At 35.5% G+C, this 51,288-nt stretch carries 100 protein-coding genes; 3 read left to right on the forward strand and 97 right to left on the reverse strand.

Annotated features, from left to right (window positions below; all coding sequences use genetic code 11):
- Positions 1-109 precede the first annotated feature (109 nt).
- The 32 genes from WFI24_RS12875 to WFI24_RS13025 all read right to left on the reverse strand — a co-directional run bounded on the left by WFI24_RS12875 (position 110) and on the right by WFI24_RS13025 (position 18,279).
- Positions 110-298 carry a hypothetical protein gene (locus WFI24_RS12875; RefSeq protein WP_336761285.1) on the reverse strand — a complete coding sequence of 63 codons (189 nt, stop codon included), beginning with the start codon at positions 296-298 and terminating at the stop codon, positions 110-112.
- A 27-nt stretch (positions 299-325) separates the two neighbouring features.
- Positions 326-682 carry a beta barrel domain-containing protein gene (locus tag WFI24_RS12880; RefSeq protein WP_336761287.1) on the reverse strand — a complete coding sequence of 119 codons (357 nt, stop codon included), beginning with the start codon at positions 680-682 and terminating at the stop codon, positions 326-328.
- Complete coding sequence (locus tag WFI24_RS12885) at positions 679-1,095, reverse strand: YopX family protein (protein WP_336761289.1); 417 nt, start codon at positions 1,093-1,095, stop codon at positions 679-681. The genes WFI24_RS12880 and WFI24_RS12885 overlap by 4 nt, the downstream gene beginning before the upstream one ends.
- Positions 1,085-1,468: a hypothetical protein gene (locus tag WFI24_RS12890; RefSeq protein WP_336761290.1), complete on the reverse strand. Its 384-nt coding sequence runs from the start codon at positions 1,466-1,468 to the stop codon at positions 1,085-1,087. Before WFI24_RS12890 ends, WFI24_RS12885 begins: the two co-directional genes overlap by 11 nt.
- A 327-nt stretch (positions 1,469-1,795) precedes the next feature.
- Positions 1,796-2,083 carry a hypothetical protein gene (locus WFI24_RS12895; protein ID WP_336761291.1) on the reverse strand — a complete coding sequence of 96 codons (288 nt, stop codon included), beginning with the start codon at positions 2,081-2,083 and terminating at the stop codon, positions 1,796-1,798.
- Positions 2,084-2,259: 176 nt separating this feature from the next.
- Positions 2,260-2,736, reverse strand: a complete 477-nt coding sequence (locus tag WFI24_RS34505; RefSeq protein WP_442956227.1) for a lysostaphin resistance A-like protein — start codon at positions 2,734-2,736, stop codon at positions 2,260-2,262.
- Between the two features lie 157 nt (positions 2,737-2,893).
- The gene (locus WFI24_RS12900) at positions 2,894-3,388 is read right to left on the reverse strand and encodes a dihydrofolate reductase (RefSeq protein WP_336761293.1); all 495 of its coding nucleotides are present in this window, start codon (positions 3,386-3,388) and stop codon (positions 2,894-2,896) included.
- The gene (gene thyA, locus WFI24_RS12905) at positions 3,385-4,179 is read right to left on the reverse strand and encodes a thymidylate synthase (protein ID WP_336761295.1); all 795 of its coding nucleotides are present in this window, start codon (positions 4,177-4,179) and stop codon (positions 3,385-3,387) included. The genes WFI24_RS12900 and thyA overlap by 4 nt, the downstream gene beginning before the upstream one ends.
- A 58-nt stretch (positions 4,180-4,237) precedes the next feature.
- On the reverse strand, positions 4,238-4,762 hold the full coding sequence (locus WFI24_RS12910; RefSeq protein ID WP_336761297.1) for an HAD family hydrolase: 525 nt from the start codon (positions 4,760-4,762) through the stop codon (positions 4,238-4,240).
- Positions 4,763-4,794: 32 nt separating this feature from the next.
- Positions 4,795-5,826, reverse strand: a complete 1,032-nt coding sequence (locus tag WFI24_RS12915) for a ribonucleotide-diphosphate reductase subunit beta (protein ID WP_336761299.1) — start codon at positions 5,824-5,826, stop codon at positions 4,795-4,797.
- Between the two features lie 18 nt (positions 5,827-5,844).
- The gene (locus WFI24_RS12920) at positions 5,845-8,175 is read right to left on the reverse strand and encodes a ribonucleoside-diphosphate reductase subunit alpha (RefSeq protein WP_336761301.1); all 2,331 of its coding nucleotides are present in this window, start codon (positions 8,173-8,175) and stop codon (positions 5,845-5,847) included.
- A 68-nt stretch (positions 8,176-8,243) separates the two neighbouring features.
- A complete protein-coding gene (locus WFI24_RS12925) occupies positions 8,244-8,480 on the reverse strand; it encodes a hypothetical protein (RefSeq protein WP_336761303.1) in 237 nt (78 codons plus the stop codon).
- A gap of 33 nt (positions 8,481-8,513) precedes the next feature.
- Entirely contained in the window at positions 8,514-9,062 is a 549-nt protein-coding gene (locus WFI24_RS12930; RefSeq protein ID WP_336761305.1) for a hypothetical protein, read from the reverse strand.
- A gap of 248 nt (positions 9,063-9,310) precedes the next feature.
- On the reverse strand, positions 9,311-9,520 hold the full coding sequence (locus WFI24_RS12935) for a hypothetical protein (protein ID WP_336761307.1): 210 nt from the start codon (positions 9,518-9,520) through the stop codon (positions 9,311-9,313).
- Between the two features lie 103 nt (positions 9,521-9,623).
- Positions 9,624-10,004, reverse strand: coding sequence for a hypothetical protein (locus WFI24_RS12940; protein ID WP_336761309.1), 381 nt, complete (start codon positions 10,002-10,004; stop codon positions 9,624-9,626).
- 53 nt (positions 10,005-10,057) lie between these two features.
- Complete coding sequence (locus tag WFI24_RS12945) at positions 10,058-10,297, reverse strand: hypothetical protein (RefSeq protein WP_336761310.1); 240 nt, start codon at positions 10,295-10,297, stop codon at positions 10,058-10,060.
- A 32-nt stretch (positions 10,298-10,329) separates the two neighbouring features.
- Positions 10,330-10,533: a hypothetical protein gene (locus WFI24_RS12950; protein ID WP_336761312.1), complete on the reverse strand. Its 204-nt coding sequence runs from the start codon at positions 10,531-10,533 to the stop codon at positions 10,330-10,332.
- 11 nt (positions 10,534-10,544) lie between these two features.
- Positions 10,545-10,760 (reverse strand): hypothetical protein, encoded by a 216-nt coding sequence (locus tag WFI24_RS12955; protein WP_336761314.1) that lies wholly within the window; start codon positions 10,758-10,760, stop codon positions 10,545-10,547.
- 29 nt (positions 10,761-10,789) lie between these two features.
- Entirely contained in the window at positions 10,790-11,209 is a 420-nt protein-coding gene (locus WFI24_RS12960) for a hypothetical protein (protein WP_336761316.1), read from the reverse strand.
- A 158-nt stretch (positions 11,210-11,367) separates the two neighbouring features.
- On the reverse strand, positions 11,368-11,700 hold the full coding sequence (locus tag WFI24_RS12965; RefSeq protein WP_336761317.1) for a hypothetical protein: 333 nt from the start codon (positions 11,698-11,700) through the stop codon (positions 11,368-11,370).
- Positions 11,697-12,104, reverse strand: coding sequence for a hypothetical protein (locus tag WFI24_RS12970; protein ID WP_336761318.1), 408 nt, complete (start codon positions 12,102-12,104; stop codon positions 11,697-11,699). The genes WFI24_RS12965 and WFI24_RS12970 overlap by 4 nt, the downstream gene beginning before the upstream one ends.
- A gap of 34 nt (positions 12,105-12,138) precedes the next feature.
- Positions 12,139-12,444 carry a hypothetical protein gene (locus WFI24_RS12975; RefSeq protein WP_336761319.1) on the reverse strand — a complete coding sequence of 102 codons (306 nt, stop codon included), beginning with the start codon at positions 12,442-12,444 and terminating at the stop codon, positions 12,139-12,141.
- Between the two features lie 242 nt (positions 12,445-12,686).
- Positions 12,687-13,133 carry a hypothetical protein gene (locus WFI24_RS12980; RefSeq protein WP_336761321.1) on the reverse strand — a complete coding sequence of 149 codons (447 nt, stop codon included), beginning with the start codon at positions 13,131-13,133 and terminating at the stop codon, positions 12,687-12,689.
- A 35-nt stretch (positions 13,134-13,168) separates the two neighbouring features.
- On the reverse strand, positions 13,169-13,369 hold the full coding sequence (locus WFI24_RS12985) for a hypothetical protein (protein WP_336761322.1): 201 nt from the start codon (positions 13,367-13,369) through the stop codon (positions 13,169-13,171).
- A 54-nt stretch (positions 13,370-13,423) separates the two neighbouring features.
- A complete protein-coding gene (locus tag WFI24_RS12990) occupies positions 13,424-13,591 on the reverse strand; it encodes a hypothetical protein (RefSeq protein WP_336761324.1) in 168 nt (55 codons plus the stop codon).
- A 57-nt stretch (positions 13,592-13,648) separates the two neighbouring features.
- Positions 13,649-14,506: a prohibitin family protein gene (locus WFI24_RS12995; protein ID WP_336761325.1), complete on the reverse strand. Its 858-nt coding sequence runs from the start codon at positions 14,504-14,506 to the stop codon at positions 13,649-13,651.
- Positions 14,507-14,654: 148 nt separating this feature from the next.
- On the reverse strand, positions 14,655-14,840 hold the full coding sequence (locus tag WFI24_RS13000; protein ID WP_336761326.1) for a hypothetical protein: 186 nt from the start codon (positions 14,838-14,840) through the stop codon (positions 14,655-14,657).
- A 4-nt stretch (positions 14,841-14,844) separates the two neighbouring features.
- Entirely contained in the window at positions 14,845-15,012 is a 168-nt protein-coding gene (locus WFI24_RS13005) for a hypothetical protein (protein ID WP_336761327.1), read from the reverse strand.
- Between the two features lie 248 nt (positions 15,013-15,260).
- Positions 15,261-15,554: a hypothetical protein gene (locus WFI24_RS13010; protein WP_336761328.1), complete on the reverse strand. Its 294-nt coding sequence runs from the start codon at positions 15,552-15,554 to the stop codon at positions 15,261-15,263.
- Positions 15,555-15,828: 274 nt separating this feature from the next.
- Positions 15,829-16,041, reverse strand: coding sequence for a hypothetical protein (locus WFI24_RS13015; RefSeq protein WP_336761330.1), 213 nt, complete (start codon positions 16,039-16,041; stop codon positions 15,829-15,831).
- 514 nt (positions 16,042-16,555) lie between these two features.
- A complete protein-coding gene (locus WFI24_RS13020) occupies positions 16,556-16,777 on the reverse strand; it encodes a hypothetical protein (RefSeq protein ID WP_336761332.1) in 222 nt (73 codons plus the stop codon).
- Between the two features lie 32 nt (positions 16,778-16,809).
- On the reverse strand, positions 16,810-18,279 hold the full coding sequence (locus tag WFI24_RS13025; RefSeq protein WP_336761333.1) for a DHH family phosphoesterase: 1,470 nt from the start codon (positions 18,277-18,279) through the stop codon (positions 16,810-16,812).
- Positions 18,280-18,773: 494 nt separating this feature from the next.
- Here WFI24_RS13025 and WFI24_RS13030 point away from each other — a divergent pair, with 494 nt between their 5' ends.
- On the forward strand, positions 18,774-19,136 hold the full coding sequence (locus tag WFI24_RS13030) for a hypothetical protein (protein WP_336761334.1): 363 nt from the start codon (positions 18,774-18,776) through the stop codon (positions 19,134-19,136).
- 10 nt (positions 19,137-19,146) lie between these two features.
- Here WFI24_RS13030 and WFI24_RS13035 read toward each other — a convergent pair whose 3' ends face one another.
- The 31 genes from WFI24_RS13035 to WFI24_RS13185 all read right to left on the reverse strand — a co-directional run bounded on the left by WFI24_RS13035 (position 19,147) and on the right by WFI24_RS13185 (position 34,580).
- A complete protein-coding gene (locus WFI24_RS13035) occupies positions 19,147-19,404 on the reverse strand; it encodes a hypothetical protein (RefSeq protein WP_336761336.1) in 258 nt (85 codons plus the stop codon).
- A gap of 32 nt (positions 19,405-19,436) precedes the next feature.
- Complete coding sequence (locus tag WFI24_RS13040; RefSeq protein ID WP_336761338.1) at positions 19,437-19,703, reverse strand: hypothetical protein; 267 nt, start codon at positions 19,701-19,703, stop codon at positions 19,437-19,439.
- Positions 19,704-19,720: 17 nt separating this feature from the next.
- A complete protein-coding gene (locus WFI24_RS13045) occupies positions 19,721-19,852 on the reverse strand; it encodes a hypothetical protein (protein WP_336761340.1) in 132 nt (43 codons plus the stop codon).
- 26 nt (positions 19,853-19,878) lie between these two features.
- On the reverse strand, positions 19,879-20,166 hold the full coding sequence (locus WFI24_RS13050) for a hypothetical protein (protein ID WP_336761342.1): 288 nt from the start codon (positions 20,164-20,166) through the stop codon (positions 19,879-19,881).
- Positions 20,167-20,202: 36 nt separating this feature from the next.
- The gene (locus WFI24_RS13055; RefSeq protein ID WP_336761343.1) at positions 20,203-20,337 is read right to left on the reverse strand and encodes a hypothetical protein; all 135 of its coding nucleotides are present in this window, start codon (positions 20,335-20,337) and stop codon (positions 20,203-20,205) included.
- Between the two features lie 32 nt (positions 20,338-20,369).
- Positions 20,370-20,588, reverse strand: a complete 219-nt coding sequence (locus WFI24_RS13060; RefSeq protein WP_336761344.1) for a hypothetical protein — start codon at positions 20,586-20,588, stop codon at positions 20,370-20,372.
- Between the two features lie 27 nt (positions 20,589-20,615).
- Positions 20,616-20,765, reverse strand: a complete 150-nt coding sequence (locus WFI24_RS13065; RefSeq protein WP_336761345.1) for a hypothetical protein — start codon at positions 20,763-20,765, stop codon at positions 20,616-20,618.
- 56 nt (positions 20,766-20,821) lie between these two features.
- A complete protein-coding gene (locus tag WFI24_RS13070) occupies positions 20,822-21,067 on the reverse strand; it encodes a hypothetical protein (protein WP_336761347.1) in 246 nt (81 codons plus the stop codon).
- Positions 21,068-21,173: 106 nt separating this feature from the next.
- Positions 21,174-21,329, reverse strand: a complete 156-nt coding sequence (locus WFI24_RS13075) for a hypothetical protein (protein WP_253437450.1) — start codon at positions 21,327-21,329, stop codon at positions 21,174-21,176.
- A 14-nt stretch (positions 21,330-21,343) separates the two neighbouring features.
- Entirely contained in the window at positions 21,344-22,195 is an 852-nt protein-coding gene (locus WFI24_RS13080; RefSeq protein ID WP_336761350.1) for a hypothetical protein, read from the reverse strand.
- Between the two features lie 192 nt (positions 22,196-22,387).
- Positions 22,388-23,875 carry a hypothetical protein gene (locus WFI24_RS13085; RefSeq protein WP_336761352.1) on the reverse strand — a complete coding sequence of 496 codons (1,488 nt, stop codon included), beginning with the start codon at positions 23,873-23,875 and terminating at the stop codon, positions 22,388-22,390.
- Between the two features lie 58 nt (positions 23,876-23,933).
- Entirely contained in the window at positions 23,934-24,476 is a 543-nt protein-coding gene (locus WFI24_RS13090) for a hypothetical protein (RefSeq protein ID WP_336761353.1), read from the reverse strand.
- 67 nt (positions 24,477-24,543) lie between these two features.
- Positions 24,544-25,371, reverse strand: coding sequence for an ATP-dependent DNA ligase (locus WFI24_RS13095; protein WP_336761355.1), 828 nt, complete (start codon positions 25,369-25,371; stop codon positions 24,544-24,546).
- A 199-nt stretch (positions 25,372-25,570) separates the two neighbouring features.
- Entirely contained in the window at positions 25,571-25,792 is a 222-nt protein-coding gene (locus tag WFI24_RS13100) for a DUF1653 domain-containing protein (RefSeq protein ID WP_336761356.1), read from the reverse strand.
- A gap of 106 nt (positions 25,793-25,898) precedes the next feature.
- Positions 25,899-27,059, reverse strand: coding sequence for a hypothetical protein (locus tag WFI24_RS13105; protein WP_336761357.1), 1,161 nt, complete (start codon positions 27,057-27,059; stop codon positions 25,899-25,901).
- Between the two features lie 85 nt (positions 27,060-27,144).
- Positions 27,145-27,399: a hypothetical protein gene (locus WFI24_RS13110; RefSeq protein WP_336761358.1), complete on the reverse strand. Its 255-nt coding sequence runs from the start codon at positions 27,397-27,399 to the stop codon at positions 27,145-27,147.
- Positions 27,400-27,442: 43 nt separating this feature from the next.
- On the reverse strand, positions 27,443-27,649 hold the full coding sequence (locus tag WFI24_RS13115) for a hypothetical protein (RefSeq protein ID WP_336761360.1): 207 nt from the start codon (positions 27,647-27,649) through the stop codon (positions 27,443-27,445).
- 37 nt (positions 27,650-27,686) lie between these two features.
- Positions 27,687-28,418: a DNA polymerase beta superfamily protein gene (locus WFI24_RS13120; protein ID WP_336761361.1), complete on the reverse strand. Its 732-nt coding sequence runs from the start codon at positions 28,416-28,418 to the stop codon at positions 27,687-27,689.
- A gap of 46 nt (positions 28,419-28,464) precedes the next feature.
- Positions 28,465-28,674, reverse strand: coding sequence for a hypothetical protein (locus WFI24_RS13125; RefSeq protein WP_336761363.1), 210 nt, complete (start codon positions 28,672-28,674; stop codon positions 28,465-28,467).
- 330 nt (positions 28,675-29,004) lie between these two features.
- Positions 29,005-29,196 carry a hypothetical protein gene (locus WFI24_RS13130; protein WP_336761364.1) on the reverse strand — a complete coding sequence of 64 codons (192 nt, stop codon included), beginning with the start codon at positions 29,194-29,196 and terminating at the stop codon, positions 29,005-29,007.
- A gap of 47 nt (positions 29,197-29,243) precedes the next feature.
- Complete coding sequence (locus WFI24_RS13135) at positions 29,244-29,744, reverse strand: excalibur calcium-binding domain-containing protein (RefSeq protein ID WP_336761366.1); 501 nt, start codon at positions 29,742-29,744, stop codon at positions 29,244-29,246.
- 31 nt (positions 29,745-29,775) lie between these two features.
- Positions 29,776-30,471, reverse strand: a complete 696-nt coding sequence (locus WFI24_RS13140; protein WP_336761367.1) for a metallophosphoesterase family protein — start codon at positions 30,469-30,471, stop codon at positions 29,776-29,778.
- 4 nt (positions 30,472-30,475) lie between these two features.
- Positions 30,476-30,814, reverse strand: coding sequence for a hypothetical protein (locus tag WFI24_RS13145; RefSeq protein ID WP_336761368.1), 339 nt, complete (start codon positions 30,812-30,814; stop codon positions 30,476-30,478).
- Between the two features lie 27 nt (positions 30,815-30,841).
- Positions 30,842-31,111, reverse strand: coding sequence for a hypothetical protein (locus tag WFI24_RS13150; protein WP_336761370.1), 270 nt, complete (start codon positions 31,109-31,111; stop codon positions 30,842-30,844).
- Between the two features lie 9 nt (positions 31,112-31,120).
- On the reverse strand, positions 31,121-31,303 hold the full coding sequence (locus WFI24_RS13155) for a hypothetical protein (protein ID WP_336761371.1): 183 nt from the start codon (positions 31,301-31,303) through the stop codon (positions 31,121-31,123).
- A 26-nt stretch (positions 31,304-31,329) separates the two neighbouring features.
- Entirely contained in the window at positions 31,330-31,569 is a 240-nt protein-coding gene (locus tag WFI24_RS13160; protein WP_336761373.1) for a hypothetical protein, read from the reverse strand.
- Positions 31,570-31,975: 406 nt separating this feature from the next.
- The gene (locus WFI24_RS13165) at positions 31,976-32,248 is read right to left on the reverse strand and encodes a hypothetical protein (RefSeq protein WP_336761375.1); all 273 of its coding nucleotides are present in this window, start codon (positions 32,246-32,248) and stop codon (positions 31,976-31,978) included.
- A 16-nt stretch (positions 32,249-32,264) separates the two neighbouring features.
- On the reverse strand, positions 32,265-32,531 hold the full coding sequence (locus WFI24_RS13170; RefSeq protein ID WP_336761377.1) for a hypothetical protein: 267 nt from the start codon (positions 32,529-32,531) through the stop codon (positions 32,265-32,267).
- A 96-nt stretch (positions 32,532-32,627) separates the two neighbouring features.
- Positions 32,628-32,993: a hypothetical protein gene (locus WFI24_RS13175; protein WP_336761379.1), complete on the reverse strand. Its 366-nt coding sequence runs from the start codon at positions 32,991-32,993 to the stop codon at positions 32,628-32,630.
- Positions 32,977-33,342, reverse strand: coding sequence for a YolD-like family protein (locus WFI24_RS13180; protein ID WP_336761381.1), 366 nt, complete (start codon positions 33,340-33,342; stop codon positions 32,977-32,979). Before WFI24_RS13180 ends, WFI24_RS13175 begins: the two co-directional genes overlap by 17 nt.
- Entirely contained in the window at positions 33,339-34,580 is a 1,242-nt protein-coding gene (locus WFI24_RS13185) for a DNA polymerase IV (RefSeq protein ID WP_336761383.1), read from the reverse strand. Before WFI24_RS13185 ends, WFI24_RS13180 begins: the two co-directional genes overlap by 4 nt.
- A gap of 159 nt (positions 34,581-34,739) precedes the next feature.
- Between WFI24_RS13185 and WFI24_RS13190 the strand changes: the two genes are divergently transcribed.
- Entirely contained in the window at positions 34,740-35,243 is a 504-nt protein-coding gene (locus WFI24_RS13190; RefSeq protein ID WP_336761385.1) for a stalk domain-containing protein, read from the forward strand.
- A gap of 43 nt (positions 35,244-35,286) precedes the next feature.
- Here WFI24_RS13190 and WFI24_RS13195 read toward each other — a convergent pair whose 3' ends face one another.
- From WFI24_RS13195 to WFI24_RS13360, 34 genes are all read right to left on the reverse strand, one after another.
- Positions 35,287-35,475: a hypothetical protein gene (locus tag WFI24_RS13195; protein ID WP_336761387.1), complete on the reverse strand. Its 189-nt coding sequence runs from the start codon at positions 35,473-35,475 to the stop codon at positions 35,287-35,289.
- A gap of 14 nt (positions 35,476-35,489) precedes the next feature.
- Entirely contained in the window at positions 35,490-36,155 is a 666-nt protein-coding gene (locus WFI24_RS13200) for an SLOG family protein (protein WP_336761389.1), read from the reverse strand.
- A 229-nt stretch (positions 36,156-36,384) separates the two neighbouring features.
- Positions 36,385-36,573 (reverse strand): hypothetical protein, encoded by a 189-nt coding sequence (locus tag WFI24_RS13205; RefSeq protein ID WP_336761391.1) that lies wholly within the window; start codon positions 36,571-36,573, stop codon positions 36,385-36,387.
- Positions 36,574-36,614: 41 nt separating this feature from the next.
- Positions 36,615-36,971 carry a hypothetical protein gene (locus tag WFI24_RS13210; RefSeq protein WP_063562949.1) on the reverse strand — a complete coding sequence of 119 codons (357 nt, stop codon included), beginning with the start codon at positions 36,969-36,971 and terminating at the stop codon, positions 36,615-36,617.
- A gap of 198 nt (positions 36,972-37,169) precedes the next feature.
- Positions 37,170-37,394 carry a hypothetical protein gene (locus WFI24_RS13215; protein ID WP_336761395.1) on the reverse strand — a complete coding sequence of 75 codons (225 nt, stop codon included), beginning with the start codon at positions 37,392-37,394 and terminating at the stop codon, positions 37,170-37,172.
- A 191-nt stretch (positions 37,395-37,585) separates the two neighbouring features.
- Positions 37,586-38,008: a hypothetical protein gene (locus WFI24_RS13220; RefSeq protein ID WP_336761397.1), complete on the reverse strand. Its 423-nt coding sequence runs from the start codon at positions 38,006-38,008 to the stop codon at positions 37,586-37,588.
- 45 nt (positions 38,009-38,053) lie between these two features.
- Positions 38,054-38,482, reverse strand: coding sequence for a hypothetical protein (locus WFI24_RS13225; RefSeq protein ID WP_336761399.1), 429 nt, complete (start codon positions 38,480-38,482; stop codon positions 38,054-38,056).
- Positions 38,479-38,757 (reverse strand): hypothetical protein, encoded by a 279-nt coding sequence (locus tag WFI24_RS13230; RefSeq protein WP_336761400.1) that lies wholly within the window; start codon positions 38,755-38,757, stop codon positions 38,479-38,481. The genes WFI24_RS13225 and WFI24_RS13230 overlap by 4 nt, the downstream gene beginning before the upstream one ends.
- Positions 38,758-38,776: 19 nt before the next feature.
- Positions 38,777-39,718, reverse strand: a complete 942-nt coding sequence (locus WFI24_RS13235) for a DHH family phosphoesterase (protein ID WP_336761402.1) — start codon at positions 39,716-39,718, stop codon at positions 38,777-38,779.
- 33 nt (positions 39,719-39,751) lie between these two features.
- Positions 39,752-40,024, reverse strand: a complete 273-nt coding sequence (locus WFI24_RS13240) for a hypothetical protein (protein ID WP_336761403.1) — start codon at positions 40,022-40,024, stop codon at positions 39,752-39,754.
- 34 nt (positions 40,025-40,058) lie between these two features.
- The gene (locus WFI24_RS13245; protein WP_336761404.1) at positions 40,059-40,307 is read right to left on the reverse strand and encodes a hypothetical protein; all 249 of its coding nucleotides are present in this window, start codon (positions 40,305-40,307) and stop codon (positions 40,059-40,061) included.
- Between the two features lies 1 nt (position 40,308).
- Complete coding sequence (locus WFI24_RS13250; RefSeq protein WP_336761406.1) at positions 40,309-40,587, reverse strand: hypothetical protein; 279 nt, start codon at positions 40,585-40,587, stop codon at positions 40,309-40,311.
- 62 nt (positions 40,588-40,649) lie between these two features.
- Positions 40,650-40,805, reverse strand: coding sequence for a hypothetical protein (locus WFI24_RS13255; RefSeq protein ID WP_336761408.1), 156 nt, complete (start codon positions 40,803-40,805; stop codon positions 40,650-40,652).
- 329 nt (positions 40,806-41,134) lie between these two features.
- Entirely contained in the window at positions 41,135-41,647 is a 513-nt protein-coding gene (locus tag WFI24_RS13260) for a siphovirus Gp157 family protein (protein ID WP_336761410.1), read from the reverse strand.
- Between the two features lie 66 nt (positions 41,648-41,713).
- Complete coding sequence (locus tag WFI24_RS13265) at positions 41,714-42,745, reverse strand: hypothetical protein (protein WP_336761412.1); 1,032 nt, start codon at positions 42,743-42,745, stop codon at positions 41,714-41,716.
- 32 nt (positions 42,746-42,777) lie between these two features.
- Complete coding sequence (locus WFI24_RS13270; RefSeq protein ID WP_336761414.1) at positions 42,778-43,050, reverse strand: hypothetical protein; 273 nt, start codon at positions 43,048-43,050, stop codon at positions 42,778-42,780.
- A gap of 215 nt (positions 43,051-43,265) precedes the next feature.
- Positions 43,266-43,499 (reverse strand): hypothetical protein, encoded by a 234-nt coding sequence (locus WFI24_RS13275; protein WP_336761416.1) that lies wholly within the window; start codon positions 43,497-43,499, stop codon positions 43,266-43,268.
- A gap of 4 nt (positions 43,500-43,503) precedes the next feature.
- Complete coding sequence (locus tag WFI24_RS13280) at positions 43,504-43,923, reverse strand: hypothetical protein (RefSeq protein WP_336761417.1); 420 nt, start codon at positions 43,921-43,923, stop codon at positions 43,504-43,506.
- 53 nt (positions 43,924-43,976) lie between these two features.
- Positions 43,977-44,231, reverse strand: coding sequence for a hypothetical protein (locus WFI24_RS13285; protein ID WP_336761419.1), 255 nt, complete (start codon positions 44,229-44,231; stop codon positions 43,977-43,979).
- 32 nt (positions 44,232-44,263) lie between these two features.
- The gene (locus WFI24_RS13290) at positions 44,264-44,584 is read right to left on the reverse strand and encodes a hypothetical protein (protein WP_336761420.1); all 321 of its coding nucleotides are present in this window, start codon (positions 44,582-44,584) and stop codon (positions 44,264-44,266) included.
- A 44-nt stretch (positions 44,585-44,628) separates the two neighbouring features.
- The gene (locus tag WFI24_RS13295; protein WP_336761422.1) at positions 44,629-44,799 is read right to left on the reverse strand and encodes a hypothetical protein; all 171 of its coding nucleotides are present in this window, start codon (positions 44,797-44,799) and stop codon (positions 44,629-44,631) included.
- 569 nt (positions 44,800-45,368) lie between these two features.
- Positions 45,369-46,079: a hypothetical protein gene (locus WFI24_RS13300; protein ID WP_336761424.1), complete on the reverse strand. Its 711-nt coding sequence runs from the start codon at positions 46,077-46,079 to the stop codon at positions 45,369-45,371.
- Positions 46,080-46,124: 45 nt separating this feature from the next.
- Positions 46,125-46,790 (reverse strand): hypothetical protein, encoded by a 666-nt coding sequence (locus WFI24_RS13305; protein ID WP_336761426.1) that lies wholly within the window; start codon positions 46,788-46,790, stop codon positions 46,125-46,127.
- A 28-nt stretch (positions 46,791-46,818) separates the two neighbouring features.
- Positions 46,819-47,187 carry a hypothetical protein gene (locus WFI24_RS13310; protein ID WP_336761428.1) on the reverse strand — a complete coding sequence of 123 codons (369 nt, stop codon included), beginning with the start codon at positions 47,185-47,187 and terminating at the stop codon, positions 46,819-46,821.
- A complete protein-coding gene (locus tag WFI24_RS13315; protein ID WP_336761430.1) occupies positions 47,188-47,463 on the reverse strand; it encodes a hypothetical protein in 276 nt (91 codons plus the stop codon).
- Positions 47,460-47,681: a hypothetical protein gene (locus WFI24_RS13320; protein WP_336761431.1), complete on the reverse strand. Its 222-nt coding sequence runs from the start codon at positions 47,679-47,681 to the stop codon at positions 47,460-47,462. The genes WFI24_RS13315 and WFI24_RS13320 overlap by 4 nt, the downstream gene beginning before the upstream one ends.
- A gap of 80 nt (positions 47,682-47,761) precedes the next feature.
- Positions 47,762-47,929: a hypothetical protein gene (locus WFI24_RS13325; protein WP_336761433.1), complete on the reverse strand. Its 168-nt coding sequence runs from the start codon at positions 47,927-47,929 to the stop codon at positions 47,762-47,764.
- 180 nt (positions 47,930-48,109) lie between these two features.
- Entirely contained in the window at positions 48,110-48,406 is a 297-nt protein-coding gene (locus WFI24_RS13330; protein WP_336761435.1) for a hypothetical protein, read from the reverse strand.
- Positions 48,407-48,568: 162 nt separating this feature from the next.
- The gene (locus WFI24_RS13335) at positions 48,569-48,826 is read right to left on the reverse strand and encodes a hypothetical protein (protein ID WP_336761437.1); all 258 of its coding nucleotides are present in this window, start codon (positions 48,824-48,826) and stop codon (positions 48,569-48,571) included.
- 38 nt (positions 48,827-48,864) lie between these two features.
- Positions 48,865-49,071 (reverse strand): hypothetical protein, encoded by a 207-nt coding sequence (locus WFI24_RS13340; RefSeq protein ID WP_336761439.1) that lies wholly within the window; start codon positions 49,069-49,071, stop codon positions 48,865-48,867.
- A gap of 33 nt (positions 49,072-49,104) precedes the next feature.
- On the reverse strand, positions 49,105-49,458 hold the full coding sequence (locus WFI24_RS13345) for a hypothetical protein (RefSeq protein ID WP_336761441.1): 354 nt from the start codon (positions 49,456-49,458) through the stop codon (positions 49,105-49,107).
- 4 nt (positions 49,459-49,462) lie between these two features.
- Positions 49,463-49,999: a hypothetical protein gene (locus WFI24_RS13350; protein ID WP_336761443.1), complete on the reverse strand. Its 537-nt coding sequence runs from the start codon at positions 49,997-49,999 to the stop codon at positions 49,463-49,465.
- A gap of 33 nt (positions 50,000-50,032) precedes the next feature.
- Positions 50,033-50,221, reverse strand: a complete 189-nt coding sequence (locus WFI24_RS13355; RefSeq protein WP_336761445.1) for a hypothetical protein — start codon at positions 50,219-50,221, stop codon at positions 50,033-50,035.
- Between the two features lie 30 nt (positions 50,222-50,251).
- Complete coding sequence (locus tag WFI24_RS13360) at positions 50,252-50,458, reverse strand: hypothetical protein (protein WP_336761447.1); 207 nt, start codon at positions 50,456-50,458, stop codon at positions 50,252-50,254.
- Positions 50,459-51,121: 663 nt separating this feature from the next.
- Here WFI24_RS13360 and WFI24_RS13365 point away from each other — a divergent pair.
- Positions 51,122-51,265 carry a hypothetical protein gene (locus WFI24_RS13365; protein ID WP_336761448.1) on the forward strand — a complete coding sequence of 48 codons (144 nt, stop codon included), beginning with the start codon at positions 51,122-51,124 and terminating at the stop codon, positions 51,263-51,265.
- Positions 51,266-51,288: the final 23 nt, after the last annotated feature.

The raw sequence follows: 51,288 nt of genomic DNA on the forward strand, positions 1-51,288 counted from the left end.
TCGGCCACTCACTGGATCTGATTAACCACAGACCCCGAAAATGCTTGGGCTGGAGAACCGCTCACGAATCTTTCACAGAGGAACTGTCGCACTTGGTTTGACAATCTGTCTAATGATAAACTACATTATCAGGTAATTCATTTGAGAACCCTACTGATTCAATATTGATTAACTTTTGATGATGGTTGGCATCATCTTTACTTTTGAACTCTTTTCCGTCTGTAGTTACGTAGTATTCAACGTTAATCACTTTTGGCTTCGCTACCCAAGTCGATTCTTCTTTAATGATCACTCTCACTCTTAACAGCTTCCTTTCTATTTAAAACTAGACTTTCACAGACTTTTGTTGGTTAATAAGAGTCTCAATTTCTTTCAAATGTGCTAAACTCAATGAACCAATTTTCTCTCTTATACTGGCTGCCAGATCTTGACGTTCTTTTGCCCGATTGATCTTGCCCCAGTAATCTTCCGCATTGACGTATGCCTTGTAATGACCCAAGACTCCGTTATTGTTAGTAAGTGTCCTCTTATCTAATCTGATCGGATGTTTATCACCTTCTTGAGTAACATAAACACTTGAAGTGTTAACTTTTTGCACTTTATATTCTTTTAAATTTGCCTCTTTATATAGAAAGCCACTGATATTCACATAAAGAGTTTGACCAACTTCAATATTTTTCATCTCTGCACCTCCAACAGTTCAGGATTGTCGTGTATATTACCAAGTCTTCTCTGCCAGTATTTGATATCGTACCCAGTCCATCCGCCATTGCCTGCATTAGTTCTGTATGTACTCAATGGAACACTTTTATATTTTGCTTGGTGGCTGTCATAACAAATTATTTGCACTTCTTGGTTGTGTAGATGAGGGTTGGGAGTGAGAATGTCACCTACACACCATTCATCGTTATTAGTCCCATCTTTGATGCCTATGTATTTTCCAACCGTAGCTGGATCAACGGCATACCAATATTCGGTGTTAAAATACTCATCATTCCAATCTACAATTTCACCAACAATAACATTATCACCAATCAAGTAACCATAAATCCATTCACCTGTTTCGATGCGTTTGCCACGATGTTTATTGTTCATGTATTTGTTCATCCCTCATTAATTTAAACTGAGTTTTATAACCTTTACGTTTCAATCTAAGCGCGTTATTGCTAGGTTCGATGAACTCTTTCTTACGCACCTTGCTACCATCTTTGTTGTATTCCCATCCGTATTTTCCGGTTCCTTCGCATTCTGGACAATCATATAAATGCCATGGATCGTAAGGGTATCCATACTCAACACGACGTTTACCTTCACACTCTTTGCAATCTGGAAGGTTAAGTAACGGATAATCCTCTTCTATATCACTGAACATCTCATCGTAATATTTTCGCATGTACTTTTTAGTTTTTCGTGACACTTTTGCCAGCGGCTTAAAAGCGTAGTTAAAATGTTTTTGATTAAACTTCATTCTTCTTCCTCCTTGTGAAATTAGATTTTCACTAAATTTCAATACAATAGTCTTCATCAATATGTATGATGCTATCAAGCATGTGACACTTTAGAGTATCGTAATCAACAGAATTTCCATAGTTAATCTCCAAATAGTCACGAATGATTTCATCGTCTGTTGGATTGTTTGGTCTGTTAACTGATACATCGATTTCAAACATTAAGCCGATCTCGATATTATTTTTGGTCTCGAAACAAACTAGGTATTTGTTCATATTATTCTCCCAATACTTTCATTAGTTCGTTGTTATATGTATTCAATATTTTGATAAAAGACGGCTTTCATCTAAACTACTACTTTACCTTCCAGCCGATCATAAGCGGCCTTTACTCGTTCAGAAACTTCTATGTATGTATTCTTATCTTGATACAAATCAATAACTTCACCATTTTCAACAATAAATCGATTGTAATAATATTGAATGTGCTTAGTATTTCCTTCAACTTTTACGACTTGTCCCAATGTTACACACTTCTTAATTTTATACCTTACTTCCTCAAAAGAATCACAACTCAGATAGCTCTTCATGCACAGTTGGCTGTACTTCTCAATTACACTTGATTTAATTTTCATATGTATTTTCGTTCCTCCTATTTTTCATACCGTTCATCAATATATGTATAACAAAACTCTCGTTCTTGATCATATTTGCCTAACTCATAGCACATCTTCCTATGCGAGTCTCGAACTTTCTCAAATGATTTACTCCAAAACAAATAGTTGATTAACTTGCTTATCATATGTATCCATCACCCTTTCAGCGACATGATTAGAATTGTTGTGAAATTGAATAGTGCATGACTTAATATTGGAACCAGTAGGCTGTTGCTCTTTTTGTAATACCAGCACCAGATGAATCCTATAAATACATAGCCGATAAATGCGCTTAGATTAAAATGTGGTATCGCAAACACCAATGAACTTACAAGTGCAGAAAGCCCGAAACTAAACCTGCTACTAAGTTTCTTGAATATGATGCCTCTGCATATGCACTCTTCGATGAAGGGACTTATTGTTACACTATAGATGTAAAGTACAGGGATATTGACAGGCAAACTTATTACCGTAGCTGTCTCAAAGTATTGAGTTGTCAAAGAGTTTATAATATTAAATCCTATAAAAGCAAAACAAGTTGAGTAGAATATATTTTCAATATTATTTATGTGTTTATAGTTTTCCAATTCAATCTTTATCCGATCTTTATTCTTGACTATGAACCACAACATGATTGCTGGCGGTAGAACAATTAGAGCGAATTTTAAAATTATCAATCACCTTCTCAACCATCTGATCCCTCCTAAAAGAAAAAGTACAGGTTCTTTATGACCTGTACTTAGTTTATCATCTATTATGTTATATGTCTAGTATTATCTTTGTGTTTATTCATTTCTTTATTAGATGTTTTGTATTAATCTTATACACTGTCTTATCGCCCGTTACTTCTACGGTTTCTTCGGTGTATATATCCCAGTCATTCTCATCGTAAGAAGGAAAATATGAATCTCCTTTGAATGTGTGCTGAATCAAGTTGATGTGCATCTCATCCACCAACGGAATAAATTGTTCATATATTGATGATCCTCCTATAATAAAGGATTCCCGATCCGATTTATCGGCGTATTGTAGAACATCATCAATACTATTTACCACAATGCAGCCCTCTGCTTTAAAATTGAGGTCAGAAGTAAGAACTATATTTGTCCGGTTAGGTAGCACCTTTCCTATTGATTCATAAGTGTTTCTACCCATTACAATATTTTTAAACATAGTCTTTTCCTTAAAGTACTTTAGATCCCAAGGTATATGCCATGGAAGTTTTCCATTATTACCAATCAGCCTATTCTCGTCCATAGCTACAATGATTGATAATATACTCATACTGCAATTGGAGCCTTAATGCCCGGATGATGCTGGTAGTTCTCAAATTCAAAATCTTCAAGCTTATAATCAAAGATTGAATCCGGCTTACGTTTGATTATAAGCTTAGGTAAAGCATAAGGTTCACGCTCCAGCTGAGTTTTAACCTGATCAACATGGTTGGAGTAGATGTGAACATCCCCTCCAGACCAGATGAAATCACCCACCTCAAGATCACATTGCTGGGCAATCATATGAGTCAAGAGCGCATAACTCGCGATGTTAAACGGCAATCCGAGGAACGTATCCACGGAACGCATCGTAAGCATACATGATAACCTACCCTCCGCAACGTAAAACTGAAACGCAAAATGACAAGGTGGAAGCTTCATATTATTGATTTCTGCCACATTCCATGCGCTGACAAGGTGACGACGAGAGTCTGGATTATTTTTAATCGAATCAATAACCGCAGCGATTTGATCTACCTTCTCCCCGTTTGGTACTTCCCATGTACGCCACTGTGAGCCATACACTGGCCCCAAATTACCATTTTCATCTGCCCAGTCGTCCCAGATCTTCACACCGTTTTCTTTCAAATAAGATATATTGGTATCGCCGCTCAAAAACCACAACAGTTCATGAATAACCGATTTGAGATGAATTCGTTTGGTTGTTACCAGCGGAAATCCTTCGGAGAGATCATAACGGAGTTGTCTGCCAAATACAGATTGTGTCCCCGTTCCTGTACGGTCTCCTTTATGCACGCCGTTGTTCAGAATATCCTGCAATAAATCGAGATAGTTTTTCATGTTGTTATCTCCTTTAGTTAAAATTAAAAGGCAGTGGATTAACCACCGCCCATATGTTTTAGTTAAATCTTGATGCTCCTAGATCAATCTGACGCTTAATTTCCTCTTCAATCTTTGGTTCTGGAGCTTCCCATCCTTCTGGCTTGATGACTTTACCTACTTCATTGTAGTGAGGTAATCCATCAGAAAATAGCTTCTGCATGTTGGCATTATGTACAATGTCAAAAATCTTATCAGGAATGACAGATGTCTCAACAATTCCACCTTCAGCAAAGTATTTGATGTCAATCAGTGCATCAACCTGTCCAATTAGACGATCTTCAGGGAAAGGCTTGGTTAACTGCTTATCATATGTATCGTAAATTGAATTGATTAGGTTGTTTGTGTATTCACAAAACTTATCTTTGTCTCCATCAGATGACGCATAAAGCAGCTCAACAACCTCTTCCATGATAAAATTGGCTCTATTGGCAACCAACTTATCATCCAATGGTGTTGGTACTTCTGGTGCTGGACAATCAAATGCCTTTTGAAATTCTCTTACTTTTTCAAAATCTGTTTTGTGTTTATTAGTATCTGCCATGTGTATATTTATTGCTCCCTTAAGTAGATATTTTACAAATCGTCAAATCCGTTATCGTCGCCAACTTTACCGTAGTTACGCGACTTAGCTTCGAAGAAATCTGTTTTAGTAGAATTCAAAGCTTCATCTGAAAATGGCTTAATCCACGGCATACAATTCACATCTACGCCTTCATATAACTTCTCCATGCCCATTAACTTCAGGCGTTTATTTGCTGTGTATTTGATATAATCGCTCAACTCATCTAGATCAATACTCTGAATGTCTTTAAGGGTATAATAACCCCAGTTAGTTTCGAGCTCAACAGCACGATGGATTGTTTTGTATACATACTCCATGTTCTCAGGTGTGTTCAGTTCAGGGAAGTCTACCAAAAGCTGCTTGTACACTTCAGCGAAGAAGTAACAGTGTTGGTTTTCATCGCGTTGGATATAAGATACCATCTGGCTGGTCGCCATCATTTTCTGATCACGAGCCAAGTTATAGAAGAAAGCAAATGTACTATAGAAGAAGATGCCTTCAAGAATTAAATCAGCAACCATTGACTTAAAGAACGTTTGAGGATTAGGGTTGTCACGGAATTCCTGATAAATATCTGAAATGAACTGGTTTCGCTCAAGCAATACAGGATCATGTTTCCAATACTCAAAAATTTCTTTCTGCTCTTGATCAGATACAATTGAGGAAAGCACATAGGAGTAAGACTGATTATGTACTACTTCTTGCTGTCCGATAATGGCCGAGATTGCCTCCAACGATGAATCCGTAAAATATCTTTTAACATCTCCCACAAACATTGTCTGCATAGAGTCCAATACTGCTAGCAGCGAAATGTTGATTTTGAATGTGTCTTGTTCTACTTTACTAAGTTGAGTGAACTGCGAAGCATCTTTAGACATCGGGATCTCATCTGCAATCCAATGATTAAGCAACAAAACTTTGTATAGTTTGTACATGTGAGGCATTCGGATATCGTTCCAGTTAAGGATACCCGAATTTTCCCCCTCAATAATACGTGTAGATTTGTTTGGTGCTTCTGTGTTGAAGATTTTCTGAATTTTCAAATTTTATTTTCTCCTTTATTAGCTACTGCATGACTCACATTCTTCAATAGTTAAAGCTCGACTTCGAACATAATAGGTCGATTTCATACCAGCTCTCCAAGCGTGAAGATGTAATTCTAGGAAATCAGTTGCTTTGATATCTGGACGAACATACAGATTGAAGCTTTGGCCTTGATCAACGTGTCGCTGACGAGCCGCTGCCATATTGATGGAAGCATGTTGATCAACGTTAAACGCCGTTTTGTAAAACCAGATTGTTTTTTCGCTCAAATCTGGAGCTGGATTGGCAATCTTATATGTAGTTTTCTCTTCGTATGAAATCAATTCATATAGTGGATCAACAGATGCGGTTGAGCCAGCAATAATTGAGGTAGATCCATTGGGAGCAATGGCGAACATCCACGCATTACGTACCCCATTTTCTCCTACTAGAGACTGCAACTCCTTCCATTCTTCAGTAGATACATATTTCCCCTCTCTCTCACCCGAAACATAATCTCGTTTAACAAAGTATCCTCCTGTATCCCAGTCAGATCCTTTGAACTTCGGATAATGCCCTTTTTCTTTGGACAGTTCCATGCTGGCTTTAACAAGTAGATAGTTGATTTTTTCATACAGATTATCGTTATATGCGACAGCTTCATCGGACTCCCAACGAATACCTTCGAGAGCAAGTAAGTGATGTAATCCGAATGTTCCTAATCCAATAGCTCTATACTGTGCATTTGTATATTGCGCTTGTAGTACATCAATATTGTTAATATCGATCACATTATCCAACATTCGAGTTTGTATTGGAACAAGTCGCTCAAGAACATTATCTAGCACTGCTTTAGACAAATTAATGGAATTGAGATTACATACTACAAAGTCACCGGGAATCTTAGAGATAATGATACGAGTTTGACCGTCTTTAGTTACCAGCTCTTCTTTTTCAACTGTTGTAGGAGATTGATTCTGCATAATCTCTGTACAAAGATTCGAGGAAAATATCATTCCATGTACACCGTTAGTGTTTGCGCGATTCACTGTATCACGATAGAACATATACGGTGTTCCAGTCTCTAATTGAGATTTCATCACACGCTTCATAATATCAATTGCTTGAACAGTGATTCTCTGTAGTAAAGGATGGTTTACTGCTTCTTCATACTTTTCTCTGAAGGTTCCTTTGCCTAACTCCTCATCATAGAAGTCTTCCAATCCAAGTGGTCGTCCATCACTATCTTTCCATCCCATAATAGACTTTACTTCATGTGGACAGAACAGACTCCATTCTCCTCGACTTTCAACTCTTTCCATGAACAAGTCAGGAAGGCAGACACCATGGAAGATGTCGTGTGCTCTCATTCGTTCATCGCCATTATTGAGTTTCAGATCAAGAAAAGCTAGAATGTCACGATGGAATACATCCAAATACACCGCAATCGCACCTTTGCGTGTACCGAGCTGATCTACACTAACCGCTGTATTATTCAACTGGCGAATCCAAGGAACTACTCCCGAGCTTGTATTTTTGTGTCCTCGAATGTCAGAGCCCCTTGCTCTAACTTTGCCAAGATAGACTCCAATTCCTCCACCTGTTTTGCTCAGACGTGCTACGTCAGTGTTTGAATCGAAGATTCCTTCAAGCGAATCATCTACTGTATCAATGAAGCAACTGGATAGTTGTCCTGCTACTTTTTTACCCGCGTTGGACATTGTAGGAGTAGCAGCTGTCATATACATGTTGCTCATTGCCCAGTATGATTCTTTGACTAGATCCATACGTTTATCTTCAGGTTCTTGATGCATTAGATACATCGCAATAACCATATATCTTTGTTGTGGCAGTTCCATTAACTTTCCATCAAAGTCATGTGTTAGATAGCGTTCTGTAAGGGTGAGTAATCCAATATAATCGAACAGTAGATCATGTTCTGGATTAATGTAATCCCCCAATTCTTCAATCTGTTCCTTTGTATAACAGGTGAGAAGTTCTTCTCTGAAGATTCCTTTTTCAACTAAAGTTTGAATTAGAGGATAAAATGAACCGTATGGCTCATCAACATATGATTTATATTTTCGATTGTTTGCGGCCTTTTTATAAAGTTTTGTCAGTAGTCCTCTTGCAGCAACAAACTTCCAGTTCGGTTCTTCTTTTGTGATCAAGTCTAGAGCAGTCATCGAGAATGCTTCGCTGATCTCTTCTGCTGTTACCTCGTCGCGTCTTAGCTTGCTATTAACACCTTTGACCAACTTTTCCTTGTCTAACTCAAAACCACTCATTACTCTGTCTGCATATGTATTAATTCTGTTTTCGTCGAACGCTAGTTGTCTATTATTCGGTTTGTTTACTAATCGGGGCATTAAAATCCTCACTTTCAAATGTCTATATCTCTATAAAAGAATTATTTTATTTAAATCATATGTATTATTTAAGTGTAAACTTCTTCAACCTCTACAACTCTGATCCTATCGCCTACATCAAGTACATAGTTCTGTTTGAAGAATCGTCCCATTGCATATTCCACTGCTACTTTCTTCATCTCGCTAATTGTGACTGGATTTTCTCCTGCCATTTCGTAACAATCTTCCTCGTCTACATTTACCCAAAAATCAAGATCTTCTGTTTGCTCTCCATAATCTCGTTCTAGAATTACATTAAACTGCACTATCATCACCTCCTTGAATTAATCGCAATACATTTACAGATCTCTTACTTTATCAATAGCTTCTTTGGTGTCCATGAAAAACTTTTGTACATCGTCTTCTGCGTCTTGTTCAATATGTATTTTGTATAAATCGCCATCGTTATTGAAAGGTTTAATGATAAACGCTAAGTCCCATTCTGAAGGCTTTGTCTCCTTAAAATTGAATCCTCCATAGTTGCTAACATTCACTTTTGGAATCTCAAAATACATGTTTCTATCTCGACCAGATTCTGAATCCCTAACTTCTGTTTTTGCAATAAGTTTACACACCTTTGTTGACTGACGGTAAACTAGTGTTTTGATTGATTTATCTTCTTCGAATCCGTTTGAAATGAATTTGTCGTAATCGGTTCTGTCGTCCATTTCTCGTCTACTGAAGAATTCTAGCAGAGAGTCATCCAGCAAAGCATCTTTAGCGTATAGCACAGGGCAATCATTGTTTGGATCAATATAACTTTCTTTCAAACTATCCAGTACTGTGATTAATGTTCCTTTCTCATCAAACACATACAAATCAATAATCGATCTTTGTCCGTATTTCATTGAACCATTCCTTTTGCTATGTATTTTACTTACTATCTCTGGTGTGGAATACTACTCGACTAAACTCATTCCAAGCATTACTCCACACCTCTTCACCATACTTATCAAAATCTTCGAATTGCTTTTTACCAATCTTCTTCTTCATATTCTTACTAATGTAACTATCTTCGTGCAATAAATGCTCTGTATCTGTGCCAATGTCATCTTTAAAACATTCGATCAGCACTCTAGACAAACTTAACGTTGCTTCATTTAGTTGAATTACTTCTCCACTCCCTACTATTCTCTTTCATTTTTTGCATTGCCAAGAAAGTCTTTACTTCAAAGAATTCTTTTACTGACTGATCGATGTCATCAGCCTTTTGAGCGAGATGTTGTTGATCAATAGCCATATTCAAAGCTTCCAAACTTTTGTTTAACATATCTAGTGATTTTTGAAGCCGAGTATTTCTATTCATCTTCAACACCTCTTCTTTGTTGTTGTTTACTTTCTTAGTATAAGTCTATAATACCCATTTGTAAAGTATTATCTTTGTCTTTTAAGGATGATTATTTGTTTATTCAATCCCTAGGCGGTAGGTTGAATTTAATAATACCAAACAAAGTATCGTTTGTGCTTCCGGTAAAGTTATCCAATACATGTTCATTCTCTTTGTCTGTGTGTTCAATAATTAGTACATTGTAATTGTAATCATAGCGCATACCACCCAGCCTGAACATAACCGGAATGTTTAATGAAGAAGCTGCTGTTGTAATTGCTTGAACTAGTTCTGATTCGTGTTTTTCTCTGATAGTGTTATATGTTCCGTTCTGCAGAGTAATGGTGTATGGAGTATCGTCCACACTAAAAGTAAATGTATTGTTGCTGGCTGTGATTGTAACTTGATTATGGATATCTACAGATCCCCACACTTGTTGTCCGTACGTAGCTATAATTCCCAACTCCTTTAATATCTTGTTAGTTTAATTCTTTGTGAAAGGTACAATTTATCAACTTAATAGCTTTCGTTTGTATATGGAACAATTACGATCTCTCCATCTTCATCAATGAAACTGATGGCATAACAATCAATATCATAGCCGGGACTTTCGAAACCGCCAATGTACTCATATTTACAATCAGTAGAATAGTTACTTTTCACATCGTCGCAAATAGCCTCAAGATATGCCACCTTATTGTTGTTCTTATACTCTTCAATTTTACCGACAATGTAATCCTCAATTCTTTCTTCCATATTTCCCCTCCATTCTTTGTAAATTGTGCATTTCATTCAGAATCTTCTTCGTCTTCTTCGATTAAAGACTCAATATATCTGTCAAAAATATCAATCAACTCATTCCAGTGACCATCTTTATTGTCTTTTAGAAAATCATTTCTGGTTCCAATTAAAACAGCAGTTGCCGACATACCACTTTCTCTTAATGCCTGAATCAGAGCGAATTCCTCTTGTTTATAATCACATGTAATCATGTATATCTCCCCTATACCTGATATCGTTTAATTGTTTCTATAATATGTGTTACTTCAAATGTATCAAATCCTGAACGCTTTACTTCTTCTGCAATGATATCTGGAGATGGTAATTCCTCGTGATAGGTCATGACTGTCTCTGCTTCGTCTCCGTTTAGGGCCACCTCGTCAGCATTCATCTTTTCAAGAATGAGATATTCATGTGTTTCTTCATCATACTGTCTCATATATTTCCTCTTCCTCTGACTTTCTGCTTTTATTTATATATGTATGAACAAAATTCTTCTTGTAAGTATGCCTTACCTTTTTCTGAGATTTGTAAGGCTGGGTACTTCATTACTGCTGAAAGACCATATGGATGAGAATCCCCAAAGAGATAGTGAGTTAGGTCTTTTTCATCTGAAATATTGGCTAGATTTGAAATTTTCATAATCGTATTATATTTATTCAGATTAATTTTTTCATCTAATTTAATCTGTGAAAACCAACGCATAAACTGAATCTCATGAGGATCTGTGAGCACGGTTAGGTCATCTGATGACACTGTTTTTGTTGATGAGGTTTCTGGAGCATACCCACATCTTTCCAACTCATACTCTCTCTTTTTTTCTTTTAAGACCATCGAAAGCTCACTCTCTAGTTCTTTAAGTTGATGTAATGTTAGCAGATTAAGCATATACATTCTCCTTCTTGATAAAATTTGACTTTCACTAACTTATTAATTGTGAAACACAAAATCGCTTAAACTCAAATCATTATTTACTTCTTTTCGCAGTTCAGAAATCTTCTCATTATAATAGTTCAACTTAGATACCTTCGCTGTTTCAAACTTCTTCAAATTCTCTCTGCATTGTTTCTTAAAGTGCTTAATACACTCATCCTTATCATAAAAATATTTAACGATACACCTCCATATGATCGATAACCAGTGTTATCATATGGAGCAATAACTGTACTAGAAAGTTTCCCATTCTCTTTTATTTCTCGAAAATGAAATTCTGAATAATACACTCTTTTATTTTTCGGTAAGTCTTCATTGCTAACAACTACAACTTTTTTAGGTTGGATATGACGAATTGCCTTATTGTCTACATCATTGTAGCGGTAGTCACAAATCCAAACTTCTTCACCAATCTTCACCTTTTCCTTATATTCTGAATGATTCATTGCTTATCTCCTTTAATGACAAACATAATATTAGAGAACCTTTTACTTTCAATTCTACTGCCCTCTTGATGGATGTAACGATTAATCCAGTCCTCGCTAAACTTGCCGTATTTCTTTTCATTGAACAACCATTTCATTTCAGTGATGGCTTCTTTAAAGTTAGACAGCCCTGCGAACAGAATCAGTACTGGAAATAGGACAGTTGTTAACACTATCGCAGAATAACTTGAGAGTTGCTGCATAATTACTCTTTCATCGCTGTAATAGTATTCATAACGTGCATTCCACTTCTTCTTTCTTTTTGGAAACAAATAGTTGTGCTGTTTCTTAGATAGTTTAAATTGTTTGTAACCACGATCAACGGGATTTCTATATGTATATTTATCTTTGTCTTCTTTACCCACTCAGCTCCTCCTTTCCTTTGAAATACTCTTTCAATCACTCTCTTATCCTCACAATTACATCACCATAGTAAAACTTGTTTGCAATCGATACAGTTACGTTGTATTTGTGCCCCTTTTGTAAAAGAGTAGTACGTGATTGCTGCTCATCATCAAAAAGAATCTTTTCCTTGCTATCGCTTGTTTTAAAAATAATTGCGGTATATGGGGTTTCATCTGAACCTCGATCTATCCTGTAGCTGTCTTTATAGGTGAGACCACTATATTCTTTGATTTCATATCCACAACCAGACAACAGTAAACCAAAAGCTAAAATGCAAAGCATTCTTCTTAAACCCTTCACTCTGTCCCTCCCTCCTTTGAAATACGCCATTCATTTGGATATTGCTAGTTCGTATAAGTCAAACAACAGTCCCACCAAAAAGAAAATAACATAATACCCTGCGACTGTAACAGTGAGACCGAATAGCTCATTCAAGCCAGCTACACATATCGCATCAAATCCAAAAAGTGATAAGAACCATGCCAATATTAAAGCACTCACACAATTCAGTTAATTGTCCTCCTTTCTATTGGAACTCTCCATTACCGACAGATATTGAGATAATTTTTGATAAACTCAATCAGCATATCCACGTCCTTCTCTGTCGTATATTCGTTAATTACAAATTTATCGGCATCAATAAATTTGCTGTAATCTCCACCACCATGATACTCATCAGCAACAAGAATCTTCAACTGCAAGTTGCCTGTTATCTGCAGCAAATGAATATCGCTGCCTTCTGAAATTGGAAAGTCAATTTCACGCTTGTCAATCTTATTTTCTTCAATATATTCATTTATGGAATACAAAACGTCATCGCATTGATCCTCACTAAAGTAAGAATTATATCCGGGCATTTTGTTTCTAAAGTATGCACTAAGTTTATTATTTAACTCAGTCCGATTCCGCTCAACTACCCCATCCATTGATGCAACTAAGCCTACTTTTTCAGCTTCTCTCACATAGTACCAGTCAGCATATTTTGTCATTTATTAAATCCCTTCTTTATGAAATCTCACATTTATCAAACTTCCAGTGAGCTAATTGTTTCTATAACATCTATGTATATTGCGATTTCAGCATTGATATTTGCTATATCCTCGAACACACCTTTTGAGTGTCTGGATACGTCTTTATCTTTGAGAATAGATATTACCAGCTTCTTTTTTGCTTCCAGCTCATTTACTTTAGTTTCGTACCTTTCGATCGCTGCGAATTTATCCATATCTTTTCCTTTTCTCTAAGAAATATATCTTTCATAAGCTCTATAAGTGTTCAGTTAATTTTCTTCTGACTCTTCAAGCTCATCAATCTGTATGTTCAATTGATCAATCTCAATGTCCAATTCAGCTACAGTCGCAGCCATTAGTGCAATTTGTTGTGTTAGCCTATCCCTTTTTTCAACTTTACCGCCCAGTTCTTCAATGAGATCATCGTATTCTTTCATATTGAACACTCCTTCTCAAATTGCTTGAGTATATTGGGGAGACAATCTCCCCTCTCTTTATTTTACCCCTTCTGTCTTGGTTGTTGGCAGTTGAATCATTGGAGTATTTGAGCCACTTACATATGGAAGGGCTCCATCCCATTTCTTAATTGTCTCATATTGAACGAGTTGATTAGAGAGTGATTGCTGAAGCTCATTATTGGCCTTAGCTTGACCTTCTGCTTCAATCAAGAGTTTGTCTGCGTTACCTTGTGCTTCTACTCGTTTGCGGTCTGCTTCTTTCTTGGCAATCTCTAGCTCAGTAGTTTTACGTTCTAGTTCCTGTGAAGCTTCGACACGCTTATCAATTGCTTCCTGAGTCTTAGCATCTGGTTGAGGAACACCTACGGTTACATTAGAAACAATAAATCCTAGTTCTTTAACATCGTCAGCGAAACGTTGTTGAACATCTACTCCAGCTTCAGATGACTTTTCACCATAAACATCAATTACTGTAAACTTTGAAATACCTTTACGAGCAGCGTCACGGAAACGTGTTTTCAGATATGTATCCTCAATTTCTTGAATACCAATTGGCCCAAATGTATTAAAAATAGATGATACCTTGCTTGGCTCTACTTGATAGTTATAGACAAAATCGATTGTGATGTTTTTACCGTCAGACGTAGCAATTTGAATATCTTTGTATTCAACGGTTTGAATTCGGATAGGATACTTAGTTACTTTGTCAAAAGCCCCAACCAATTTCCATCCTTGGCTCAGAGTACTATCCTTTACTCCTCCATTTGGTGAATATACGACACCGACATATCCATTAGGAATTCTTGTTACAAAGAAACTCAATAGCGCTACTCCCAGAATAATGACCAATCCAACTGCAATTGCCCCTACCTTAAATGTCTTTAGATTCTTCATTTACATTCTCCTCTTGTTTAAATCTATTGTATTTGTTAATAACTTTGCTTCCTACTTTATTGAACACAGGGAACATGAGCGTCCACAACCCAAAACCTAGGATGAAGATTAAAATGAGTCCTCCAATGAACGGCATTCTTTTCCTCCTCTATGGATGAATCCAAGCACAAATTTCGTCTGCACGAAGCAGTTCACAAAGTTGATTTAGATTGCACTTACGTTTAACTGCATCCCACATAGAACCCTTATATCCAAACTCTTTCTCGCAGAATTCTACAGCCTCATCTACTTCTGTAAAGGTCTTCTCTTCATTCTCTAGATCGATAATCAACATATTTTCAATTCTCCCCTGTGTATATATTGCTAATTACATACTGGTCGTGAATAATATCTAATGATTCCTGTAGGCCAAGAATTTCGCCTTCATGAGCAATTGGATCTGTGTTCTTGTAATAATCAATTGATGTCCCTATCTCTTCTTTGATTTTTTCAATCAATTCATCCATATATGTATCTCCTTTACTTTTTGACAGTGCTATCACATACGAATTTCTCACATGCTTCATCTTGCATCTCGACCCAAAAATCATGTGTTTTTACCATGCACATTCCTTCACCTTCCAAATATCCATGTGTTTGATTGTCTTTATAGTTGATGCAGAATCCACATTGTGAACCATAATCTCTACACCACTTACACTTACATTTCTTCAATCAACATCACCCCCAATATCTCTGTGAAACCACTATTTTATCAGGACTCATACTTCTTCTTGAGCTGTTCTAATTGTTTTCTTTCTCGCTCTTCAGCCCACTTTTTAGCTTGTAATCTGTACTTTTCCTCTAGTTTAGCTTTATTGAGTTTTATTTCGTCGAATAGTTCACTTACATCCATCTTCATGCAAGCGTCATAGTTAATCTCAACTTCTACTATTTCTGCATTAGTATATGGATCAGTATTGCTTCTTCTATTAACGAACTGGTTGAGATGATTTTTTAGATGCCCAATATTTGACCAAGACTTGCCCTCTTTGTTCCAAAGACTCATCGCGTTTGTTCCACCTCGTGAAAACAGTCCAGTTGTTTTATCTCGTATTTTAAAAACCCTATGCATAGTGTCTCCCATTCATTTCGCCACTTTCTATCGACTTGCATTTCATCTTATTTTTTCATGAAGTTTGAATCGTAGTTTCTTCTAATAAACAGTCTTGATCTCCAAATCCAATAAACAGCGCTCCATATCGACCCCAGTAGAAAGAAAATTGCTTCTGACATTTATATGCTCCTTTCTATTTGAAACTTGTATTTTAAATAGACTTGCTTTAGTTGTCTTCGCCATACACCTTATTAATCAATCTTTGTGCTTTAAGCAGTCCCACATCTACCCCAGTCAGAAATGCCTCTCTATCTTTCAGCGACATATTTGTTGGATCTTCATCTAGTCTATTGAAGACATCTTTTTTCTCTTCTATGATGTCCTCAATCTCTTTCTGTAAGTGGCTTCGTAACCTGCTTACTTGTTTGATATTGAACATTTTCACATTACCCTTTCTTGATCAAACAGTTCATTTACAAAGATATTTATTCTACAAGTTAATTGTTCTGATCCGTCTTTTCATTAATCTATCTCTAAGATCGTAAAACTTATTCATTCTATCAAACTCTTTATGTCTCTCGATAAATCTGACTATGTATTCCGGCTTCTCGTAAACTGCTGGCCTACTGAATACGACTCTACCAAAAAGGAATTCTTGTGTTTCATTGTCCATTCGAATCACCTATCTATGTATTAAAAAGTTGTACATCCTTTACGATACCTTTTACCTTTATATTTGAATCGAGCAATAAATGTACGAATCAGGATCAATCCCTCATTCACACGTTCAATCACAATTACACCCTTTTCAGTCATCCATCTTAACTTGCCTTGAACATTGGGAATGGAGGATATCATCTTAATGAGATATCCCACTCCAACATTACTTTGCTCACATCTTACTCGTGCATGATCACTGACCTTGATTCTTACTTTTTGATTCTTCATATGTATTACCGTTTATTAGACTTGCGTTGAGTACGTTGCTTCTTGAATTTAGTCAACACAGATCCTTCCTTCCGACCATTTTCTGCTGGCTTAACATATTGGAACGTGAATCCTTTTTTAGCTGCTTGTTGTTTAGCTGCAATGACTGCACCAAGATAGTCTGTTGGTAGGTTGTCGATTACCACGTTTTGATTATTGTTGTTAGTTGCGATTCCATAAAAATTCATATGTATATTTCTCCATTCGTTTATGTATTATTTTATTGTTTAATAGTTTCTCTGTAATCCTCGATGAATAGTTGACATGTTTTGATGACTTTCTTCTTGGGTCTATACTGAGTCCATACATTCATATTAAGTGATCCCACAGCTTCTACTTCTGTAAATACTGGAACCTGCTCATAATACTCTTCATCTGTTTTAAACTTCATCAACTGTAAACTTCCACAATCAATTTTTACTGTGTTATTGGTCTTACCCATCAGTTTCTTGTCTGAGATGAACAAGTCTTTAATTAAGAATGTTCCGGGCTTGAAGTTGTTGCCTGAGTATCTAAAAAACTCTGTGAGATAGTTGATTAGATTTTCATTAACACTGTCAGCACTAAACTCTAAGTCGTAATATAAGGTGCTATCAGGTACAAAATCTTTCAAATGATTATTCAACTCATCTTTTAGTTTTTGCAGATTCTCTTTCTTTAGACTTAATCCTCCAGCACCGGGATGACCTCCAGTATGTTCAGTACTATTACACTGATCCAGTAAATCTAACATTGAAAAATCATCTAAGCCACGGAAGCTTCCAGCGTATGTATACTCATCTTCACCATCACCTATTACAATTGCGGGTCTGTTAAATTTCTTTGATAGTTCTTGCGCTACTAGCCCGTTCAATCCCTTACCGATGGTTGTATCGTAGATGATAGCCACTTTATCTTCATCTTTAATGCTGTCTTTATGCCTCTCTAATGCTTCAGCTTGAACTACTTTACGATGTTCGTTTAGCTTGATTAACTCTTTAACATATCCTTTTGTTTCTGGTGTAGCTTTGTCACACATCAGAAAGTCAATTGCCAACTTAATATTGTCTGCCCTCGTTGCTGCTGTTACTGCTGGACTTGCACCATACAGAAAGTCTGTTGATGTGAGATTCTTTAAGTCTGAGTTCATTGCTTCGAACAATAATTTCAAGCCTTCATGTCGTAACCCTTTCAGTGACACTTTTGCAAAATATCTATTTTCCATTTCCATCATCGACATCATGTCTGCCATCAAAGCGAATCCCGGTAAGTCGCTCAATTCAAGCGCATGTCGTGTATCCATATAGTCGTCTAATACTTGACACACTTTATAAACCAACAATCCACCTGAAGCATTTTTATTCGGGTATTTGCAATCCTCTTGTTGTGGATTCACTAGAATACAGTGTGGATTTTCGATATCAACTGAGTGATGATCGATAACCAGACAATCAATACCTTTATCAACCAGAAACTTAAGGGGTTCTATATCATTACTACTACTGTCTACTGCTATGTATAAATCTGTATCATCTTCAATCTGTTCAATGACGAACTTGGAACCGTGTCCTTGGCTGCGTTCAACATATTTGATCTGAACATTATCAGTGAACCTCAACAAAATTTTATATAGTATTACTGCTGAAGAAATCCCGTCAAAATCGACGTCAGCAAAAATTACAATCTTCTCACCGTTCTTAATCGCTCTCACAATCCGTTCAACCAATTTATCTATATTCTTTAGTAGATACGGACTGTGTACCACATTTGTGAGTGGGTTAAGGAACTCATCGATATTCTCAATTCCATTTATCTTCGCCAACTTCGAATATGTATTGTCGTATGGCTCAAATGGAATTTTAGGTTGCTTTTGTTTCCATGCTATGGCAAAATCACTCCTTTGTCCGAATTTATTGTATTACTATTTTGAATTTTTCAGGCAATGTAATATTGTCACTGTTGTTGATCCAGTTATTCGTTAACCACTTGTCTACCAATCCTGTTTGTTTGTTGATGATTTTGATATATACTCTTCTCAAATCAATCACTCCTCAGAAATTAGTTAAGCAGTAGTTCCTAAACCCTTGTGTTTACTGGCTTTTTTGAGCTGTAATTCTTGATGAAAGAGCAGTTTCATTCAGACTTCATCGTAATTTTAATTATCATTTGGTATAATTACACAGAAGGCTGAAGAGGGGTGTATCCATGTCAACAATCAATTTCGAAATAAGAAGTATTATGATTCAAGATAGAAATATTGTAGATGATAACATTAAAGTCTACGACTGTATCATTCATTTAAAAGATGGAACAAGAGCGAGAGCATTAATACAAGATGAGGATCATTCCGCATTTTTTAGAAAATTCGATATTATAACCGCACCTTGTCCTTATTGTGCCAAAAGACCTCTTTGTGATTGCAACTTTAAGTATTTTAAAAGTTTCGAGAAACAAGTCAATAGACAGTATGGATTGCTTCAGCTTGAAATTTTTGAGTTTGTTGGACATAACGATATAAGTGAGTATTGGACTGAATCAAGGGTGAGATTTCTCCCTCCTTCTCACTGAAAGTATATTTTCATTGATATTTGACTTCATTCAGATACGAGTTCGCTAGTAAAGCCATTTTACGAGCCGCTTGAATGTCTGTTCCTTCACCCTCATAAGCACTATTAATTGCTCTTATGGTGATATTGGCAATCTTTAAACTACTCAATAACTTTTGGCAGTAAGAAGCGATTTTATTAGCTTGGTCAACATCAATAAATTCTGCATCCCAATATTTATTTAATTCAGCTTCAACCTTTGAAAATTCTTTATCTTCAAATTTGCTCAAATGTCTCAACCCTTTCTCTAAGAAACTCTCTTTTATGAAAACACGCATTCAATATTTCCTGTTATCACAACAGCCCCACCTTCTACAAACCCAACCATTAGTGTCGCTGCCCCCTCTACCACTTTTCCATTTGCATCGAGCAGACTAAGATTGACTGGCTGTTCCATTAGACTGTCTAGCTCCCCTAGTTCCTTGTAAATGTTGATCTCTTTGATGATGTCCTCATAAAATTCTCTAAACTTCATTCCCTGCTGTTGATTCTCTGGTACAACAATATCGTGTGTTATTGTGTTTCCCATAAGATCGCCCCCTTCTTCTATTCCATTGAATCTACGATCACTTGAACAAATTCAGCCAATTCATGCTCAGTTTCAACATCATTTGTTTTCTCTGCAATGTCGTTCAACTTATTAATCAAAGCCGAAAGGAACTCGTTGTCAGCTCTCATGTGTATCTCCCCTATTTTGATATGTATTAATCTGTATAAATAACAACTGTAAACTTCCCATCACTTGATATTGAGCTCGACCCTCCAAAGTGACTAAATCCGCGATCTAGTAGCATTGACAATTCAAGTTCGGAAATCTCAACGCCTTGCTTAAGTTGTCCTCTGTATGTTTTTTGAGCATAGCCACTCTGTGGGACGTAGCTTTCAATAGTATTTGAGTGTGTGTAGCTGGCTTTTACTTTTTCATGTACTCTCTGATATTCCTCATAAAGCTCAGGGTCATTCTGTACCTTATAAATGTCTTTTAGGATCAATTAACTGCATCTCCTTTTCCTTATGAAATTCAAATTTTACTTAGATTTTTTAATCGAGTAAGACATAATTTCGAGCACCTTAGCCATGTTCTCTGCATCCTCCGCAGTCTTGAATGGCTTCAGGAAAGGTTTCATATTTCCGTTGTCATCACTAATATATAATTGCCACATGTTTTATCCTCCTTGTTATTTCGCTCTAAGTTTTATTCTTCTACTTCGTACCCATTGACTAGAATCTTTGCAAAGTCTAATGGTGGGATAAAATTAAGAATTGAAAGCTCATCATTAAATGTATTTCGGATTTTCTTACCATTACCAGAGAAACTTTGGCAGTGTCCAATAAGATTGAACTGTTTAGACCATTCATCCCACTGTAATTTATTGAGCGCTTCAGCTACCTCAGAACTAACTTTTACCTTCATATGCTCCCCTCTCTAAAACACAGGTTTTTACATAGCATTGATAATTTGCTCATTCTTCTTCTTTAAAAATTCAATATCTTTTTGCTGTTTCTTTAGCATTTTGAACATTCCCGTAATTACCGGATCATTCCTGTAATGTCTATCGTCAATGAGTTTTTCTAATTCTTTCACGTTCATGTCATCACTCCTTTTTTCATATTCATATAATATTATATTTGTATTATAGTTGTTTTTTACTTGATTTTGTAAAACTCTTTCTTGCAGCACATCCAGAATGAATGGTTCTCATTTCCGTTGTCGTCTTCTATGTATGTTTCCTCATCTATCGCAGCGCAATCGTCGTATCTTTTTAACCTTAGCTCGTAAATTCCCCCAACAGTGACTGGAACATTCCTTAGCTTGTCTACGATTTTAACATGGGTGGCTTCCTCCTCATTTGTTGTTGGCACTAAATCAGATTCGCTTATCTCAACATACATTCGACCATCCCTTTCGATCTGATATTCATATTATAACTCTCTCACTGAATAAGTCAAGTATTATCTTTGTGTTTAATATTTTGAATGAAAACTATATTTTATTGGCTTATACATCAGTCAAAATATCCATCATCGCTTCAATAGCTTCATCGTTCAATCCATTGACTTCTTTCCAATCACTCACTAAAAACTTTAGGGGTGGACACTCCAGATCCCACCAAGATAGAAAACTAAGTTCTTCAAGCTGCTTTACTGTAAACATTGAACATCTCCTAATTATACTCTTATTTTGTATTTGTCTTCTTGTGTCATTTTCATAAAAAATTCAATTCCATGATCTATAGGAGCATCTTTCTCCCCCATTACACCTGTATTTTTTATAGCAAATAGACAGTATATATTATCCCGCAATACAAACTTCCTAGCTTCAGCTTTTATCTCATCACTAGTTACATTGTTATCAAATGCTAGTACAATTTCTACGCCCAAACGCTCTAACTTAAGAACTTGAGTTTCACTAAGTTCGTGTCCACCTATACTGACACTGTTTTTAACTCCACAGCTCCACGCCTTCTGGACACTTTTCTCAGCCTCAAATACATAGACACGTCCTGTAGACTTAATGTGCTCATATGTCTTATCCAATCCATATAAGATTAGGCTTTTGGGAGTAGGTACAGGATACCAATACTTTGAGATTTTCAACTTCTCGTAATCAAGAGTAGTCCTTCCCTTTACTCCTACTAGAGAGCCAAGATCGTCCCTAACAGGTATGGTTATACAGTTGTCATTAAGAGAGTAACCTACTTCAAATAGTTTTTGTGCTTCGCATGATATCCCCTCCTCTAAGAACTTCCAATTTGGCATTGATATGTACATATTCAAGACTGATTCATCAATCTTTCGAAGAGGAACTTCATCTTTAATTTCCGTTTTAGGCTCAATTGAATCAAGAAAGGTGAGAATAGGATCTGTCTCTTCTTTCACATTCCTATAATCTGAGTAATAGCTGTATCCACATACATCACAGATATAATACATTGCTTTTGAAAATGAAATATCTTTATAGTGCTGCACAAGAGTTATTATATCTGCTGGCTTTGGTAGGGGGCTACTATAACAATTCACCAACAAATTGTCCCTAAACACTTGCAGACTTGTTGGATTATTTCCTCCCGGCCTTGTAGAGCGTATTTCATTATGATCTGACATTCTATCGTTGATATGACACCCAAGAGAGATTAAAATATCAGCAACTTTATTGTCTCGTATTATGTTTTCCTTTAAAGTTTGGGCATCAATTTTATATCACCTCTCGTATTACTCTTTGTTTAAAGCCTTACGCAAATTGGCAACTTCTTTTTCTGTCTTAAGCTTTTTATTCTCTTTCTTAAGTTGCTTAAGTTCTTTCTCTCCTTGTGATGGAACTAAGTATCCTTTTTCAACCCATAAATTCTTCCCCTTGTCTACCTCAAAACACAAGATATCCTTGTCTTTGCCGCCTCGGTTCTTATCAATTACTACCATGTAATAGTTGATATGCATTTCTAATTGCGTTGTAGACTCTCCAATAAACGGGTCATTTGGATTATAAATCACGAATTTATCATACTGATCTCGTGAAATTGGTTTTGCCATCATTAATGAGTCTGCAACGTGCTTGATGTGCTTGCCGTTTGCAATAGCTTGGCTAGTCAGCATATCGTTAAACAAACTATCGTCTGTCAATTGAAAGGTCGACCAAACAGGAATATCCTCAGTGCTTGCAACCTCTTTTAACATATCGGCAGTTCTCACGAAAGTCATCCAGTCGTGATCCGGTGCTTTCATCGTGTCATAAATAATCAACTGACAATTTCTCAGTTTATGGCGTTTGATCTGTCTTTTTAGTGTGTTCTCGTCATACTTGTTCAATTCCAAAAAGTATATTTTACTGTTTGCCTCTATGTATTGTGCTGCTTCTTTAACAATTGCCTCTTCGTCTGCATTTAAAGTACCTGTTACAATTTTTGTTTCATCGATACCGTCAATCCCTCTGCGTTTCATTTGGACATCAAATCCAAACTCAGGATTATTGAGCACACAACTAATTTGCATCCCCAACCATTCGGCCTCATCTTGTTCGTTAACAAGTACTAACACAGGAATCTGTAGTTTGATCCCTAAGTAACAAGCAATCTTGCTTGTAGTTCTACTCTTTCCACACCCACTATGCATTCCAAAAAGGTTGAATTTCTTACCTCTAAGACCCCTAATTAGCCCGTTAATAATCTCGAATGGAACTGGAACACCTACATCAGGAGTTAGTTTCCACTCTTCGATTTTATCGGTCATATTGTGTCCCAGTATAATGCTATCTTCAACTCCACCTATAATAGTGCCAATGGTGTTGATCTGGTATTCCATTCCCTTAATGATATCTTCAGTACCAATCTTATCAAAGTCTTTTCTTCCCATTAGCTTTTGCACAGGGAAACCTTTTCTTTCTAGTTCTCTCAAGAGAGAATACTTTTTAAGTTTTTCATAATAAACAGTGAAATCATCTAAATCTACAAGCTTCATAATTCTGTCAATGCATCTATATCCTTTTAGATAGTCATATTTGGCTTTGCGATCTGGATCTGAGTTCATGTAAATATTAATCTTCACTTCGTTTATTTCTGTCCCTGCATGTTGACTGTAAAGATCCATAAGTGAATCGTATAGAAACTTATTTGAAGGTTGATTGAAATCATAATTTGATTTTATCAATTCGCTGTAGTCTAAAAGTAAGTCTGGATTTAGATACATACTTCCTACTATTAACATCTCAGTTGCCAAATCCTCAATCTTTGAAACTTCCTCAGAAATATTATCACCGCCTTAATTAATCGAACAATGTGGTAATGTCTAATGTATCTTTACTTTCAATTACTTTTCTATTCTGAGCCCTGTTTATAGCTTTATTTACAACCCTCATGGAGTCTACATGATTCATTAAAATTTCTGTTTCTGCTTTTTGTTTCGATGATTTGCTTTCGTCTCTCAAACAGTTCTCAATGTTGTTCTTCACGATAGCAAAACAGTACTTGAGTTCACTCATTAAATTCTTAAATTCTTTGTTTCCCTTTGCCCACTCAATCTTATCTGAGCAATATGTATATGTATTCTCTATGGTCTGATAGGTTACACCTTGTTTGTAGCGCTTATTGACCCTACCAAACAACACAGAATCATTCCTTAGTTCTTGAATATATGGGTAGAAGGTATTCGGTATTGTGTTAACAGTCTTTAATTTATGGATTCTCGCTATTGTATTTGCTAATTGATCCATTTCAAGACGTTCCTTGGCTTTAAACTCTTTGTCTTTCAAATACTTACTATGACAATACTCTACATGATAGTATCTCTTATCTTCTCCATATTTCATATCTTCCTTCTGCCCGTATTGAGTACAGACAGGACACTTAACTGGTCTAGCCAGTTTAATCACCTCCTTAAAATACAAAACTCTCGAACTCAGGCAGTCTGAGTAAATTGTTTTTAGTGTATCCCCGGTGTTTAACTACACACTTGATCACAGGATCAATGTAAACCGTATCCTCAGTTTCGCTTTTCCTAAGTTGCTGGAATACTCTATATCCCGCTTTTCTCTCGTTTGTCCCGACAGCTAAGCTCATTACTCCTACTACTCGTTTACCATCAGACAAGAGCCACCCAAATTCATTTTTCTTGTATCCAGCAATGTAGTATTCGCCTACCTCATACGCAATTACCTTCAACCATTTATCAGAACGTTTATCGATTTCATACCTTGAATTAATATCCTTCAAAACTACCCCTTCAAGTTTTTGCTGTTTGGCGAGGTTGAAGTACTTAATTCCATTTCCTCTTATATAGATCGACTTCGCATAGTATTCATTGTCTATGAAGGCTTTGGACAGCATTTCTTTCCGCTCTATAAGAGGTTTGGAAGTCACACTTTTACCTTCAAAGTTAATGATATCAAACGCACAGAATGTAACTTTATGTTTACTCTTCTTTGACATGAATCGTTCCATGACAAATTCAAAGTTCGGCTTACCATCTGAGTCAGTTACAATCAATTCTCCATCAAGTGTAGTTCCTTTTTGTATAGGTATGTTTTCAACCAACTCAGGAAACTTGGCTGTGACATCGTTGTTGTGTCTTGTATAGATTTTCACCTTATCCCTATAATCGATGATAAGACGTATGCCATCGAGTTTAAGCTCTGTTAAGTGTAAAGGGCTATCGAATGGCAAGTTATTTGGTGCTTTGTATAGCAGCATTGGAGCAGTAAACATATTTATCACCCATTTAAGTATATCAAACGGGATTATACAGTTTCATCGGTAATATATGTATTGTTTTATATACTACACTTACTCACTTTTCTCCATAACTTCAGAATCCTTATTTTCTTTATCTTTATTATTATAGTGTTTTAATATATCGTCTACTGTTTTAAACTCTACTTCCACTTACAATCAATCCAATCTTTGTTTATTCATTTTCTTCCCATTCATTAATTTCAACAAATCGCTTTGTTCCATCATCTGTGTACCCAAAAAACATATCTACTGGTCTGGCCCATACTTGATTGTTATCATCCATGTAAACAGTCAAGCCTCCTTGCTGTTCAGTGTGTGTGGCAAAGCATACAAATTGATATGTACCACCTTTGTAATGTTTAAACTTCTGACCTTTAGCAACATCATAAATCACTCACAATCACCTCCCACATACTCACGTATTCTCTCGATATCTCCATTTTTCTAATTTCATATCTTGATGAAACTGTACTTTTACTTAGTCTTGTAAGTCAAATTGATTAATTAATCCATTCGTTATATTCCGCTTCTGAAACCTCGCGCACCACATAGCAGCCATTCGCCAATACCTTATCACTATCTTTCTCTGTAAAATTATCAAAAGGTATGACGACTTCGATCAAAACTCCTTGGTTAAAGTAATTGGATTTGTTAATTTCATACTTTTCACTAAAATACAAATGTTCATTTTTGGGCTTATTAATTGTTCCGAATTTATACTCATAGTTCTTATCCCAATGGCTGAAGTACTGTCCATCACGTTTATCAACAAACTTATAATACTTTTGTGAATCTATGTATTGTTTAGCATCAATCTCAATTTTATTTTTTGGAGTTTCATTAGTTTCTCTCAGAACATTTTTCTTAGTAATTCGATATGTATTATCTTTAATTTTTACAACTCTAGCTGGTTCTTTTACGATCACGTCTAAGATTTCTTCCACGTTGTCATATTTTATTTCTTTAGGCTTTTCAAAGTAATCCTCACTCAGAGCAATATTCGCAATCTTATCAATAATTTTACTTAAACTGAATGATTCTCCTTCCTCCAGTTCAATAAGCTTGTCGTAATTAATACCATACATTCCACCAAGATGCTGCTTTAATTCGTCTGCGTTCGTAATATTGAGTTCCATACAGCTAAGCGCAACCCGTAAAAATTCTGGTTTAGAAATGTTGTATCCCTTATCCTTATACTTTTGAACTCGCAACAACGAAACGATTGGGAAATCGGTACATTTGTTAAATTTTAAAATTCGTTGTGCATTATGTTTCAAAAAGTCTTCATGTAGCACAAACTGTTCTGACTCAAAGTCGAAAGCTCCCATACACACTGTGTAGTCGAATGTATCAAAAATGTCTTTTGCTTTCTCGAAATATTTGAAGTGAATCATTTGAATTTCCTTGTCATCAACTCTGACCAACAATGCTTTAGATGTAAGGGCATTTACCCAATCATCGCTATTGTCATAGATTTCTTCAATTAATTCAGATAGTGATTCTTCATCTCTAAAGTAAAGATCAATATCATTTACTGGATTGTTGCTAAACAGACTTGTGATTGTGCCTCCTGCTATGTATGCTTTGTGTTCTTTCAGGGTGTTCACCAAACTTGTTCCTAAGTAGTTGTACAATTTGTTCTTTTCAAAAATATATTCCATTTATTTAATTCCTCCTTTAAATTTATGTTACCATACATATATTTATTCTTCAAGTATTATTTTTGTGTAATTAATTTAAATCAAATCAACCTTTTACAAACACTTTAGGCGAGACGCTTGCTGAATCATAATAAGTCTTAACAATCTCAAAATCCAAAACTTCGAAATGACGACCAAATTGAATATCTGCCCACTTATAGAGCAATGTTGGTTCAGTAAACCGTTCTTCCCATTGTGAGCCATCAATAACACTTCTAAATACATGGTTGCCTTTCTTAGATTTTCTATGTAAAAAATACCTACCAGTTTCCTTCTCTATCACTAAGTTCACTCTTTGCAAATATTTTCACCTCCTTACTTGTGCTTACTTTTTGGATTGCAAATTATGTTCTTCTCATGGATTGTATTTGATGTTGAATTTTTAAAGCAATCTTTTCGATCTCTACTGCCTGTTCTTCCATGAGTTTCAGTCTATTTGATACACGATTACCAGATCGATTTCTATGTATGGCATAATGATCCAATTTCTCTTTGTGATCGTGTAAATCATCCATTAGCGCATAAAGTTCTTTGGTTTTTTGATTAACCATCTAGATTCACTCCGTTCCTGTAAAAGTAAACTTTCATTTAAACTGTTCTCAAATGGTTTTTAATCAACGTACGCAATAACTCTTTTAACTGGTGATCTGTTTCTTTATCAAAAGGAACATCATAGTATTTCTGTTCTAGATCTAGAGCAATTTCTTCATTTGATTTAGCCATCTCTCTAAATTCATCAAGAGAATATTTACCATGTTTAATATCCATCATACTTTCTCTACCTACACCATAATATGTGATTGCACCCTTGAAATCTTTAAAACCTGAGACATAAAATTTAGTCAGGAATGATAAAAAGTGTAGTGACATCATGGCTTTCTTTGTATTATATCCGTACTTATCAATCAAAACTTTCTGTGGCTCAGAGTTAGGAGTAGTAAGATCTTTCATTTGCCCTCTGTACATACCGAAGCAGCTATTGAATAGACTTCTTAAATTGATCGTACTTATTCTATCTCTCATTGCAAGAATTTGTTCAATCTCAGGATATTCAAACGTATCAACTTCAACTGAATAAAGCAATTCGAGGAAAGTTAAGTTTGAATTGGTCAGTAGCTTTTCTAATTTTCTCACATCATGAATTTCAATGTCTTCTGCTTCAGAGGTTTGAAAATTCTTATAAAGCGATCCAGTATACAAATCGTCAAAGTTTGGCAGTACAAAGAATTTAACATCTCTATCAGAAGTGTCATCATTCAAGTTTCTATTGATGCTTCCTGATACGGCCTTAAACGCTGCCTCTCTATTATGAATCTTCATCTAATTATTCCCTCATTTCTATGTAAAAGAAAGATTTGATTTGGAATCAGTCAAATGTGTTCTCTTCATCTTTAAAGTATTTACGATTCTTACCTGTTGCCTTCTCAAGATCACGAATACAAACTAAGATACGATTAGAGTAATGAGGCGTTTCGTTCATTTGGTCTAAGATAGTATATAGATTTCGTAATGCTTCTTCGGCCTCGTCCATTCTTCCTTTTTTGTATCCCGAGTTGTAATCTTTGCCTTTATTCACCCTGTAACCCCACTTCTCTATCAAAGGAAAATTTGATTAAGATTAATTATTTTTCAGCCTGATATTTGCAAGGTAAATGATCATTATTAGATAAAACAAAGAATATATCCATAACAATGCTGGCCCATCTTTCCATGGAGAGATATTGTAAATGAAATTAAAAGATAGTGCGAAAGCGACTATTAGTAGAACAACAAATACAATCTTTATAAACATTGTTTCTCTTCCTAATCTAAGGATACCGCGTATATAAAATAGGACAACTAGAAATATAAGAACCTGAATCCAAATCATTTTTTGTATCACTCTTTTCGTGAAGTGTACGTTTTATCAAAACCTACTCGCTTTTCTTTCTTTGACAATTTCATCAGCCAATGAAATCCCGGTATTGTCAAACATAGCTCTCAACTCTTCTAGGGTGCAAACTGTTTTGTCTGTGGCTAGGCGACTATACCTTTCAACGACATCAATTTGCATTTCACGAAGATATTCTCTTAACTCATCATTAGTTTGTTTGCTCATACTAAGCCCCCTCTTATGTTTGTAAAATATTTGTTTCACTCTATTTTTTATCTTTCACAAGCAATCCCATCATTATCTCGATCTAATGGGCTGCGATAACCTTCGTGGCTCATGTCCATATTATAATAGCCAGAAGAAATAGCTTCTGAACAATTTTCAAAATATATGTCTTGTTTTTGAGTACCTGTATTGGGATTGATTAAATGTAATATAAACCATATTAAAAGGATACCTCCAATAAAAATAAACCATCCGAGAAGTCCCATAGAAACATCAGTTACAATTTCAACAGTATTATGCAATATTTCTTTGAGCTTAAATTTCTTTAGCAAAAGAGCCAGAAAAAATATTAAGAATATTGAAATACTCACTGTGACCTTAGCCCAATCACGTATTTCATGATTTAAATAATGAAGTGCTGGAAAAATCGTTAAATAAAATGAAAGCACTCTAAGAGATATAATTAACATCTTGGATCTGATGTTCAATAAACTTAAAGCAAACGTTAGTAAAGCAGATATTGTGAACGGCCAATATAACTCATCCACTATTTTTCATTCCCATCTATCGAGATTAATCTTACTCACAAAGAATAATATCCGTGTACAGCAGTCTTTGATTATTGGGTAATTCAAAGTCATGATGAAAATGTCCGAAGTACCACTGCTTGTATTCTGCTTTCTGCTCAATGCCATAAAAGTAAGGATGCATTTCATCTCGATCCATTCGTATATTGCAACGCTGCTCAATATATTCTAGTGATGTAGTGGAACAGGTATGTGTCAGTATGTAATCGACTTTCCAATCATGTTTCTCTAGGTTCTTTAATCCCTCTTCATATTCCTCTTGAGATGGCATTTCACGACTCCACCATGACTTTCCTTCCTTACGATACTCTTTGTCGTGTGAAGCAGCTCCACCAAACGTGAAGAACTTCTTGCTCTCAATCTCAAAAACCTGCCCTCGCATCAGATGAATAACGCTATCATTAATTCTATGCACCTTACCACCATTCCAAATCTCCACTGGATACTCTTCAAGCAAATCAAAGTTCTCATGGTTGCCATCAATAAACAGCGTCGTGAATGACTTAGTTTTATCCAGCCACTTGAGCCAGTACTGATCCTCTTTGCTTCCATCCCATATTAATCCGAAGTCTCCAGCTATGATGACATAATCATCCTTAGTCAGTTGTCTTTGCTGTGGGAAACTTTTAGTATTGAGTCGTTTATTTGCGCTGATGGTTCCATGTATATCTCCAGTAATATAGATCATCTACTCACTCCATTACTTCAAAATTAATTAGATCTCTTGGAATCAAATAGATGTCACCATTCGTGTTTTCACATAGAGAATAGCCATTATCATAATCATAAATAACTGTGAGTTTAAGATAGCTTGGAAGTGTCTCATACTTACTTTTCAAAAATCCATTCTTATTCACGTACTTATCTAGTTCTAAATACTTTCCAATCTTCAGAAGACTCTCACGATAGTCCAAGAAGGGATCGAACAAGTCGGTTGCTTCATCTACTCCTAGTTTAGCCTCCAATTTAAAATAGAGGGTGTTCTCCAAATCATAATGCTTCATAATCATGTCGAATGTCTCTTTATTCATATCCTTCAAACCCCTTCTCTAAGAAAGTCATATTTCATTCAATATTACAAAATGTTCATTAAACCAATCATCCCATTGGTTTGATCCAGTACTAATATTGAAGACGAGTGCAGCCTCCTTACGAACACCAATTAAAGAGCTTGATCCATCTTTCTCATTAATCAGTAGATCATCATCCACAATATATGCATCAAACACTTCACCATTACGATACAGTATTTCCGATCCAGCACCATTAGTACTAATTACATCTTTTATGCACTGTACTTTTATAGCTAGGCCGCCTTTCTTTATCAAACTCACATTTCATTCAACAAGTTCCCATCGTTCATTTGAGGAGTTAAAAATTAATTCCTCTGTTGTGTACCATGTTTTCCCTTCGTTTTCTGAATCAACTAGAACATTACCTTCTTTTTTAAACCAAGTGCCATCTTTGTCTTTTACTGTGTGTCCCAAACTCATCATACTGAAGGCTTCAAAAATATTCATATGACTCTCCTTATAAAAGATTCGTTTCATGTGCTCTTACTTGCTTCAACCATCTCAACCAATTCGCTAAAATGTATCATTTCTCCGTTCTCAAGTAGCAAGTTCTTGCCTACCACATCTTCGATAGTTCCATTTCTCGGAAAAAAGTAACCCCGTCCAGATTTATCGATGTCTTGGTTTCTTAAAAATTGAACGTTCTTTCCTATTAGTTGCTTTGCGTCCTTAGAAGTCTTGGGTGCTATGTTCGCGCCCTGAAGTAAGCCCATACACATTCCTCCTTATGTATTCACAATTTCCGTCTGGGTTGATATCCATCGATTCTATATAAAATTACTCTTTCACTTCATGTGTTAATTTTAAAAAAATATTGCTTTTAAAATCATAACAATCACAGCTATAACACAAAATGCAACAAACAAACCTTGAAAATAAATTATAGCTCCAAGAACAACTATAAAAATCCTAACAACTATCCCATCTTCATCTTTTTTATCATTTCTGTATCGTACGTAATCGGCGTAATTTTTAAACATGAAATCTGGTTTCTTGCACTTACAAACGTAGTCATTCAGCGCATGCCTATTAAACTTTCCACATTTAGAACATACACATTGGTCATTCAATATACTTCCCCCAATTTAAGAGAAATCTTTTATCTGTGAAAGACTACTTTTATCTGAATCCATTAACATAGTCATAATGCTTCTTTCCAGCCTCTGTTACTTTAACTTTTTCCCAGTTGGCGCTTATCGGAGTTCCACTATGATTGTGCTGAATCTCAATATTTCTTATGTATCCTCTTGATTTCAAAGAGTCGAGATTTTCTAAAAAGCGTTTTGTTGCTGTATCATCACTTGGAAAATAATCGCGAAGAGTGTAAAGTCCCCCCTCTTCAGATAACTTAGTTATAAAAGCCAAAATGTTTTTATCATTAATTTCAAACATTAGTTAACCTCCTAATTTATTTGCCTTTCATATTGCGACATCCCTCTGAAAATAGTTCTACCGCATCTAACATCACAAGTTTATGCCATCCAATTCTTCTATAAGAAAAAATATCGATAATACTTGTTAAATCTTCTTTCTCTAATACATAGTGATTCAGATCAAACTTTAAATAAAGTTGATGCCTCAAATCTTCCTTATCTTTATCATACCTTTCAATACTTATTAAACCTGATTGAATGTTTTGACATAATATACACATCAAATCAACTCCTCTATCCATTCTATTTCGTCAAATTATATGTATTTACCTGCTTTATCATCCATTAATAATATATTTATATTATATTATCTTTGTGTTTTAATGTCAACACTCCTCCTACTTTAATTGTGTTATATCAACTCTTAAATATTCTGTCAGAATCAGAGTTACATCTACCTTCACTTTACTCCACAACAATACCATCTTATGAATGTAGCCTTTAATCGAATATTCCACATTTAGACTGTCGCTTGTCTTGGCTGCTTCGATGATTTTAATATCATTGCTTTTAAAGTAGTTTTTCAACTTATATATCTCGGTAGTCACTTTTCCTTGTATCTCATCGAGGTGATTAATGTACACAGATTTCATTCTCATATCCGAATCGGCTATTTTCTTCTTATCGTTTTCAATTATGGTCATTAGATATGGAAGTTCAACATATCTTTTCACAGCCTCTAGCTCCTCATGCGTCTGTTTCAAACGGATCTCCACCTTCAATGATTTTTACAGAAACCAAGTCATCAAAATTGAGAAGTTCATAACCTGTTTCTGTTTCCAATTTTATACTCTTTCCCGATGCACTAACTGAGGCAACTATCCCTTTAATTATCCTATTCCCATACTCATTAAAAATTTCAATGTCTGTCTCCAAAGTATACCTTAATGACATACCCAAGTTAAGGGAAATAATCTCTACTTCGTCTTCGTGTAAGATTGGTTTTGTTGTAACATTATCTTTGGAGCGATGTTCAATGATCCTTTCCTTATGTTGTGGAAGCATCATGCGGCTCGATTCCCATAATCCATTTGCTTGCAATTTTTTACTCATCTGTAGTGTCCTCCAATTTTATTTGATCTGTCTATGGCTTGACCAGCAGATGTGATTGAGCTTGCTCTGAGTATAGCTATATCTCCAAAGCGATCCTTGATATCATCCATTACTTTGTCTATGGCCCTCTTCTGTTCTTGGTCATCGAACAATGATAATTGATACGTCTCAGCGTTTGAAAGATTGGATAACGATATTCCGACTCGTCGCACAGGTTGACCATCCCAATGTTGTCTAAAAATTTGTTTAGCTATCTTACACACATCTACAGTTATATTAGTGGGATCTTGAAGTTTAACCTGTCTACTGAAGCCAGTCGGTCGATCAAAGTCTACACCCGATAAGCTCATAGTAACTACGCTACCCATCAATCCCTTTTTCCGGGCACGTCTGCAAACCTCTGTACAAATATCTTGGATTACAACATCGATCTCCCACTGTTCTGTATAGTCCCTAGGGAGTGTCATGCCATTACCAATATCCTTTTGCACACTATGAGTATTTATGGTTACTGGACTATCATCCAATCCATTCGCTACTCTCCATATAACTTCACCGTTTACGCCCCACTTGCTTCTCAGTTTTGACAGTGGAGTATTCGCAAGCTGTCTTATTGTTCGAATACCCATTTTCCACAAATGCTTTTCCATCCTAGATCCAATACCCCACATATCACGGATGGGCTTATCGCCTATGTGCTCATGTAATTCTTCTTTTCTAAGAAAGAATACTCCACCCTCAATTTTCTTCGCGATCATGTCACAGCAAAGCTTACTCATTACTTTGTTGGTCGAAATACCCGCTCTTGCATAGACTCCCGTTTCATTGTAAATCTTGTCTTGGATTTGTCTTGCCAAGTCAATCGGGTCATTACCAAATAGGTGCAGAGATCCTGTCACGTCACAAAATAGCTCATCTATGCTATAGGGTTCAACTAAGTCAGTAAACTCCTCAATAATGGACATAATTTGAGTAGAAACCTCGATATATTCTTGCATATGTGGTCTCACAATTATCAGTTCAGGACACTTTTGTAGTGACTGCCATAATGGTTCAGCGGTTGACACACCTTTTGCTTTAGCTAGAGGACATGCAGCAAGTATGATTCCTGAACGTCTTGCTGGATCTCCTGCAACTGCCAATGGTTTGTTTTTGTATTGTGGCATTTTAGCCTTTTCAACACTGGCGTAAAACGACTGCATGTCAATTAACATAATTGTCCGCTCTTTCTTCGCCATTATTATCACTCCCATAATCAAATAAGAACGTTTGTTTGTATATGTATTATACACCGAACAGACGTTCTTTATGCAACAGGAAATTTTTGTAGTTCATATAGATATTTAAGTTATATAATACAATAAGCAATCTATTTCACATAACAGAGGAGAATTACAATGAAGGACAAGTTAAAAGGTTTAGTGATCGGTATTCTGATCGGATCAGCAATTACAGGGACAACAGCATTTGCAGCTACTACCACACCAATTAAAGCAGTTATCCAGAAAGTCAGTCTTTATGTAGATGGAACTAAGAAATCCACAACGGATGCAATAACGTACAAAAACACTACATATGTACCAGTTAGAGCTATGAGTAATGCGATTGGAGAGAAGGTTTCGTTAAAAGGAGATAGCCTCTATATTGGGAAGCAGCCGAAGTTTATTGTAAATGAGGATAATGCCTACAAGTATGTGTATTCGAAAATTAAGAAAGACGTTGATAAATACAAACTTGGAATGATGGATGAGGGCTATAGTGAGGATGGGAAGTATTTTGTAGTCAGAGTATATGAAAATCATCCTGAGTACATTGTCACTTGGGGATATTACTATGTAGAACTCACCAGTGGAACAGTCTACAAGTATGACATACCTGAGAATAAGTTGATAAAACTATAGGGTGGATTTCTCCACCCCTTTTCTATTTAAAACTTGTCTTTCATCAAGACTTGTCGTCAAAGTGAATTTCGTAATAATCAGAGCATATGTCTCTTTCTAACCATGCAGATCCGTCTGCCGCACCACAATCAAACTCATACAGTTTGCCGTCTATGCCAATTCCAAATCTATAGCTCTCATCTTCCGTTAAGAATCGATCTTCAGAGCAATTCCATATTTTATACTTAAGCATTTTCACACTCTCCTTTACCCGTTGAAGCCGTACGTTACATCTAGATCAAAATCATACTGTGGCTTTAAATTATAAAGCGTCTTGCCTACTTTTCTTACATACCTACAGCAATTACCCGTACCACCCTTTGTGCCATCCCATGTTGAAATAATGATTCTACTTTTATCTACCATGTATTCATTGCGTTTCTGCATCTTTGCAACATGATAGTCACCAATAGGCACACCTTCAACTTTATACTCTGGCAGCTCATCCACATAGACAATTCCGTCAGCTACCTCAATCATCTTTTTGTACCAGTGTTGAGTTTCACGATCAGTCCATTTAATTGCTTGATTTTTGAATGGGACAGCTACTATGTTGCAGATATTTGGATAATCTGTTTTCTTCAATCCCTGAACAGTCCAGAATGCTATTTGGTCAAATCCAATTGCACCACCAGAGACAAAATTTTCAATTCCTTCGTTCTCAATCAGTTGGATTAGCACTGGTTCAAGCTTACTCTTTATGTATTTGGATTGGCTATCTGTGAGGCTGTAGCAATTTCCCAGCTTATTGGGACGATGCCCTGTAAATGAAACTGTCTTAAACTCAATCTCTTCCTGTTCTCTTCGCTCTTCACGTCTTCTGTTCATCTCTTCTTTTCCTTCAGGAGAGTTGAGATATGCGAAGTCGACCATATTTACTTAACCTCCTTCCTATATAATATCGAAGCGTTGCAGTACCGAAACCAAAATAAATGTGCTCAATACAACATAATAGTATGCTTTATGTGAGAATCTTACTTTATTCATGAAACTAATTAGACGAATCGGGAGGTACAGCAGAGCCATTGATCCCGCCATACCACCCGCAATGTTCAAATAGTTATGTACAATTTCTATAATATTCATTCAATCCTTTTTTGTTTTATTTCGTCTCTTTAATGTCTCGTCTAGTCATATAAAACAATATTGCATTAATAAGTGTGAAAATTGATGTTCGGACAATCATTTCTTGATCTGACGCAAACACATATCCAATGATAAGAGCAATTCCCCAAAGTGCTGTTGCTCCTGTTCCTAAATTAATAAATCTAAGCATAAGATTTCTATCCATATCCTCACCTCCTTTCCCTTCGAAATGTTCATTTTATCAATTTAATCGAGATACTTATAATGCATGATCACTTCGCGATAGATAGGTATTCCAAGTAAACGTCTTACAATCACATCTTCCCCTGTATAAACTTTCTTTCTAGTTATTTTACTAATCACATAGTATTCTCCATGATCCAAGTGTAAGTAATCAGTCATTACAAAGTTTCTAAGTGACTGCTTAACATAAACGGGTTCGTGATAAGGGAATTTATTACGCTCCCTAGTAGTTGACCTTAAATTGATTATCTTTGGAGTCGTGATAATGTATTCACCTTCAACGGCTGTTCTATATTCAAGCTTATATTTTTTCTGTCCAAGTATGAACTGTCCTTGTTCATTAATGTAACCTGCTCCCACAGCACATCTCCTTAAAATATGTATTTTAAATACTCTTGACTTCACTCAACGAGAAATTATAAACACTGAATCCACTTAAGTATGCATCCTGTTCGACTTTATACATAACACTTCGATTAGTAATATATCTGATGATATCATCCTTTTTGACATCTCTATCTTCAATGTAAATCCAATTACCATTAGTCAATTTTTCAATCATCGATCTTCCTCCTCTACATCATCTAGTTCGCAGCTTGAGTCAATATATAAATCAAAGCTTCGCAAGAACGTTGCCTCTGCATGGGTCAATTCTTCGTCCTCTTCTAATCTATCGTGTAACTCATTGGCTAGATCAAATAGGGAGTTCATCATTCCATCAAAACATTGATAGTTGTAATCTTCTTTCTCTTTCATTAGCAGCTCTTCCTGTTCTTTGTTCATAGTTTCATTCTCCTAATTATATGTATTTATTTATTGTGAATCCTTTGCACTCATTAATCTCATAGTTATCTTCGAAAGTATACTGAATGTTATTGTCTGGATTGCTACATGTCTCAAAACAGCCATATTCTTCTTGTTGAGATGAGTCTCCGCATTCATGCCAAAAATATTTACACTTTAGACAGATGCTGTCAGTATTTACTTTCATTAAGTTTCTCCTTATAAAAATAGTGTTCTTCTCCATTTGCATGAGTCCATCGATATATCCATCCGTCTTTTTCTAGCAAACCGATAACTTTATTAAATGACGTATACTCACTGAAACGGCAAAGTATTTGCTCCCTATTCTCAGTTGAAAATCTCCAAACTTCATCATCTAAGAAAACCGTGGCTGAAGTCTGTTTTGGTTTATTTTGTATGTCTAACTCATTGGCTACTAACAACAATTCCTTGGAGAGACTTCTCAAAGTTTCTGATGACCAATGACTTTGGCTAAACCGCAATTCATTAAATAGGTAGGGTAGATTATATAAGCTTTCGTCAGCGCGCTGTTTACTTATTTTCCCTCGTACGAAATCACCATTAAAATCAGTAATACTGTTATTTGTAAACATAATATCTCCTTCCTATTGTTAGTGAAACACGCATTTTACTGACACTTATTCCTCGTCTTTTAGTTCAATATTAACAATTGCATACTTCCCAAGATATGAAGACAAAATCTCCTCTATATTATGTCCCCCAACTGTCAAGTGTTCTGTGCTGAAATAAGAAATAGTTAGCTCTGAATAGCCCACCCAATCCACTTGAATATCCAACTCACCAATAGAACTCAAGATTTGATAATCAATTGCTTCATTATAGGAAATTTCATTATTACTTAAGTGAATTTGAACGAAAGCTGAAGGATGAGTGTAAAACTTCCATATTCCATCGTTCCCTTCGCCACAAATGCGATTATCAGACTTCTCAGGAAATTCATCTAGAGCAAATTCGCTGGCTATATACTGTCCGAGAACATCATGATTTAGCAAAATTCCTTCTACATCTTTCGATATGTACCCGCTAGCTCTAATTGTTTTATTCACACTATATCCTCCATAATCAGTTCTTCAATCCAATCCATAAATCTTTGCTTTTCTTCTTCTTTCCATTGCTCATACCGCTTTATAGATCCTAACCAAGTCGTCTTCAGTTCTACGGATTCCATATCTTCAAGGAATACTAATTGATAAACATCGAAATCAGGAGCTTCATACCACTCTTTCACTTCATATTTACTGTTGAACTTCAATTGTAAGTCATTCATTCCTCCGCACTCACTCTCACCAGAATATGCAAACAAAGCATATTTGTATTTCATTTTTTAACCCCTTTTCATCTTATTTGTTTAGAGCTACAAAAGTTCTCCATATTGACTCTTTCACATTCGATTGAGTTTGGCTGCCAGCTGCTTTAGGATGCCCTCCTCCTCCAAAATTCTTCGCAATCAATCCCAAATCAATTGAATCATGAATACCTCTGTAACTTATAGTTTCATTACCTACATCAATCATGATAATATAATCCAAATCTTTGTTGTTTAGGGCTAAATAATTCCCCATTTGACTCTGATATTGCTCTGCGAAAATAACACCAACTAAATGATCGCCAAAGTACTGCTTAAACATCTGTTTTGATTTGTTTTCCAAATATTTATTAATTTTAGTCTGTTCAATTTCCAACAACATCTTTTCGCCTTCTGTAAAATGTATAGACATGTCTTGCGTAAATCTCTGAACAAATCTATCTCTTCCAATTAAATAGAACAAATCGTTTAGCCTCTTAGCTTCATTGTCGTTATGTATTGTATGCCAATCCCATGTATCATATCGTCTAACTTTTTCAATAAAATTAAGAGCAAATGGTAGATTTATATTCTCATTCTCCCACAGGTAATTATAAAATAGACTTGTTCCAGAAGACTTCATTTCTTTTTCGCCGGGAGTAATACTCAATTCAATGTCATCAACATAAGCCCATTTGTATTCATTCAGCCATTTTGCTGTAGCGTGATGATCAATAAGTTGATAACGATTCAAATATTCTTTCTTTTCAGTGACTGAATACTCTATCAAGTCAGCCACTTCCTTAGAAACCGAAATATCTGTAATGAATACCTTGTCGTATTGCTTAAATTTCATTAGCTCTGTGAACTCTTTGACTTTTTGATCGATTTCGTTGTAGTTGCAATATTCTACATCTACCTCATCAAATGCTAAATTTGCAAGAATGGCACAACCCACTCCGTCAAGGTCTGTGTGTGTAAACAATTTAACTTTCACATTAACTCCCCCAATTTATTCATATAAGTGATATTACTTAATCAGATCACCAAGACGGATTAAAAAATGCTCGTATTCTTTCTTATCATCAGCTCTCCGGTCAACCTCTTCTGTCCATTGACTTAACAGGCTTCCGATAGGCTCTCTGTATAGGTCTTTGATATAAACATCTTGTCCCTCAATCACAAAGACAAGAGAATAATATTCACCATAAAAATACTCTAGTATTTCTTTAATTTCATCGTTGTAAACAAGAATTTCAACAACATCCAAAGTGTCAATAGATCTCATTCCTACATAGTACAAATTAATTCCTCACTTTCTAATTGAAATAGACCTTTTACTTGCTTTCTACGTCTATTTCTACAACAGTCCAACTGCGTACTGTAGCACACTTTACGAGTAATTTATCAGCCATTTTTTCAGCCCTAATTTTACTTTTGTATCTTTTTGTATTTTCGGAAATATCTCTGTCACATAAAGGATAGTAATTGAATTGAACAACATAACACTTTCCTGACCAGTAGCCATATTCGTTGCTGTAATCAACATAAGCCGATGATGATAGATGTATTACGTATTCCTTCATTTCAACCCTCCTTTCTGTAACTTTTTTTGAATGGCTCAATGAACAACCAGTGAAATCCTACATATAAAATTTTCAATAGATTCCAAAGAGCGTAAGCTGCTAATCCAATAAGGGCTAATAGAAGAATCCACATAATAACCATTCTTAATCGATCTGGCATAGTCCAGTTATCTTGTAGCCACCATATCCCATTCATCAATAACAAACCTAATCCCCATAATGCTAATATGAGTCCCAAAAATAATAGTGTCTTTTTCATTCTTTCAAGAAATTCTTTCAACTTGTACAAATCCTCCTCGAATTCATGATCTCTGTGTATCTTATTAAGAGTAGGTAAGATACCTAGATGCCTAAAATGTCCTCTAAACTAATTTCTCGCTTTCCATTTCCAATAACTATGTAAAATCCGGGCTTGTCTGATTTCTCTTCTACGGTAGCTCCATGTGACTTTGCCAGTTGAATAATCTCCTCATTAGATAACTCAATCTCATCTTTCACCTTGTGTCCTCCCATTCTAATTTTGATGAAACAGATCTTTTATGTAATTCCTTAACGCTTATCTCTTAACTCAGGAAATAGAACTATAATAACGTCTATAACTTCAACTTTCTTTCTTGTGGCATCAATAATTGAATGCAACTTAGGCGATCTATTTCTTGCTGCCACACTAATGCTCAGTTCCTCTGCTAATTCCAACATTCTCTCTATTCTGTTCCCTTGTTGCACTCTATGTATCACATCCTCTCATAAGAAAAACGGTGATGTAACAACTCGTTAAAGTTATTATATCACCGTTTTATTGATATGTATAGTATTATCTTTGTGTTTTAACTGATTCTAATGTGTTTTTTATCTGTTACAAGAACTGCACCTTCAACTTCTAAACCATTCTTAACATCCTTGAGTAAAGCTTTACTGTCGATTTTGGGATCTTGAGCTGTCTTGTATTTATCAGGAACCTTCTTGGGATCAATAATATTGATTGAAGGCGGGTTAGTCTGTAGTTTAACCTTAAAAGTACCAGCGTTGACCTTATCGATATTGCTAACCTCAAGTGTGGTCTGCATGTAATTCTTCAGCCCATCAAATTTGTTCTGTAGATATTTGCGTTTCTTCTCAAGTCGTTTTTCTTCATTCTTGAAAGCCTCAATATCGCCCTCAATATTCTTCATAAACTTAACAATGTTCTCAACCTTTACGCTAACTTCATCCTCAATTGCTTCAAGTGTTTCAATATACATTTGCAAATCATCCTCAGTCAGATCTTCATCGTCCCAAGCTATGTCTACAAAATCATTGAAGCGTCTGTACTTTTCACCAAGTTCATAAAGTTTACTCATATATAATTCTCCTCTATATGTATTATTCTTTATCAAATCTATGTTTCATGGTCTTTTCTTAAATACCTAGATCAACTTGCTAGTCAACTCAACTACTAGCTTCATCTTATCTTCTTTGTTAATGTTTAGTTTATTGATCATTTCTATTTTTGAATCGGTTCTAAAGTTGCTTTTCAGGATGAATTCTTTTTGATACTCAAAAGGAAAATTCAGGTAATAGAAATCCCCATACTGATTGTCGGTCATCTGATCTTTAAATTCTTCCGCTAAATCAGAATTCGTACTGATAAGTGAAGCATTATTTTTAACAAATGCCCTATGCACCTCAAATAACTTCTTCTTTGGTAGATAATTGAATAGTTCTTTTGCTTGCTTGTCACTGATCTGTTGGTAATCTTGAATTTTAAAGAAGTATTCTGAATGACTCTCTTTTTTAGCTATAGACTCAACGATCAGTTTGAAATATTCGTCTTGAATTAAAAGTGGGTTTAGCAAAAGCAGATTCCATGGTATTTCAACACACGACTCCTCTTCAAATAACCTTTGTAAGTTTCCTTTGTAACGACTAATGTAAGTATAGTGAAAACCCATATTATGATCATAGATGCAACCATTACACACATACATCTTATAAAGTTTACTGAAAATCATATTTAACTCATCTTCACTGTAGTCAAAAGGGAGCTTGTAGCTTTTTGCCCATTGTGGATATTCAATATCAAAAAGGTCAAACAATGTAAAAATTTTATCTTTATCGGGATAGTACTTCACAATTAGCTTAAACCACTGTGGAATTTCATTTTCGTGCATTCCATCAAAACTAATCGAGATGGATTCAAGGTTTAAATGTTTTATCAATTCAGAGATATTTTCTTTATTGATTTTAGACTGAAGAGTCTCAAACATTTCAATCTGTTCAAGCTTCTTATTTGATTGTCTCAATTCAATGATTTTTTGCTGGTATAGTTTGTTCATTTCTCTTAGTGAAGCCAATTCGTCAAAATTTTCTTTCACTCTCTTTTCAACCTCTAAGTTGACTAATGCCATGAATCTACTCTCAAAGCTCTGTTCGTTTTCATCATCATAATCTAGGTACAATTTACATCTCTCCTTACTGAGTGAGTTTCCCATCAAATCTCGCCTTCTAATTTATCCAATTCTGAGGTTGCTGCTTTAATCTGGTTATTTAAACTCTCAATACGTGCATTTAATTCTGATTTCTCTTCTTCTATAATTTTTTCGAATGCTTCGGTGCGATAAAGTAAATCTTTATACATAACCCAATCATTACCCAACTCCCACCCATACATAGCACAACTGCTCTCTTCGAAATATTGCTTATAGAATTGGAGTTGCTCTTCAATTGGCTTATTGTTCATTTCTTTAGCTTTAATTATGTTCAATCTTTATAACCTCCTCTCTAAAATCCTGATGAAGTTTACATTTCATCATCATTTCTTTTTAAATCTGCCCCGAGCCCAATAGACTGTTCTGGATGTGTACATGCTTACTATTAGACATGCTACAACTAAAGCAATGACTGGATACAAAACAATTCCTAATGGAGTGATACCACTTTTCATTTTCATGTAATCTTCCAACCAGTTTTGTCCCATACTTACTTCCTCTGATCTTTCACAAACTTATGTATCTCAATCAATTCTTTAAAATTGCGTCCCAGCATCATCTCGTCAACTTCATCAACAATCTGATACATTGCAAGTTGATGATCGATCCGCATAGCTGATGGACAATCTAAAGTATTTGGAATAGCTGCCACATACAATTCTTCACTTTCTGCACAACACTGGTCAAAGGCATTCCATAAACAATGCTTATTGTTACAATTCATATATTTATTTCTCCCATTCTAAGGTAATACAACCAAACTGATTGCTTTCTTTAAGATTGTGTCCATCTGGAACACTTAGCTTGAGTTTCTCCAGTTGATCCTGTTTATCAAACAGTTTGATAGAATTATCTTCAATGCTAAAGCATACCGACTTCTTTCTTGGTTTACTATTTATACTGCTCAAGAAGCCAACTCTTTTACATCGAAGAGAGTAGTAGCATTGACTTCCATGCAGTTTAATTCCATCATATAAATTCCCCTCGTACCTTCCCAAATGCCTTGATCTGCGGCCTTCACAATCTAATTCGGTCGTAAACTCCCATATCCCATTTACATCAAAGTTTTCTTGTTCCATTTCTTGAAGTTTACGAGTCTTTGCCTCAATTTCTTTTCTCAATGTCTCCATTTCGGTAAATTTGCTCATTTATTTGTGTCCTCCTTTTTCTGTGAAAGTCCTCTTTTAGATAGAATTAATTATTATTCTGTAATTTCAAAAGTATCCCATCCATCCAAACGAGCACTTTCAAGATAAAAGTGGATTCCATAATTATTGTTGTAATTCAATATGTCTGTGACATAATGATCATCAACATATGCCAGTAAAACAGGCCGACCATAGCAATCTTCCACGGAAGAATACATTCTGAATTTATCGCCCATCTCCAACAACTTCCCATTGACATCTCTTAGTTTTGGGATATTCTTATCATCTTCAGTAACTGAATAAATCATAAACAAATTCCTTTCTTAATGAATTTTCTATTTCATTTCGTTTTGATTTGTCTTACTGAAAACCCGTAATCATTTAATTTAGTCCATATATCCACAAACATTGATTTATAAAAGCCTCTTGCATATCTTGTGGTGCCATCCCCATAATCTGAAAATTTTTCAGGATACTCTATATCCAATGGTTCTCCCTTAGACAGTGCAAGCCTTATACAGTGGACAAACGTTCTCCCATTTCCCCTTCCCCCAATCCAAGTGATATTGCCATCTGCTAGTAAGTAATCTTTTTGAAGTATAGTTAATTTCACACCAAGAGCATTTTCAATATGAGGTAAAACTAGCACATTTATTTTCATATCTCACTCCACACTTCTAAATAAAATTGCGATTTGATCAAGAATTAATCTTCTTGAGCGTATTCAATTTCTTCGTTTAATTCATAATCAAACTCCCATTCGATAGCACCTTCTACATTAAATAGTTCATGATCAATCTGTCCAATGATATTGTCTTTATGCTGCAACTCTTCTTCATCACAAATAATGTATCCTCTGATAATTGCTTTTCTCATATTCTTTACTCTCCTTTATTGTGACTTGGCTTGAAAGCAATGAAAATCATCGTCGCACGAAAAATGTGCTTCAGTTTGAATGTTCTTTACCTTACATATGCCTTCGCCTTGAAACTTTCCATTTGTGTAATCATCTTGGTAATGGATACAGAAATCACAAATCGCTCCAACCATTTCACATTCACTATCACAAAACACAGCCATCAAACACTTTCTCCTCTCTAAATGAAATCACGATATCATTGAATCTATGAATATATTTTTTCGTACTTTGGCATAATTTTCCCCTCTATAGCAGATAATAATTGTATAAGGTACTTCATCACATTAATTAATAGAGGAGATGGTTTTATTGTCACCAGTATTCGTAACAATTAACAACTTTCAAATTCTCGTAATCACTGTTCCACCTGATGTTTTTGCCAACATCTCAATTACTCCCGAACACAAAAGTAGCAATCATTTCATATTCCTAGAAAGTGGTACTGGTAAATTTAAATCAAACAGTTACCAAGCAATAACCTTATTTTTCAAATGATATGTCTGAGCGGATACTCTCCGCTCTTTTTTTATGACCCAAATCGATCCAGTTTGTTATTCTCTAAAATCTCAATTTCCTTTTCAGTGAATCCAACACTGTTTAGCCTCAATAATACTTTACTCATTTCTTTCTGAGTAATTGTCATCCCACGCTGAATGAATCTCGGCACTCTCACAATCGTCCCTACAATGTCTCGTGCTCTTTGCTCGTTGTAAACCAAGGCATTACCCTTTAAGTACGACCAGTCACTCAACGTGTATACTCTCTTACTCTTCCAGTAGAATTGATTGTGCCTGAAATCGAACTGCTCAATGACCTCTTGTGGCTCACCGACCCATTGAGTAATAATCTGGTACTTACCAATAGAGATTGCATTGTTAGTGATAATCAATGGTAAGTCCTGATATGTGCCACCACTCATATCACTGCCATGGTATCCAGCATGACTAATAAAGTATTCTCTGAGCTCATCTACGAGCGATTCATTTACCAAGAAGAAGTCATAATCCTTTGGCTGCTTGTCGTGATATAGACTATAGATACAGCCGCCTGAAATATATGCTTCACTCTCAAACCGTTGCCACATCTGAGTTGGCAGTAACTTAATGAGATCGTTTTTGACTTCTTTCAAGTGCTTACTAATGTCGCTCAGTTTTTGTTTATGTATTTCTTCGCCACTCTTATGTATTGTCTTTCTGAAGAAATTACTCTTCAACAACAAACGCTTAATTACGTTCAATAACTCATCTCCATTTCTAAATGATATTCTCTTTTCATAGTGAATTTAATCCACAATCTCTAATCGAACTTTCTTGTTTAATGCATTAGCTCTTCTAAGTAATCCATTGATCGGAATATTGTCTATTTCATAATCAATAAAGTATCCGTCTTCATTGATTCGACAAGTGCTCCCTTCAACAAAGTCAACAAAATGCTGTTTGAATTGTTCGATGAAGCTATCAAGATCATAGCCATCATATGTAGCCTGAAAGTTTTCTTCTTCTTGGGTAATATAGCTGAAATCGAAGTAGTTCCCATTCCCATAATCATCATGGTATCTTTCAAATTTGAACTCTTTAAAGTCATAATCTTCATGGACACGTTTTAGGATTTCTTCCACTGTTTTTGTCGTATACTTAAAATAATTTGAAATATCTTCTATAGAGTTATATTCGCTCCCCCAATAACCGCTCTGATCGCTATCATCCTTAAACACTAGATGACCATTTATAGTGTACAGATCATTTTTTACAGTAATAACATAATAATTTTCATTATCTAGTTTTACTTCTATACCATGACCTTCAGAGATTGCACTCTTAACAGCTTCAATAATATCGGTCATAATGTTTTCATTTTTCTCCTCAAACAAGTAATTCTCTTCAAAGTATTTGATTGCTTCTTCTTTGCTTGAGAATGTTTTATTATCAATACTACTCACATAACTCATTCAATCACTCCAAGTATTATTTTATTGTTTAACAATACGATCCAATCTTCCGTCTAACTGTGAAACCTTGTGTTTCCAAATACTCGTTCAATTCGCGCGCGCTAATGTTTCCATTATATTTACACTCTATATCTTCAATTAAAATGTCTACTGCTTTGTCTGGTCTCTTAAATGGTTCTGTTGGTTCTGAAATCAATATGTATTTTGTAACTCCACCATCTAATTCTTCACTATGTATTTTATATCCACGTACATATAATTCTTGAATACGTGCATTGTATCGTAAAGCAATTTTGTTTAGTTCTACGTTGGTTACTCCTGAACCTCCAGCTCGTTTCAAAGCTGCAATAATCTTGTCCCTTTGAGTCTCTGTTCGCTCTATTGTCTCCTTTTTCATTTATTCTCCTTTCTTAGATCTAGCTTCTTTGAGACGTTCAGCGGCAGCTTGCTTTTGCTCCTCAGTCCATACTCGACCAGTACTCTTAGCCCGGAATGACACCTGTCCATAATCACCTTTGAAGTAATGTCCTCCATGCTCATCTACCCGTAACAATTCCAAACCAGCTTTCTTAATCTTTGTGATTACTTTGGGAGAACAACTATAAACTTCCCACTCATTCGTCTCATCGTTACAGACACAAACAGTCTCTCGCTCAATTGCCGTAAAACTCATTCAACATCAACTCCCTGTTCTTTCAAATAGTCTTCAGCTTCAATGATATAATCCATCAATTCTTCATATCTATTGCCTGTCATACTTGCACCTTCATCAACGCCTCTGCTCAAAATGGTGCAGAGTTCAGAATCTAACTCATTTGCAGCTACAACGAGATTTTTTAACATACACACCATTTTACTAACATTCACTAGCCCTATGTCGAAATCTAACACTCTCCCCGTAGGAGTAAACAGACTTTCTAAGGCTTTGGTATAGTTATTAGATTCTTCCTTGGTGAAGTCTCTGATTCTAATCAACTCCTATTAAAACTAAGTTTTTCTGCTAGTACATACATTTTTCCGTCCACTGGATCATAGCCAGCTATAATCTTTGCACCTTCAGACTCTTCTACTCGTATAAGCAGAGTTTTACCGTCTAGATCGTCCCACTTCAAAACAGGAATATCTTTAAACCAATTCACTTTGTTTCTCCTTCGAAATTATATTATTTTTAGCCTTAAAATAATCTTCTCCGTGTATTTCCTTGGCTGTTGCTTTTCCACATCTCAAACATCTGCTTACAGATCCTGACTCGTATATTTCTTCTCCACACTTATTACATTTGTCATTCAATATCTAACCCACCTTTCTTGATCAAAGTTTCATTTTATTTTGTTTTCTCTTTCTTTTACTTTAACGACAAAATCTCTGCGATTTAAAGGATTTTCCACAGTTACTTCAACATCGTATTTAGTACCTTTTGTTAAACTAAATGAATCCCTGCTATCTACAAAGTAATTTATTATATATCCTTCGCTATCTTTAAACTGTAAAATATCACCTCTGCTAGTCATAATCTGTTCCATATACTCCAGATTCCCAACAGTTTTAGTTGTCCCACAGCCTGTAGTAATCAAGATTAATACTAATATCGAAAATCCAGTCAATATTTTTCTCATAGTTCCCCTCACTATTCCAAATTCACTTTCTGTGGCCTTCCTAAGCAATGTTCGCAATCAGGTTCATTACATTCAGGTTCAAGCCACTCACCACATATTCCGCAATAATAGGAATCATAGCCTTCGTGATAGCAAGTAAAAGTAACACCTTTCTCAGTGCATTTAATGCAGCTCACTTGTTTTCATCCTTTCTAGGCACCAGTCTACGCTCATCACATTTACTTTTCCATTCATGTCCTCATTCTGAAAATATACAAATCGGTGTTCATTACCCCAAGGCATTTTTGAAAACTGTTGCTCAATCTTCTCTTTGTCTGTGATATGAACCATTTTTACTCTAATATCTTCTACTACTTCTTCGAAAATTGAGCAATTACGTAGGATACTTCCATTTTTTAAACCAATATCTACATTAAACACTTAGATTCTCCCTTCCTATTATCCATATTAGTCTAAACTTAAATTGCACCTTGAAAATGGAAATTTGGTAAAGCTTCTTTTAGTCTTGATTTAACTTTAAAATTTAACCCGTCATCCTTTTTGTCGTTTAATTGGATTTCAATATATATTCCTCCACGAGCAAGGTTGTGTGCTGTTACTGTGGCTTTTACCCCTTCTTCTTTTAAAATCTTTCTAATATTAGTTAAAATCTTGTTATTGTCCAATAACCTCACCTCTCTTTAAAATGCTGATTTCGTTTAGATTTCGACTTCAATTTCGAAATCCTTTTTATTAAATGCTTTGATCGATGCTCTCACACCGTCCTCCAGTACGCCACTATTAGATATGATTTCCTTCTTCTCGAAGTATTCATTTACCATCTCTTTTACTACACGCACCATCTCGTTCTGATCTGAAAGAAACACATTGCATCTCTCCATAAACTCTGTTTTCGTTTCTTTTTGTCGCCATTTGTGTGCAATTATGCAGTCTTGTAGTTTTACTCTTCTGAATTTATTAGGTTCTTTAAATGTAACCTTAAATTTGATTGCATCAATTTCACAGTCAAGGTTGTACCCTGTTTTAATCTTAACTTTTGCTTTAATTTTCAAAGGTTTATCCTCCCTTAATCAATGAATCAAAGTCTAACTCGCTCAATATCTTCAATAGTTTTTCTACCTTTGGAGCTCTCCACGCTGTCATTGCATATGTATGTGCCTTACTAGTGTAGTGATAGTGATTTAACTCAAGATGTCGTTTCGCTTCGGCCTTAGTCAAAAACATTGTATTGGGAGCAATAAACTCTTCCTCTTTTACAAATACCGAATCAAAATATCCATCATCGTTTAAATTGTTTGTTATGTATTGCCAGAGAAACTCAAAATCTTCATTGTTTAAATGCCATCTTAACTCATCATCTATGTCTTCCTCATAGTGCTCCTCAATGAACTCCTTTAAATGGTTAAAGTCTTCAAATACTACATGGTCACCATCGTTGAAAAAATACTGTAACTCACCGCTATCATAATCTTCGTTTCCGGGTGATTTTTTGTAATCCATGATCGTCCAGAAACGCGGTGCTGCTTGACAGTCATTCTCTTGAGTATTTAATTCTGTTTGCAGCTCTTTTAGAAATTTTAACTCTTCTTTCATTCATACACCCCTTTTCTCAGTAAATGATCGATTTTATCCTAAATCAGAATAAATATCGTATATTAATAAATCTCTCTTATTCTTATTACCTAATCCACAAATGCCGCCTATTCTTTCGACATCTAACTCACCAGATCTCTCATGCCCTAGTTTGACTTCGACGTCACTACCGTATGTATGCTCGAATTTTTTTAAATTTTCTATTAAATCACCAAGCTTCAAATTCAACTTCCTTTCGAATATCAAAATATATTAGATATCTCTTCCGTTTAGATATTCAGTATAATGGTTTGAGTTTGATGCAAATTCAGTTAATGCATCAACGAACTTACTAGCGGCCTGAACACCTTGGTCTTCAGCCAAACAAACTATACGCCACAGATCAACTGCATCCACAAGAGACAGGGTTAAGGTGAATTTTGGATCGTAGGGCTTAGGTTTTATTTCTTCAAAGTTCATTTGAACTCTCCTTTCTTGGAAAATAAAACCTTAATCCTGATGGTCATATATGTATTCAAGTTCAAACTCCACATCTAATGCCACTAATAAATTCCTTACAACGTCTCTGTCAACATCTGTATATGTGCCAACCAACTTTTCATTAACAATTAACTCTGTCCCCCATTTACCACAACAACCATCTGAACAGCTATAGTAATATTCTCGAACTACAATTTTGTTCATTTGATTATTGCAACTATTAGTGCTGCGAACGACAGTGCAATAGATATGTATAAAAGCAAGTAGATCTCAACGACACTTTTAAGATATTCTTTTTTCCATAGATACTCTTTAAATTTCTTAAACGTAGTTGCCCCTCCTTTCTATGAGAAATATCAATTTTAAAACAAATTGAGTCTACGAAGACATTATCAAATCTATAATCCAATGTGGCACCTATGATTTTCATAAAAATACGGGACTAATGTACCATAATCTAATTGACTCTTTTATTCCATTTAGTAATTTCGAATTATTTGAACTTTAAACATGAGCAAATTAAAGTTACAGAATTCTACATACACACAACATATAGTAAGAACAAATGTTTGACACAACTATATGTTGTGTAGTAATCTGAGATGGTTCCAATATTCCCCACATTAAGAGGAGGTGAAATCAATGGCTAAGACTAGCACACGTAAGGTGTCATCTGCGAAGATGTCCACTAAAGCTTCCTCGGTTCTTCGAAGCGGCTCATCTAGCAAAACTGCTAAATCTTTGGCAGGATCTGTGCTTGCACAATCTCGTGCAGGACGTAAATAAAACTAAATTCGAGAGGGGTCATC

This window comes from Paenibacillus sp. USHLN196 (assembly GCF_037144955.1).
Classification (GTDB): domain Bacteria; phylum Bacillota; class Bacilli; order Paenibacillales; family Paenibacillaceae; genus Paenibacillus; species Paenibacillus xylanexedens_C.

Coding starts and splice junctions, on each gene's coding strand:
- WFI24_RS12880 (WP_336761287.1), bottom strand. CDS start 682: ATGAAAAATATTGAAGTTGGTCAAACTCTTTATGTGAATATCAGTGGC.
- WFI24_RS12885 (WP_336761289.1), bottom strand. CDS start 1,095: ATGAACAATAAACATCGTGGCAAACGCATCGAAACAGGTGAATGGATT.
- WFI24_RS12890 (WP_336761290.1), bottom strand. CDS start 1,468: ATGAAGTTTAATCAAAAACATTTTAACTACGCTTTTAAGCCGCTGGCA.
- WFI24_RS12895 (WP_336761291.1), bottom strand. CDS start 2,083: ATGAAAATTAAATCAAGTGTAATTGAGAAGTACAGCCAACTGTGCATG.
- WFI24_RS34505 (WP_442956227.1), bottom strand. CDS start 2,736: ATGTTGTGGTTCATAGTCAAGAATAAAGATCGGATAAAGATTGAATTG.
- WFI24_RS12900 (WP_336761293.1), bottom strand. CDS start 3,388: ATGAGTATATTATCAATCATTGTAGCTATGGACGAGAATAGGCTGATT.
- thyA (WP_336761295.1), bottom strand. CDS start 4,179: ATGAAAAACTATCTCGATTTATTGCAGGATATTCTGAACAACGGCGTG.
- WFI24_RS12910 (WP_336761297.1), bottom strand. CDS start 4,762: ATGGCAGATACTAATAAACACAAAACAGATTTTGAAAAAGTAAGAGAA.
- WFI24_RS12920 (WP_336761301.1), bottom strand. CDS start 8,175: ATGCCCCGATTAGTAAACAAACCGAATAATAGACAACTAGCGTTCGAC.
- WFI24_RS12930 (WP_336761305.1), bottom strand. CDS start 9,062: ATGAAATACGGACAAAGATCGATTATTGATTTGTATGTGTTTGATGAG.
- WFI24_RS12935 (WP_336761307.1), bottom strand. CDS start 9,520: ATGAATAGAAATACTCGGCTTCAAAAATCACTAGATATGTTAAACAAA.
- WFI24_RS12945 (WP_336761310.1), bottom strand. CDS start 10,297: ATGGAAGAAAGAATTGAGGATTACATTGTCGGTAAAATTGAAGAGTAT.
- WFI24_RS12950 (WP_336761312.1), bottom strand. CDS start 10,533: ATGATTACATGTGATTATAAACAAGAGGAATTCGCTCTGATTCAGGCA.
- WFI24_RS12955 (WP_336761314.1), bottom strand. CDS start 10,760: ATGAGACAGTATGATGAAGAAACACATGAATATCTCATTCTTGAAAAG.
- WFI24_RS12960 (WP_336761316.1), bottom strand. CDS start 11,209: ATGCTTAATCTGCTAACATTACATCAACTTAAAGAACTAGAGAGTGAG.
- WFI24_RS12965 (WP_336761317.1), bottom strand. CDS start 11,700: ATGAATCATTCAGAATATAAGGAAAAGGTGAAGATTGGTGAAGAAGTT.
- WFI24_RS12980 (WP_336761321.1), bottom strand. CDS start 13,133: ATGACAAAATATGCTGACTGGTACTATGTGAGAGAAGCTGAAAAAGTA.
- WFI24_RS12985 (WP_336761322.1), bottom strand. CDS start 13,369: ATGGATAAATTCGCAGCGATCGAAAGGTACGAAACTAAAGTAAATGAG.
- WFI24_RS12990 (WP_336761324.1), bottom strand. CDS start 13,591: ATGAAAGAATACGATGATCTCATTGAAGAACTGGGCGGTAAAGTTGAA.
- WFI24_RS12995 (WP_336761325.1), bottom strand. CDS start 14,506: ATGAAGAATCTAAAGACATTTAAGGTAGGGGCAATTGCAGTTGGATTG.
- WFI24_RS13000 (WP_336761326.1), bottom strand. CDS start 14,840: ATGTTGATTATCGATCTAGAGAATGAAGAGAAGACCTTTACAGAAGTA.
- WFI24_RS13005 (WP_336761327.1), bottom strand. CDS start 15,012: ATGGATGAATTGATTGAAAAAATCAAAGAAGAGATAGGGACATCAATT.
- WFI24_RS13010 (WP_336761328.1), bottom strand. CDS start 15,554: ATGAGTCTTTGGAACAAAGAGGGCAAGTCTTGGTCAAATATTGGGCAT.
- WFI24_RS13015 (WP_336761330.1), bottom strand. CDS start 16,041: ATGTTCAATATCAAACAAGTAAGCAGGTTACGAAGCCACTTACAGAAA.
- WFI24_RS13020 (WP_336761332.1), bottom strand. CDS start 16,777: ATGAATTTTTATGGAATCGCAACTAACAACAATAATCAAAACGTGGTA.
- WFI24_RS13030 (WP_336761334.1), top strand. CDS start 18,774: ATGTCAACAATCAATTTCGAAATAAGAAGTATTATGATTCAAGATAGA.
- WFI24_RS13040 (WP_336761338.1), bottom strand. CDS start 19,703: ATGGGAAACACAATAACACACGATATTGTTGTACCAGAGAATCAACAG.
- WFI24_RS13045 (WP_336761340.1), bottom strand. CDS start 19,852: ATGAGAGCTGACAACGAGTTCCTTTCGGCTTTGATTAATAAGTTGAAC.
- WFI24_RS13055 (WP_336761343.1), bottom strand. CDS start 20,337: ATGTGGCAATTATATATTAGTGATGACAACGGAAATATGAAACCTTTC.
- WFI24_RS13060 (WP_336761344.1), bottom strand. CDS start 20,588: ATGAAGGTAAAAGTTAGTTCTGAGGTAGCTGAAGCGCTCAATAAATTA.
- WFI24_RS13065 (WP_336761345.1), bottom strand. CDS start 20,765: ATGAACGTGAAAGAATTAGAAAAACTCATTGACGATAGACATTACAGG.
- WFI24_RS13070 (WP_336761347.1), bottom strand. CDS start 21,067: ATGTATGTTGAGATAAGCGAATCTGATTTAGTGCCAACAACAAATGAG.
- WFI24_RS13075 (WP_253437450.1), bottom strand. CDS start 21,329: ATGTTTACAGTAAAGCAGCTTGAAGAACTTAGTTTTCTATCTTGGTGG.
- WFI24_RS13085 (WP_336761352.1), bottom strand. CDS start 23,875: ATGTTAATAGTAGGAAGTATGTATCTAAATCCAGACTTACTTTTAGAC.
- WFI24_RS13090 (WP_336761353.1), bottom strand. CDS start 24,476: ATGAAATATGGAGAAGATAAGAGATACTATCATGTAGAGTATTGTCAT.
- WFI24_RS13095 (WP_336761355.1), bottom strand. CDS start 25,371: ATGTTTACTGCTCCAATGCTGCTATACAAAGCACCAAATAACTTGCCA.
- WFI24_RS13105 (WP_336761357.1), bottom strand. CDS start 27,059: ATGGAATATATTTTTGAAAAGAACAAATTGTACAACTACTTAGGAACA.
- WFI24_RS13115 (WP_336761360.1), bottom strand. CDS start 27,649: ATGGTTAATCAAAAAACCAAAGAACTTTATGCGCTAATGGATGATTTA.
- WFI24_RS13120 (WP_336761361.1), bottom strand. CDS start 28,418: ATGAAGATTCATAATAGAGAGGCAGCGTTTAAGGCCGTATCAGGAAGC.
- WFI24_RS13130 (WP_336761364.1), bottom strand. CDS start 29,196: ATGAGCAAACAAACTAATGATGAGTTAAGAGAATATCTTCGTGAAATG.
- WFI24_RS13140 (WP_336761367.1), bottom strand. CDS start 30,471: ATGATCTATATTACTGGAGATATACATGGAACCATCAGCGCAAATAAA.
- WFI24_RS13145 (WP_336761368.1), bottom strand. CDS start 30,814: ATGAATAAAGAGACATTCGACATGATTATGAAGCATTATGATTTGGAG.
- WFI24_RS13155 (WP_336761371.1), bottom strand. CDS start 31,303: ATGAATATTTTTGAAGCCTTCAGTATGATGAGTTTGGGACACACAGTA.
- WFI24_RS13160 (WP_336761373.1), bottom strand. CDS start 31,569: ATGGGCTTACTTCAGGGCGCGAACATAGCACCCAAGACTTCTAAGGAC.
- WFI24_RS13165 (WP_336761375.1), bottom strand. CDS start 32,248: ATGTTTGAAATTAATGATAAAAACATTTTGGCTTTTATAACTAAGTTA.
- WFI24_RS13170 (WP_336761377.1), bottom strand. CDS start 32,531: ATGGATAGAGGAGTTGATTTGATGTGTATATTATGTCAAAACATTCAA.
- WFI24_RS13180 (WP_336761381.1), bottom strand. CDS start 33,342: ATGAGTAAAAAATTGCAAGCAAATGGATTATGGGAATCGAGCCGCATG.
- WFI24_RS13185 (WP_336761383.1), bottom strand. CDS start 34,580: ATGGCGAAGAAAGAGCGGACAATTATGTTAATTGACATGCAGTCGTTT.
- WFI24_RS13190 (WP_336761385.1), top strand. CDS start 34,740: ATGAAGGACAAGTTAAAAGGTTTAGTGATCGGTATTCTGATCGGATCA.
- WFI24_RS13195 (WP_336761387.1), bottom strand. CDS start 35,475: ATGCTTAAGTATAAAATATGGAATTGCTCTGAAGATCGATTCTTAACG.
- WFI24_RS13200 (WP_336761389.1), bottom strand. CDS start 36,155: ATGGTCGACTTCGCATATCTCAACTCTCCTGAAGGAAAAGAAGAGATG.
- WFI24_RS13205 (WP_336761391.1), bottom strand. CDS start 36,573: ATGGATAGAAATCTTATGCTTAGATTTATTAATTTAGGAACAGGAGCA.
- WFI24_RS13215 (WP_336761395.1), bottom strand. CDS start 37,394: ATGAACAAAGAACAGGAAGAGCTGCTAATGAAAGAGAAAGAAGATTAC.
- WFI24_RS13220 (WP_336761397.1), bottom strand. CDS start 38,008: ATGTTTACAAATAACAGTATTACTGATTTTAATGGTGATTTCGTACGA.
- WFI24_RS13230 (WP_336761400.1), bottom strand. CDS start 38,757: ATGAAATACAAATATGCTTTGTTTGCATATTCTGGTGAGAGTGAGTGC.
- WFI24_RS13245 (WP_336761404.1), bottom strand. CDS start 40,307: ATGAAGGAATACGTAATACATCTATCATCATCGGCTTATGTTGATTAC.
- WFI24_RS13260 (WP_336761410.1), bottom strand. CDS start 41,647: ATGAGTAAACTTTATGAACTTGGTGAAAAGTACAGACGCTTCAATGAT.
- WFI24_RS13275 (WP_336761416.1), bottom strand. CDS start 43,499: ATGAATTGTAACAATAAGCATTGTTTATGGAATGCCTTTGACCAGTGT.
- WFI24_RS13280 (WP_336761417.1), bottom strand. CDS start 43,923: ATGAGCAAATTTACCGAAATGGAGACATTGAGAAAAGAAATTGAGGCA.
- WFI24_RS13285 (WP_336761419.1), bottom strand. CDS start 44,231: ATGATTTATTCAGTTACTGAAGATGATAAGAATATCCCAAAACTAAGA.
- WFI24_RS13290 (WP_336761420.1), bottom strand. CDS start 44,584: ATGAAAATAAATGTGCTAGTTTTACCTCATATTGAAAATGCTCTTGGT.
- WFI24_RS13295 (WP_336761422.1), bottom strand. CDS start 44,799: ATGAGAAAAGCAATTATCAGAGGATACATTATTTGTGATGAAGAAGAG.
- WFI24_RS13305 (WP_336761426.1), bottom strand. CDS start 46,790: ATGAGTTATGTGAGTAGTATTGATAATAAAACATTCTCAAGCAAAGAA.
- WFI24_RS13310 (WP_336761428.1), bottom strand. CDS start 47,187: ATGAAAAAGGAGACAATAGAGCGAACAGAGACTCAAAGGGACAAGATT.
- WFI24_RS13315 (WP_336761430.1), bottom strand. CDS start 47,463: ATGAGTTTTACGGCAATTGAGCGAGAGACTGTTTGTGTCTGTAACGAT.
- WFI24_RS13330 (WP_336761435.1), bottom strand. CDS start 48,406: ATGAGAAAAATATTGACTGGATTTTCGATATTAGTATTAATCTTGATT.
- WFI24_RS13350 (WP_336761443.1), bottom strand. CDS start 49,999: ATGAAAGAAGAGTTAAAATTTCTAAAAGAGCTGCAAACAGAATTAAAT.
- WFI24_RS13360 (WP_336761447.1), bottom strand. CDS start 50,458: ATGAACTTTGAAGAAATAAAACCTAAGCCCTACGATCCAAAATTCACC.
- WFI24_RS13365 (WP_336761448.1), top strand. CDS start 51,122: ATGGCTAAGACTAGCACACGTAAGGTGTCATCTGCGAAGATGTCCACT.